The sequence below is a fragment of the Sorangium sp. So ce1504 genome, from assembly GCF_051521635.1.
Classification (GTDB): Bacteria; Myxococcota_A; Polyangia; order Polyangiales; family Polyangiaceae; genus Sorangium; species Sorangium cellulosum_B.
In genome coordinates this window covers 13,214,422-13,272,092 of the sequence record NZ_CP150365.1, presented here as the reverse complement: position 1 = coordinate 13,272,092, position 57,671 = coordinate 13,214,422, and the positions used below count along the sequence as shown (strand labels likewise).

General features: G+C 72.0%; 44 protein-coding genes (2 of these 44 only partly in view). 22 read left to right on the top strand and 22 right to left on the bottom strand.

Annotation, left to right across the window (positions count from 1 at the left end):
* From atpA to WMF39_RS50100, 3 genes are all read left to right on the top strand, one after another.
* A protein-coding gene (atpA, locus tag WMF39_RS50110) for a F0F1 ATP synthase subunit alpha (RefSeq protein WP_437743506.1) crosses the window boundary here: on the top strand, positions 1–350 show its end. It extends 1,543 nt beyond the left edge of the window; the window shows 350 of its 1,893 coding nt (coding positions 1,544–1,893); its start codon lies off the left edge, out of view; its stop codon occupies positions 348–350.
* Between the two features lie 6 nt (positions 351–356).
* Positions 357–1,328, top strand: a complete 972-nt coding sequence (gene atpG / locus WMF39_RS50105; RefSeq protein WP_437743505.1) for an ATP synthase F1 subunit gamma — start codon at positions 357–359, stop codon at positions 1,326–1,328.
* A gap of 191 nt (positions 1,329–1,519) precedes the next feature.
* The gene (locus WMF39_RS50100) at positions 1,520–2,125 is read left to right on the top strand and encodes an L-threonylcarbamoyladenylate synthase (RefSeq protein WP_437548379.1); all 606 of its coding nucleotides are present in this window, start codon (positions 1,520–1,522) and stop codon (positions 2,123–2,125) included.
* 70 nt (positions 2,126–2,195) lie between these two features.
* Here WMF39_RS50100 and WMF39_RS50095 read toward each other — a convergent pair whose 3' ends face one another.
* Together WMF39_RS50095 and WMF39_RS50090 are read right to left on the bottom strand one after the other, a co-directional pair.
* Entirely contained in the window at positions 2,196–3,134 is a 939-nt protein-coding gene (locus tag WMF39_RS50095; RefSeq protein WP_437743504.1) for a DNA-methyltransferase, read from the bottom strand.
* Positions 3,131–4,039 (bottom strand): penicillin-insensitive murein endopeptidase, encoded by a 909-nt coding sequence (locus WMF39_RS50090; protein ID WP_437743503.1) that lies wholly within the window; start codon positions 4,037–4,039, stop codon positions 3,131–3,133. Before WMF39_RS50090 ends, WMF39_RS50095 begins: the two co-directional genes overlap by 4 nt.
* A 239-nt stretch (positions 4,040–4,278) precedes the next feature.
* Between WMF39_RS50090 and WMF39_RS50085 the strand changes: the two genes are divergently transcribed.
* Together WMF39_RS50085 and WMF39_RS50080 are read left to right on the top strand one after the other, a co-directional pair.
* On the top strand, positions 4,279–4,545 hold the full coding sequence (locus tag WMF39_RS50085; RefSeq protein ID WP_437743502.1) for a hypothetical protein: 267 nt from the start codon (positions 4,279–4,281) through the stop codon (positions 4,543–4,545).
* A gap of 242 nt (positions 4,546–4,787) precedes the next feature.
* Positions 4,788–6,365: a hypothetical protein gene (locus tag WMF39_RS50080; RefSeq protein WP_437743501.1), complete on the top strand. Its 1,578-nt coding sequence runs from the start codon at positions 4,788–4,790 to the stop codon at positions 6,363–6,365.
* Between the two features lie 223 nt (positions 6,366–6,588).
* Here WMF39_RS50080 and WMF39_RS50075 read toward each other — a convergent pair whose 3' ends face one another.
* The gene (locus tag WMF39_RS50075) at positions 6,589–7,548 is read right to left on the bottom strand and encodes a hypothetical protein (protein WP_437743500.1); all 960 of its coding nucleotides are present in this window, start codon (positions 7,546–7,548) and stop codon (positions 6,589–6,591) included.
* Between WMF39_RS50075 and WMF39_RS50070 the strand changes: the two genes are divergently transcribed.
* From WMF39_RS50070 to WMF39_RS50040, 7 genes are all read left to right on the top strand, one after another.
* Positions 7,529–13,048, top strand: a complete 5,520-nt coding sequence (locus tag WMF39_RS50070; RefSeq protein ID WP_437743499.1) for a cellulose synthase — start codon at positions 7,529–7,531, stop codon at positions 13,046–13,048. The genes WMF39_RS50075 and WMF39_RS50070 overlap by 20 nt on opposite strands.
* Positions 13,049–13,590: 542 nt before the next feature.
* Complete coding sequence (locus tag WMF39_RS50065; protein WP_437743498.1) at positions 13,591–15,102, top strand: protein kinase domain-containing protein; 1,512 nt, start codon at positions 13,591–13,593, stop codon at positions 15,100–15,102.
* 172 nt (positions 15,103–15,274) lie between these two features.
* A complete protein-coding gene (locus WMF39_RS50060; RefSeq protein WP_437743497.1) occupies positions 15,275–17,683 on the top strand; it encodes a hypothetical protein in 2,409 nt (802 codons plus the stop codon).
* 215 nt (positions 17,684–17,898) lie between these two features.
* A complete protein-coding gene (locus WMF39_RS50055) occupies positions 17,899–19,983 on the top strand; it encodes a serine/threonine-protein kinase (protein ID WP_437743496.1) in 2,085 nt (694 codons plus the stop codon).
* A 96-nt stretch (positions 19,984–20,079) separates the two neighbouring features.
* Entirely contained in the window at positions 20,080–21,183 is a 1,104-nt protein-coding gene (locus WMF39_RS50050) for a serine/threonine-protein kinase (protein WP_437743495.1), read from the top strand.
* A 7-nt stretch (positions 21,184–21,190) separates the two neighbouring features.
* Positions 21,191–21,814, top strand: a complete 624-nt coding sequence (locus WMF39_RS50045; RefSeq protein ID WP_437743494.1) for a hypothetical protein — start codon at positions 21,191–21,193, stop codon at positions 21,812–21,814.
* An 8-nt stretch (positions 21,815–21,822) separates the two neighbouring features.
* On the top strand, positions 21,823–22,821 hold the full coding sequence (locus tag WMF39_RS50040) for an MBL fold metallo-hydrolase (protein ID WP_437743493.1): 999 nt from the start codon (positions 21,823–21,825) through the stop codon (positions 22,819–22,821).
* A gap of 5 nt (positions 22,822–22,826) precedes the next feature.
* Here WMF39_RS50040 and mobA read toward each other — a convergent pair whose 3' ends face one another.
* The 4 genes from mobA to WMF39_RS50020 all read right to left on the bottom strand — a co-directional run bounded on the left by mobA (position 22,827) and on the right by WMF39_RS50020 (position 26,986).
* Complete coding sequence (gene mobA / locus WMF39_RS50035) at positions 22,827–23,486, bottom strand: molybdenum cofactor guanylyltransferase (RefSeq protein WP_437748136.1); 660 nt, start codon at positions 23,484–23,486, stop codon at positions 22,827–22,829.
* A gap of 91 nt (positions 23,487–23,577) precedes the next feature.
* On the bottom strand, positions 23,578–24,297 hold the full coding sequence (locus WMF39_RS50030; RefSeq protein WP_437743492.1) for an acetolactate decarboxylase: 720 nt from the start codon (positions 24,295–24,297) through the stop codon (positions 23,578–23,580).
* Positions 24,298–24,328: 31 nt separating this feature from the next.
* A complete protein-coding gene (locus WMF39_RS50025) occupies positions 24,329–24,817 on the bottom strand; it encodes a MarR family winged helix-turn-helix transcriptional regulator (RefSeq protein WP_437743491.1) in 489 nt (162 codons plus the stop codon).
* A gap of 282 nt (positions 24,818–25,099) precedes the next feature.
* A complete protein-coding gene (locus WMF39_RS50020; protein WP_437743490.1) occupies positions 25,100–26,986 on the bottom strand; it encodes an FAD-binding oxidoreductase in 1,887 nt (628 codons plus the stop codon).
* Positions 26,987–27,218: 232 nt separating this feature from the next.
* On the opposite strand from WMF39_RS50020, the gene WMF39_RS50015 reads away from it, so the two are divergent.
* Complete coding sequence (locus WMF39_RS50015) at positions 27,219–28,490, top strand: CapA family protein (protein WP_437743489.1); 1,272 nt, start codon at positions 27,219–27,221, stop codon at positions 28,488–28,490.
* A gap of 220 nt (positions 28,491–28,710) precedes the next feature.
* Here the strand turns inward: WMF39_RS50015 and WMF39_RS50010 are convergent, their stop codons facing one another.
* Positions 28,711–29,835, bottom strand: coding sequence for a glycoside hydrolase family 11 protein (locus tag WMF39_RS50010; protein WP_437743488.1), 1,125 nt, complete (start codon positions 29,833–29,835; stop codon positions 28,711–28,713).
* Between the two features lie 25 nt (positions 29,836–29,860).
* Between WMF39_RS50010 and WMF39_RS50005 the strand changes: the two genes are divergently transcribed.
* On the top strand, positions 29,861–30,133 hold the full coding sequence (locus WMF39_RS50005; RefSeq protein WP_437743487.1) for a hypothetical protein: 273 nt from the start codon (positions 29,861–29,863) through the stop codon (positions 30,131–30,133).
* Between the two features lie 659 nt (positions 30,134–30,792).
* Here the strand turns inward: WMF39_RS50005 and WMF39_RS50000 are convergent.
* From WMF39_RS50000 to WMF39_RS49985, 4 genes are all read right to left on the bottom strand, one after another.
* Positions 30,793–31,635, bottom strand: a complete 843-nt coding sequence (locus WMF39_RS50000) for a hypothetical protein (RefSeq protein ID WP_437743486.1) — start codon at positions 31,633–31,635, stop codon at positions 30,793–30,795.
* 60 nt (positions 31,636–31,695) lie between these two features.
* Entirely contained in the window at positions 31,696–33,540 is a 1,845-nt protein-coding gene (locus WMF39_RS49995) for a vWA domain-containing protein (protein WP_437743485.1), read from the bottom strand.
* Between the two features lie 281 nt (positions 33,541–33,821).
* A complete protein-coding gene (gspC, locus tag WMF39_RS49990) occupies positions 33,822–34,793 on the bottom strand; it encodes a type II secretion system protein GspC (protein WP_437743484.1) in 972 nt (323 codons plus the stop codon).
* Between the two features lie 404 nt (positions 34,794–35,197).
* Positions 35,198–36,757, bottom strand: a complete 1,560-nt coding sequence (locus WMF39_RS49985) for a BNR repeat-containing protein (protein ID WP_437743483.1) — start codon at positions 36,755–36,757, stop codon at positions 35,198–35,200.
* A 423-nt stretch (positions 36,758–37,180) separates the two neighbouring features.
* Here WMF39_RS49985 and WMF39_RS49980 point away from each other — a divergent pair, with 423 nt between their 5' ends.
* Positions 37,181–39,628: a TonB-dependent receptor domain-containing protein gene (locus tag WMF39_RS49980; RefSeq protein WP_437743482.1), complete on the top strand. Its 2,448-nt coding sequence runs from the start codon at positions 37,181–37,183 to the stop codon at positions 39,626–39,628.
* A gap of 144 nt (positions 39,629–39,772) precedes the next feature.
* Here WMF39_RS49980 and WMF39_RS49975 read toward each other — a convergent pair whose 3' ends face one another.
* From WMF39_RS49975 to WMF39_RS49935, 9 genes are all read right to left on the bottom strand, one after another.
* Positions 39,773–40,801, bottom strand: a complete 1,029-nt coding sequence (locus WMF39_RS49975; RefSeq protein WP_437743481.1) for a sialate O-acetylesterase — start codon at positions 40,799–40,801, stop codon at positions 39,773–39,775.
* 381 nt (positions 40,802–41,182) lie between these two features.
* On the bottom strand, positions 41,183–41,560 hold the full coding sequence (locus tag WMF39_RS49970; protein ID WP_437743480.1) for a DUF1304 domain-containing protein: 378 nt from the start codon (positions 41,558–41,560) through the stop codon (positions 41,183–41,185).
* An 80-nt stretch (positions 41,561–41,640) separates the two neighbouring features.
* A complete protein-coding gene (locus tag WMF39_RS49965) occupies positions 41,641–42,885 on the bottom strand; it encodes a molybdopterin molybdotransferase MoeA (RefSeq protein WP_437743479.1) in 1,245 nt (414 codons plus the stop codon).
* A 25-nt stretch (positions 42,886–42,910) separates the two neighbouring features.
* The gene (locus WMF39_RS49960) at positions 42,911–43,495 is read right to left on the bottom strand and encodes a Uma2 family endonuclease (RefSeq protein WP_437743478.1); all 585 of its coding nucleotides are present in this window, start codon (positions 43,493–43,495) and stop codon (positions 42,911–42,913) included.
* Positions 43,496–43,572: 77 nt separating this feature from the next.
* Positions 43,573–45,438 carry a DUF2330 domain-containing protein gene (locus tag WMF39_RS49955; RefSeq protein WP_437743477.1) on the bottom strand — a complete coding sequence of 622 codons (1,866 nt, stop codon included), beginning with the start codon at positions 45,436–45,438 and terminating at the stop codon, positions 43,573–43,575.
* A gap of 137 nt (positions 45,439–45,575) precedes the next feature.
* Positions 45,576–46,661 carry an ABC transporter ATP-binding protein gene (locus tag WMF39_RS49950; RefSeq protein WP_437743476.1) on the bottom strand — a complete coding sequence of 362 codons (1,086 nt, stop codon included), beginning with the start codon at positions 46,659–46,661 and terminating at the stop codon, positions 45,576–45,578.
* 100 nt (positions 46,662–46,761) lie between these two features.
* Entirely contained in the window at positions 46,762–47,640 is an 879-nt protein-coding gene (locus WMF39_RS49945; protein ID WP_437743475.1) for an ABC transporter permease, read from the bottom strand.
* Positions 47,641–47,653: 13 nt separating this feature from the next.
* The gene (locus WMF39_RS49940; protein ID WP_437743474.1) at positions 47,654–48,748 is read right to left on the bottom strand and encodes a polyamine ABC transporter substrate-binding protein; all 1,095 of its coding nucleotides are present in this window, start codon (positions 48,746–48,748) and stop codon (positions 47,654–47,656) included.
* Between the two features lie 66 nt (positions 48,749–48,814).
* A complete protein-coding gene (locus WMF39_RS49935; protein ID WP_437743473.1) occupies positions 48,815–49,660 on the bottom strand; it encodes an ABC transporter permease in 846 nt (281 codons plus the stop codon).
* A 346-nt stretch (positions 49,661–50,006) separates the two neighbouring features.
* Here WMF39_RS49935 and WMF39_RS49930 point away from each other — a divergent pair, with 346 nt between their 5' ends.
* From WMF39_RS49930 to xylB, 7 genes are all read left to right on the top strand, one after another.
* A complete protein-coding gene (locus tag WMF39_RS49930) occupies positions 50,007–50,456 on the top strand; it encodes a DUF2203 domain-containing protein (protein WP_437743472.1) in 450 nt (149 codons plus the stop codon).
* Positions 50,457–50,467: 11 nt separating this feature from the next.
* Positions 50,468–51,043, top strand: coding sequence for a GTP cyclohydrolase I (gene folE, locus WMF39_RS49925; protein ID WP_437743471.1), 576 nt, complete (start codon positions 50,468–50,470; stop codon positions 51,041–51,043).
* On the top strand, positions 51,040–51,726 hold the full coding sequence (locus tag WMF39_RS49920) for an SDR family NAD(P)-dependent oxidoreductase (protein WP_012241908.1): 687 nt from the start codon (positions 51,040–51,042) through the stop codon (positions 51,724–51,726). Before folE ends, WMF39_RS49920 begins: the two co-directional genes overlap by 4 nt.
* Positions 51,727–51,853: 127 nt before the next feature.
* On the top strand, positions 51,854–52,519 hold the full coding sequence (locus WMF39_RS49915) for an LON peptidase substrate-binding domain-containing protein (RefSeq protein ID WP_437743470.1): 666 nt from the start codon (positions 51,854–51,856) through the stop codon (positions 52,517–52,519).
* A 113-nt stretch (positions 52,520–52,632) separates the two neighbouring features.
* On the top strand, positions 52,633–53,631 hold the full coding sequence (locus WMF39_RS49910; protein ID WP_437714823.1) for a hypothetical protein: 999 nt from the start codon (positions 52,633–52,635) through the stop codon (positions 53,629–53,631).
* A 153-nt stretch (positions 53,632–53,784) separates the two neighbouring features.
* Complete coding sequence (locus WMF39_RS49905) at positions 53,785–54,795, top strand: zinc-dependent alcohol dehydrogenase family protein (RefSeq protein WP_437743469.1); 1,011 nt, start codon at positions 53,785–53,787, stop codon at positions 54,793–54,795.
* A 102-nt stretch (positions 54,796–54,897) separates the two neighbouring features.
* Positions 54,898–56,454: a xylulokinase gene (xylB, locus tag WMF39_RS49900; RefSeq protein WP_437743468.1), complete on the top strand. Its 1,557-nt coding sequence runs from the start codon at positions 54,898–54,900 to the stop codon at positions 56,452–56,454.
* Positions 56,455–56,806: 352 nt separating this feature from the next.
* On the opposite strand, the gene WMF39_RS49895 is transcribed toward xylB, so the two are convergent.
* Positions 56,807–57,671: the 3' portion of a DNRLRE domain-containing protein gene (locus tag WMF39_RS49895; protein ID WP_437748135.1), read on the bottom strand. The gene runs 308 nt beyond the window's last position; 865 of the gene's 1,173 nt are visible here — the last part of the coding sequence; its start codon lies beyond the right edge, outside the window — the gene reads right to left on this strand; its stop codon occupies positions 56,807–56,809.

The following is a 57,671-nucleotide window of genomic DNA, read 5'->3' as shown; positions in this document are numbered from 1 at the left end:
CGCTGGCGGTCGAGAAGCAGATCCTCATCATCTACGCCGGCACGCAGGGCCTGCTCGACAGCCTGCCGGTGAGCTCGCTCTCGCGCTTCGAGGAAGAGCTCAACAAGTTCATCGAGGCGAAGCACCCCCAGATCTTCGTGGACATCCGCGAGAAGAAGGTCCTCGACGACGACCTCAAGTCCCGGATGACGAAGGCGATCGACACCTTCAAGAAGCGGTTCGCGGTGGAAGCGAGCGGCGCCTCGACCGCGGCCGACGAGGACGGTGCGGGCGACGACGAGGAGGAGGCGCCGGCGCCGAAGGCCAAGTCGAAGAACGGGAAGAGCGCCTCGAAGGCAAAGGAAAAGTAGGCAGCCGTGCCCAGCCTCAAGTCCATTCGCAAGCGGATCTCCAGCGTCAAGTCGACGCAGAAGATCACCCGCGCCATGAAGATGGTCGCGGGCGCCAAGCTCAACAAGGCGCAGCAGCGCATCACCGAGCTGCGCCCCTACGCCGTGAAGGTGCAGGAGGTGCTCTCGGCGATCACGCGCGACGCGGCTCCCGCGGCCGAGGCGCTCGCGGCGGAGGGGATCGGGGCGGAGGGCGAGGCGGGCGCGCCCGCCGGTGGCGAGAGGGCGCTGCACCCGCTGCTCGTGACCCGTCCGGAGCGGCGCGTGCTGCTCGTGGTGCTCACGAGCGACCGCGGACTTTGTGGCGCCTTCAACACCAACATCAACAAGCGCGCCGAGCGCGAGTGGAAGAGCCGGACGGAGGCGGGCCAGGAGGTCCAGCTCGCGATCATCGGCCGCAAGGGTCGGGACTACTTCAACCGCCGCGGCGCGCCGATCCTCGAGTACCTGGCCGGGGTCTGGGACAAGCTCAACCTCGAGACGGCCCAGGCCGTCGGCGCGAAGCTCCTGGCCCCGTTCAACAAGGGCGAGATCGACGCGATCTACCTCGTCTACAACGAGTTCAAGAGCGCCATCACGCAGACGGTCGTCGTCGAGCGGCTCCTGCCGCCCGCCGGCGGTCCGGCGAAGGAGCAGGAGCAGGGGGACGAGGGCGGCCACGGCGCGCCCTCCGCGGCGTCGGAGTTCCTCTACGAGCCGGACAAGGGCGCGCTCCTGGAGCGGCTCGTGCCGATGTACGTGGACATCTCGATCCTGCGCGCGCTCTACGAGTCGATGGCGAGCGAGCTCGGCGCGAAGCTCACGGCGATGGACGCCGCGAACAAGAACGCCAAGGAAGTGATCGACAACCTGACGCTCGAGTACAACAAGGCGCGTCAGGCGGCGATCACCAAGGAGCTCATGGAGATCATCGGCGGCAGCGAGGCGCTCAAGGAGTAGCCAGCAGCGCTGCACGCCGGGATCTTCGATCTCCGCCTCAAGCCGCTCGCGCGTGCGACCGGCTTGCGTCTCGGGGCTTCGCCCCGCCTCTCTTCACCCGCAGCGCCCGCACCCGGCTGCCCGGCGCTGGTCGTATATCCAGGCAGCCAGCACTGGCGGAACCGACCGGGCGGCCCCATGGTTGCGTTCCCGTGCTCCAGCCCATCAACCCCGATCACCCGGAACCCCGCAAGATCGCGCGAGCGATCGATCTCATTCAGAAGGGGGAGGTCATCGGCTACCCGACCGATACCGTGTACGGGTTCGGGTGCGACCTGATGAACAAGGCGGCTATCGAGCGGGTGTATCAGATCAAGGGGATGCGCCAGAACAAGAACCTGGCGTTCATCTGCCCGGATCTGAGCGACATCGCGCGGTATGCGATCGTCGAGAACCAGGCGTACCGCATCCTGAAGCGCTACCTGCCCGGGCCGTACACCTTCATCCTCCCCGCGACGCGCGAGGTGCCGAAGTACGTGCACCTCAAGCAGAAGACGGTCGGCATCCGCGTGCCGAACCACCCGGTCGCGCTCGCGCTGGTCCGCGCGCTCGGGCGGCCGCTCATCAGCACGACCGCGGCGCCTCCCGGGGAGGATCCGATCATCGATCCGGGGGAGATCGACGACCGGTTTCCGGGGCTCGCGCTCGTCCTCGACGCTGGGACCGGCGGGTCGGTACCGACGACCGTGATCGACCTGAGCCAGGGCGAGGTGCAGATCGTCCGCGAGGGCGCGGGGCCGATCGACGAGCTCGTCTGAGCCGGGGTGAGAGGAGGAGAGGGGCATCCGAGCTGCCCAGCCCGAGGAGAGGGAGCTCGCCAGGGTCCAGTCAGGGGCGCTCCGGCTCGCTCTCCGCGGCTGGAACGGACTCGTACGCCGTGTACACGATCCCCTCGCGGTCGAGCCGCTCCCGCGCCGTCGCGAACGCGAGCGGGCTCCGGTCGCCGCCGACGAAGCGGCGGCCGAGGCGCGCGGCCGCGACGAGCGTGGTGCCGCTGCCGCACATGAGGTCGGCGACGGTCGCGCCGGGCGCGGAGGACGCGCGGACGATGCGCTCCAGCAGCCGCTCCGGCTTCTGCGTGGGGTAGCCGGTGGCCTCGCGGCGCAGCGGGGTGTTGGCGACCATCCCGGGAATGTCGCTCCACACGCTCCCGAGCCGGCGGCCCTCGTCGGCGTAGTACCGGTACGCCTTGCCGCCGAGGATCCGCTCGCGGTACAGGCGGCCGTCCTCGTCGCGGTGCTTGAAATGCATCGCCAGGCTGGTCTCGGCGTACGGCTCGCGGAGCGTCGGATCCGCGGCGTTGTAGACCACCTGGCCGCGCTCGCTCGCGGCGCGCGCGTAAAGGAGGATCGTCTGGTGCGTGACGGAGAAGCCGCGCGCGCCCCGGCCGCCGTTACCGGGCGCCCAGATGATCTCGCCGAGGAAGGCGCCGCGGCCGAACAGCCGATCACACGCGACCTTCGCGTCGTGGACCGCGCGGTGATCGAGGTGCAGGTACAGCGTCGCGCCCTCGGTCATGCGATCGCGGATGGCCGCGAGGCGCGGCGCGAGCATCGCCACGAGCGCGTCGGCGCTCGCGCGATCGTCGTACGCGTCGGGCCCGCTCTCCGGCCTGCGCCGGCCGCGCGCCTGGCCGCGCGCCGCCCGCGCGGTCATCGTCGTCCCGACGCCGAAGGGAGGATCGAGGTAGACGAGATCGAACCGCACGTCCGCGGGGAGCGCCGCGCAGACGTCGGCCGCGTCGCCGTGCGCCAGGAGGTGGCTCACAGCGCGCTGTCGGGAGCCGCCACGCGAGAGCCCGCGGCGGCGCTTCCAGGCAGGAGGTCGTCGAGCAACGCAGCGGCGAGGTCGCCGTCCGACGGCGCGATGAGCTGCGGCACCGCCGGGAGCCACGGCCACTGCGGGCCGCCGCCGAGGCAGCCGGAGAGGGTTTCGTCCGGCGTACAAGCGACGCGGAGGTGGATGTGATCGGCGTGCGCCGTGCTGTCGCCCGGCTGGAGCAGCACGCTCTCGGCATACCAGATGAGCTCCGGGTCCTCGCCGAGCGCGCGCGCGTACTCGATGAGCAGCGCCTCGAGCCAGCGGGCCAGGAAGAGCCACTGGACGTGCGCGTCGGGCGAGCGGACGAGCGACTTCACGAGCAGCCACTCCCGCTCGACGTCGAAGCGGACGTACTGCGGCGGGCCGGCGCGCGGCGACGCGGGCTCCTCGGCGCCATCGCTGATCCGCCCGAGCCCGTCCGGCCCGAAGGCGACGAAGCCCGGCGAGCGCACAGGGCGGCCGTCCGGGGTCAGCGAGTAGAGCAAGAGGTCGGCGTCGCGCCCGGTGCGGTGGGACCGGTGCCCCCGCGTCGCGCCGCCGTAGCGCGCGGAGAGGTCGCCGACGACGAGCGGCTCGCCGCCCGGCCGCGCCAGCGCCACCTCCGCCGCGGCGCGCTGGACCGCGGCGACCAGGCGCGCCGTCCCCCACCGGATGCCGTTGCTGCGAAGCAGCCGGTAGCCCGGGCCCTGCCTCGGGAGCTCGACGGCGTCGGTGATGACGCCGTGGTGCGGGACGCCGATCGAGCCGCGGAGCGCAGGGGCGAGCGGCGTGGGCGAGGAGCCGACGCAGGCCGCGCAGCAGAGCGCGACGAGCCCGAGGAGGAAGGTGGCGAGGAGAGGACGGCTGGGCATCACGACGAAAGAGAGGAGGGCCGCGGCGCCAGGCACCGGACGGACGAAGCTGACAGCCGCTCGTTAGCCTCGCCGGCGGCGGAGGGGAAGTTCTCGGCTCACCCGGTGCCCGGAGCGCGGCGCGCGCCGCGAACGTGGGTCCAGCCGGCAATGCAGATGAGCTCGCCTGCGCGCGTGCGCTCCCCATGGTTGTTCAGGTCGTTGATGATCCATGGAGGGGCCGTGTCGGGAGGCCCGTCGTGGACAAGATCGGCCTGGTTCAAGCGCACACCGGGATCGGGAACAAGATGGCTGTTTCGGTGATCGCTCGTCCTCCTGGCGGAGGTGATATCGCAGGGGCCTGCGTCCCGAAATGGTCGCTCGATGGCTTATATCGAGCATCGATGGATATCCGCACGACTCAGCGCGTGCGGACCGGCGTCGCGCCACGCAGAGGCGGCCAAACTGCCACATCGATCTGGCGCCGCGACAAGGCCCCTGGAAAGGGCGCCACCGGACACGCGTGAGAGGGGACAGGCCGCGGGGATGCGTTCCGGCACGTCCAGCGCGCAGGGCACCGTTCGACGCGGGCACCTCCATCGTCCCACGGTGCCGCCACGCAACATGCCTGTGCGCGCGCGCCCCAGCGATTCCACCCGACGAGGTCGCGTCCCATCGCGAGCTCGCGCGCAGCGGCCGCGCTCGCGGCGCTGCGGGGCTTACGCTCCCCCTGCCCTCGCGGAGCGATCAGCGCTAACACCCACGCCCCATGGATCCCGAGCAGCGCGCCACCCAGCGGAGCACCAGCCAGGGGAGCACGGGCGCAGATCGACAGCCGCCGCCAGCGGACGAGCCCGAGGGCGTCGCCTGGAAGGGCGCGCTGGCCGTCGCCCTCGTCGTCGGCGGCCTCGTGGTGTGGCGCGCCTGCTCCACACCGGGAGGCGCCACGAGCGACGCGCCCGCGCCGCCCAGCGCGAACCCCGCGGCGTCCGCGCCGAGCGACGCCGACGATGCCGGCGCGGCGCCGCAGCCGACGCCCCCGCGCTGCACGCCGGCGAGCCCGCCGCCGTTCGTCATCGGCGACGCACCGCCGGCCGCGCGCGGGGCCGAGGAAGGCGCGGGGGGCGGCGGCGCGGACAGCGCGGACAGCGTTGAAGACATCGCGCCGTTCGCCGTCGAGGTCGGCCGCGGGACGACGTTCTCCGGCGGGTTCGCCGTGGGCGCCCAGCGAGAAGCCGAGGGCGGGACCGTCGCGATGGTGGCCACGCTCTCGGCCGACGGCGCCCAGGGGAAGCTCGTCCGCCTCGCGCGATCGCGCGGGGACATGGATCCTCCGGTCGTCGCGGGCGCCGGGGGCGCGATCCTCGCCGCGATGCTCGAGCCGAACGCAGGCGGGCGCGCGATCAAGGTCGCCAGGGTCGAGGGGGACCACGTGACGTGGGGGGCCGAGCTCGCCGAGGGGCGCGACGAGTCGCTCGCGCTCGACATCGCCGCGTCCGGCGAGCGCGCGGTCATCGTCTGGGACGACGTGACCCGCGACGGCAAGCGATCGCGGATCATGCTCGCCTCCGCCGACGTGGGCACGCTGCGCTCCGTGACGTCGGCCCGCCCGGTCTCCCAGCCGAGCACCGACGCCGAGATGCCGCGCGTGCTCGGCCGGCCGGGCGGCTACTGGCTCGCGTACATCGCGCGCGCCGAGGAGCCGGCGCGAAAGGCCGCGACGAAGAAGGACGACGGCGACGAGGACACCGCCGCGGCAGGCGAGACGATCACTCACCAGTGGATCGAGGTGGTCCCCCTCGACGAGGCGGGCGCGCTCACCGCGACGCCCCGCGCGGTCACCCCCAAGAACGGACACGTGCTGGCGTACGACCTGACGCTCGGCGACGACGACGGGCTCATCCTCGCCTTCCGGGACGACGACACCCCGAGCGGCTCGATCGGAGGGCGCATCAGCGCCGTGCTGGTGCGGCTCGGCGGCGCCGGCGAGCCGCACGTGCTCGTCGGCGGCGATCGCGAGCAGGACGCCCCGCCCGAGGCCACGCTGGGCCTGGGCGCCGGGGTGCCGGCGCTCCTCCCCGGCGCTCGAGGCCCGGGCGGGCAGGACCCGGCGAAGGCCGCGGGCGCAGCGGCATGGCTCGCGATCGCGAACGCGTCCGGCCCGACGCAGCTCGCGGCGCTCACCGCGAGAGGCGAGCTCGAAGGCGGGCTGCAAGCCGAGCCGGCCCTCGGGCGCGGCGAGCCGATCGCCGCCTCCGCGGAGGCGCTGCTCGTGGCGCACCCTGCCGGAAAAGCGATGAAGCTCGCCTTGCTGCGCTGCGCATCGACAGCACCGTTCAACAAGTAGGTCGCCCCTGTATCGGAAAGGGCGCGACGCTAGCGAGCAGGCGCATCGACTGTAGATCGAGGGCGCGTGGATGTGTAGCATCCGCGGCGGTGGCCCACGGGGACGATCCGCAACACGAAGCGTCGCGCCGGCCTGGTTTGCCGAGCCTGTCCGGATCGCCGGACGAAGGTGGCTGGGAAGCCAACGCCGACAACGCTCAAATGACGCGCGCGAGCGCGCAACCTCAGCCCGGCGCGAAGACGCTGCTCGTCGGCACGAGCACGTCGATGCCCGGCGCGCCGTCGAGCGCGAGCGCGCCGACAGGCGGCGAACCGCTGCCGGCGGCCGCGAGCGCGCCGACAGACGGCGAGCCGCTGCCGGCGACCGCGAGCGCGCCGACAGGCGACGAGCCGCTGCCGGCGACCGCGAGCGCGCCGACAGACGGCGAATCGCTGCCGGCGACCGCGAGCCCGCTGCCGCCGCCGAACCCGCCGCCGCTGCCGAGCGCGCCGCTGGCATCGAGCCCGCCGCCGCTGCCGAGCGCGCCGCCGCCAGGGCCGAACAAGACGCCGGCCCCGAGCGTACCGCCGCCCGTGCCGAGCAGGCCACCGCCGCTGATCCGCCGCAAAGACGCCAGCGTCGCGAGCGGGCCGCCGCCGGCGCCGCCGTCGCTGGCGCCGCCGTCGAGGCCACCGCCGCCGATGCCTCCAGGAGGCGCGTCCAACAAGACGACGGCGGCGCCCTCTGGATCCAGCCCGGCCCGCCCTCCGGCGCGCGGCCCAGGCCAGCGCCCGCCGAGCCCGAACCGCGCCGCAACGCAGCCCGCCCCAGGCTCCGCCGCGAGCGCGGGGAAGCCGGCGCCTGGCTCCCAGCCGGGCGGCGCGGCCCAGGCGATCGCCGCCTTCGACGCAAGCACGACGCCGATGCCCATCTCGGTCGAGCCGACCGCGACGCCGCTGCCCATCTCGGTCGAGCCGACCGCGACGCCGCTGCCCATCTCGGTCGAGCCGAGCTCGTCGCCGACGCCCATCTCGGTCGACTCGCTCGAACCGGCGCCCGCGCAGAGCGCCACGCCGGCGCCCGCGCAGAGCGCCACGCCGGCGCCCGCGCAGAGCTCCGCGCCAACCGCGACGCGCACGCCGATGCCAGGCGGCGCGCACGCACCGAGCGCCACGCGCACGCCGATGCCGGGCGGCGCGCCCACGCCGGGCGCCCCACGCGCGCCGCTGCCGGGCGGCGCGCCCACGCCGAGCGCCACGCGCACGCCGATACCGGGCGTCACGCCGAACGCCGCGCATGCGCCGGGCGCCACGCCTGCACCGAGCACGGCCGCGCCCGCGCAGAGCGCCGCGCATGCGGCGACCGTCCTGCACGCGCCGAACGCCGCGCATGCGGCGACCGTCCTGCATGCGCCGAACGCCGCGCCCGCGCCGAGCGCCGCGCACGCGCCCGCCCAGCCACCTCCGGCGCCCCGCTCGCAGCCGAACGCGCCCGAGGCGCCCGCGCAGAGCCCGCAGCTCGCCGCTCCGGACCTCGCCACCGAGCTCCAGCAGCGCGCCGAGCGGCTCAAGGGCAGCGATCCGGTCGGCGCGGCGCGCGCCCTCGTCGAGCTCGGCATCCATGAAGAGCGGGTGCTCAAGAACCCCGCCGCCGCGCGCCGCTCGTACGAGCGCGCTCGACAGCTGTCCCGCACGCTCGAGCCGGCGCTCTCGCGGGTCCACCGCGTGCTCGACGCGCGCACCGAGCTCGCCCTCGCGCTCGAGGTCGTCGAGGACAAGCTCCGCGTCGCCGAGACCGACGCGCTCCGGGCCGACCTCCTCGCCGAGCGGGCGCGCCTGCTCCAGGCGCTCGGGCGGACGCCCGAGAGCTGCGAGGCCTTCACCGAGGCGCTGCGGCTCGTCCCGCTCCACGCCGCGTCGCTGCGCGGGCTCGAGATCGCCCTCCGGCGCGAGAGCGCCCGCGGCGCCGAGCAGGCGGCCAAGGACCTCGCCGCGCACCTCGACCGGCTCTCCGCCGCCTACGCCCCAGGGCGCGGGCGGCCGGACGGCGACGGCCAGCTCACCGCCTGGGTCCACGTCGAGCGCGCCGCCGTGCTCGATCGGAAGCTCTACAAGCCGGAGCTCGCCCTCGCGTCCCTCGAGGGCGCGATCGCGTTCGATCCAGGGCCTGGGCCCGTGCGGGAGGCGCTCCGCCGCCACCTCGTGCACCACGACGGCATCGTCGGCCTCGTCAGCGCGCTCTCCCTGGAGGCCGATCACGAGAGCGACGACGACCGCGCGGCGCGGCTGCTCTACACGGCGGCGCGGCTGCTCATCGACAAGATCCGCTCCCCGGCGGACGCGGTGCCCCTCCTCCGGCGCGCGTCGACGCGGGCCCCGGCCGGCTCGCCGACCGCGCGGCGCGTGGTCGGCGAGCTGATCCGCCTGCTCGAGGCGAACGGCATGCTCGAGCTCGCCGCCAACGTGCGCCAGAAGGAGCTCGCGCTCCTCACCGACAGAGAGGCGATCATCCACGAGCACGTCCGCCTCGCGGAGATCTACGACACCCTCGGGGACGCAGAGCAGGCCGCGCTCCACGCGACGCGCGCGCTCGACCTCGATCCCGAGGACAGCTCGACGCGGGAGCGGCTCGACCGCGCCCTCCAGCGCCTCGGCCACCACGCCGAGCGCGTGGAGGTGTGGACCGCCGTCGCCAACGCCGACCGGCCCGCGCCCGTCCGGGTCGCGGCGCTCCTCCGCGCCGCGGACATCTCCGAGCGCCACCTGAAGCGGCGCGACGAGGCGCTCGCCATCCTGCGCGCCGCGTGGGCGATCGAGCCGGGCAACAGCTCGGTCTTCGACGCGCTCTCCGCCCTGCTCACGCCGGACGCCCTGGCCGTCGAGGAAGATCCGCGCGGCGTGCAGGCGCGGCTCGACCTGTACACGCAGGCCGCGAGCGCGACGGAGGACCCCACGCGCAAGATCGGGCTGCTCGAGAAGCTCGTCTCCATCTGGGAGGACGAGCTCGCCCAGCCCGCCCGCGCCGTGGAGGAGATCGAGAAGATCCTCGCGATCGACCCGGAGCGGCGCGCCGCGATCCTCGCGCTCCAGCGCAACGCCGCGCGCGCGGGCGACGCGCAGCGGCTCGCGCGCGCGCTCTGCGCCGAGGCCGAGCTCACGAGCAGCCCGCGCGAGCAGCGCAGGCTCCTCCTGCGCGCCGCCGACGTCACCGAGCTCCGGCTCGGCGATCGCGACCGGGCCTCGTCGCTGGTCGATCGCGCGCTCGCGATCGATCCGGCCGACCCCGACGCGCTGCGCGCGCGCATCCGCCTCGACGAGCGCGCCGGCCGGTACGAGGAGGCGCGGCGCGCGCTGCTCAAGCTCATCCAGCGCGACCCCGCGGGAGACGCGGCGTTCAGCCTCTGGATCGAGGTCGCGGGGCTCGACGAGCGGCGCCTCAAGCGGCCGCACAGCGCGGTGGAGTCGTACCGCGAGGCGGCGCGGAAGAAGCCCGCTCACCCGCTGCCCCGGATCGAGATCGCGCGGCTCCTCCGCGAGACCGGCAACTACGAGAAGCTCGTCGAGGTGCTCAGCTCGCTCGCCGACGAGGCGCAGCGGCCCGACGACCACGCGCGGCTGCTCTTCCAGGCGGCCGAGGTGCAGGAGCTCGCCCTCGGGCGCGATCAGGACGCCCTCCGCCTCCTCGCCCGCGCCGACGCGGCGCTCGCCTCGGGCCAGCACGATCCGGCGATCCTCGACGCGATGGAGCGCATCTACGTCCGCGCCGGCGGCGCAGGCGTCGGCGTCGGCCTCGGCGCGCCCGTCGCGCAGCGGCCCGCGACCGGCGCCCGCGCGTCCAGCCTGCCGGGGATGTCCGCCTCCATGATCGCGAGCGAGCTCGCGGGGCTGTACGCGCGCTGGCTCGAGCGCAAACCGCCGGCGCTCGTCGATCACGCGCTCCGGATCTCCCTTGCGCTGGTCCTCGCGGACAGCAGCCCGCGCCAGGCCGTCGAGATCCTGGAGGGGCTCGTCGGGGTGGTGCCGAACCACGTCCCGGCGCTCCGCATGCTGGAGCAGCTCTACCGGCACCTCGAGGCGCCGACGTCGCTCGCGACCGTCCTGCGCGCGGAGGCCGACGTGTTCACCTCCGCCACCGCGCGCGGCGGCGCCCTCTGGGAGATCGCGTCGCTCGAGGAGCAGCTCGGGCCGGGCGCCGCGCTCGAGGCGCTCGCGCGCATCGTGAAGGAGGCGCCCGACGACGCGGCCGCCCACATGGCGATCCTCCGCATCGCCGCCAAGGCGAGCCCCGCGGATCCGATCGCGCCGCGGGCGCAGGCCCTCTTCGCCAGCGCCATCCGCGACAGCCGGGAGCTGACGCCCGATCCCATCGCGCGCGCCCTCTACAGCGTCGAGGAGGCGCTCCTCGCGGAGGCGCAGGCCGACGCGGACCCCGCCGCCGCCCGCGCGGCGCTCGCCGGCTTCCGCAACGCCCTCGGGCTGTGGCCGGAGAGCGTCATCGCGGCGCGCGGGCTCGATCGGCTCGCGCAGCGCCTCGGCGACCGTGCGAGCGTGATCGCGGCCCAGCTGGCGCTCGCCGACCTCGTCCTCGGAGCGCCCGCGCGCGCCATGCACCTCGTGCGCGCGGCGGAGCTCACCGCCGAGGACGCGTCCCCCGAGGGCCGCGCGCGCGCGCTCGAGCTGTACGAGAGCGCGCTCCGCGCGGATCCGGGCTGCGTGGCCGCGGCGCGCGCGCTCGCCCGGGAGCTCGCGGGCGATCCCCAGCGGCTCACCGACCGGCTCGGCGAGGCGCTCGGCAAGGCCACGAGCCGCGAGGCGATCTCGCTGCTCGGCACGGAGATCGCCCGGTCGGTGCTGCAGCACCACGGGCGCCCGGGCGCGATAGACGCCGGCGTGGGCATCGCGGCCGTCCGGCGGGTCATCGAGACGCTCCCGAACGACGCGGCCGCGCTGCTCCTGCTCGCGCGGCTGCTCACCGCGCAGCGCGTCTGGCTCGAGGCGCGCGACGCCCTGAAGCGCGCCGTGGCCGCGGCGACGGACGCCGAGAGCAAGATCGCGGCGCAGTTCCTGATGGCCGACCTGTACGAGGGGCCGCTCGCGAACCCGGCGCTCGCCCAGGACGCGCTCCAGGCGGTCCTGTCGCTCGACGCGCAGAACCGTCCCGCGCTCGAGCGGCTGCACAAGCTCGGCGTCACGCGCGGCGACCACGCGCTCGCGCTGCGCGCGCTGGGGCGCCTGGTCGAGCTGTCGCCCGACCCGGGCTCCCGCGTCGAGGCCGCCCTGCGCCTCGCGGACGCCTACCGCGACGCCGGCGACACGGCCGGCATGGTCCGCACGCTGTGCGACGCGATCGTGAGCGCGCCCGGCGGCGACACGCGCGGGTGGGTGGCGCTCGCCCGCCTGTACCGCGTCGACACGAGCGAGGGCGCCGCGGCCTACGCCAAGGCGCTCGCGCAGCTGCTCGAGGTCGCCGAGTCGCGCCGCATCCCGGCCGATCCGCGCTGGCTGACCACGCTCGGCCTGCTCGAGTCGACCCTGCTCGTGCGGCCTCGCGACGGGCTCGCGCGCCTCCAGCAGGCCGTCGCGCTCCCGGGCGCGCCGCCCGAGTCGCGCACCGCGCTCGGCCGCGGGCTCGAGGCCGCGGGGCGCAACGCGGAGGCGGTCCAGGTGCTGCGGGACGTCCTGACGCCCGATCCGGAGGTCTTCACGCGGCTCCCGGACCTCGGCCCGGCGCTCGCCGCGCTCGAGGCCGCGCTCGCCAAGGACGGGCGCGCGGAGGAGCGGATCACCGTGGAGGAGGTCCGCGCCTGCCTCGGCGAGGTGTCGCTGGACCGCATGGCCCGGCTCAGGGGCCGGCGCGTCCCGTCGGAGGCGCCGTACGCCGGGGCCTTCGCGGGCCCCGAGATGGGCCGGCTGCTCCTCCCGGAGGCCCGGAGCCCGTGGATCGACGTGGCGCTGGCGATCGCGCCGATCGCCGCGAAGGCGATCCGCTTCGAGCTGAGCAACTTCGGCATCAGCTCGCGCGAGCGGATCAGCCCGCGCGACAACCACCCGACGCGGCAGCTCGCCGAGCGGGTGGGCCGCGCGCTCGGCATCGAGGCGTTCGAGCTCTACCTCGTCCCCTCGTGGCAAGGAGCCGCCCGCGTCTTCCCGGGTGATCCCCCTGCCCTCGTCGCGCCGACGTCGTTCATGGAGCTCCCGGAGCTCGAGCAGACGTTCGCGCTCGCCCGCCTCTTCGCCCGCGTCGCGGTCGGCTTCACGTTCCTCGACGAGATCCCGGCCGAGGCCACCGACGGCCTGCTGCTGGCGTCGATCCGCACGATCGATCCCGGCTTCGGGTCGGGCGCCATCTCGCCCCCGCGCGAGCACGCCACGCAGCAGATGCTCCCCGGCGTGCAGCGGGCGATCGGGCGCCGCCAGCGCAAGATGCTCGAGGAGCTCGCGTCGACCGTCGCGGTGTCGTACGACGCGCGCGCCTTCGTCCTCGGCCTGCGCCGGAGCGAGCACCGCACCGGCTACCTGCTCTGCGGCGACGCGCTCGCCGCAATCGACTACCTCCGCCGGTACGATCGCGACATGGCCCGCTCGACCGAGGAGCCCCGCCTGCTCCTTCAACATCCGGTGTCGAACGAGCTCCTGCGCTACGCGCTCTCGGCCGAGGCCTACGCCGAGCGCCGGCGCGCCGGCTCCATCTGGCCCGCCGTTTGAGCGGCACGCGCCCGCTGCGGATACGGGCCCATCTCGACGTTTTCGGTGCTCGGCGTACGTGAGTACGCCTGCGCGCCGAAAACGCCGATCTGGGCCCGTCTCCTGTGCGGGCGCGCGCCGCTCGGCGGGGCGCGGTCCGGGGCGGATGAGCTCGGTGGCGAGGGTGCTTCACCAAGGATGAGCTCGGTGGGGGGGGCGCCACGATGAATGAGCGGTGGTGACGCGGCTTGGCATGGTGTGTTTCATGACCGGTGAAGTTCGATGTCGAGAAGATATCGGTGCTTCTGCGGTAACAGGGACGTACAGGGGGCCGGCGATGTTATGTGGCTACCGGGGTCGCGGTGGGCAGCCGAACATCCGTGTTGAAAAGATCACTGCGCTTTTGCGGCGACAGGGACGTACACACGAGCACCTATGTCGTATGGCGCGCCGGGGTGCGCGGTGCTGCGTCGAACACGTAATTGTCCGACCGGAGCGGTGTTTGAGCGTCTGAGGCGCGCGGAGAAGGTCGGGAGGACGGCGCGTGGTATCCTGATCTCCGCGTGAGCAATCCGCTGATCCCGGGCGCCCTGGTGGCAAGTCGCTATCGGGTCGATCGCCAGCTGGCCGAGGGAGGCATGGGGGTCATCTGGGCCGCCACCCACCTCGCGAACGGCGAACGTGTGGCGCTGAAGCTGCTGCGCCCCGGCACGGCGGAGGACGCGTCGACTCGGCGGCGCCTTGTCCGGGAAGCGCGCGCGGCGGCAGCGGTCGATCACCCGAACGTGCCATCCATCCACGACGTGCTCGAGCTCGACAACGGGACGCCGTTCCTCGTCATGGATCTGCTCGAGGGGGAGTCGCTCCGCGACAAGCTGCTGCGCGAGGCGCAGATCCCGCTCCCCGAGCTGTCGCGCATCCTCCTGCCGGTCATCTCGGCCGTCGGCACCGCGCACGCGCTGGGGATCGTCCACCGCGACCTCAAGCCCGACAACATCTTCCTGCTCACGCCCGACGCGGCCGCGCCACGAGGTTCGCCCGGCGCAGCCGCTCACGCCGCCGCGGTGCCCCCGAGCGGCGCGCCGGCGCCCGGCTCCGCGGACTCCGCGGATGCGCCGGAGGCCGCGCAGCACGACGCTCGCGTCAGGGTGCTCGATTTTGGCATCGCCAAGGTCACCGCGGCGCCCGGCGAGACCAGCTGGTCCTGGGGACGCACCGGGAGCGGCGAGATGCTCGGGACCCCGTACTACATGTCGCCCGAGCAGATCCTCGGCGAGCACGACGTGGATCACCGCGCCGACATCTGGTCGCTCGGCGTCATCCTCTACGAGTGCCTCACCTCGGTGCGGCCCACCGAGGCCGAGAACATGGGCAAGGTGATGAAGCGCATCCTGACCGGCTCCATCCAGCCGATCGGGGAGAGCGCGCCGACGCTGCCCGCCGACGTCGCGGCCATGATCGATCGCATGCTCAGCCCGGACCGCGCGCAGCGCCCGGCCGATCTCCGCGAGGTCGGCGCGCTCCTCGAGCGCTACGCGGCCGTCGCCCTCCGCCCCTTCGGCCCCCCGGCGGCGCCCAGGGTTCCGGAGAGCGACTCGCTCGTGCCCAGCGCCCGCGCCAGCGACCCGCTCGTGCCCAGCGCCCGCGTGAGCGGCTCGCTCGCGCCCGACGCCCGCATCAGCGACGCGTTCCCGGCCAGCGCCGCCGATCTGGACGGCGAAGCGTCGACGGCGACGCTGCGCGCAGGCAGCCTCCTGCCAGCGCCCCCCTCGAGCAACCGGCCGCGCGCGCGCGGCGCCGGAGCGGCCTCCCTGGAGGCGCCGCCCGACGCCGCGGCGCTCTCCTCGCCGGAGACGGCCGACGCCACCGCCGCGCTCGCCGAAGAGGGAGCGGTCGCCTCGTCGGCAGGGGCGCGCCGCGCGAAGCGCGCAGGGATCAAGCTCGTCGCCGCCGGCGTGCTCATCGCCGCCGGAGCAGGCTTCTCCCTGCTTCGCTGCTCCGCCTCGTCAGCGCAAGAGTCGCCCCGCCACCCCGTCATCGCGCCAGCGACGCGCGCCCCATCGAACGAGGAGTGATCTGGTCGACTCCGGATCTGCCGGAGAGCCATTGAGGGAGCTGCCTGAACGAGCCAGTGTCGAGCTCGCCCTGATCGGGTTGTGACGCGATACGCCAGCGTTCTGCCGGGTCGGATTCCTGTTGCGCCGGGATCTTGAACGCGGCGACGCTCCCTCACCTCAGGAGAGCGTCATGCCCAGCGATGTCATCGTCCGGATCCGTTCGCCCCGAGGGTTCGTCGACCTGCCTGGCACCGTGGATGCCGTCGGGCCAGCCGCGTCGTCCGCCTTCGAAGAGCGAAAGTCCGCGCCAGGCATTCACCTGCTCGCGGTCGCGGTGAGCGACAGCGATTATGCCATCTCGCTCTCGGCGCCGGTCCCCGGGGACAGCCTTGCGGCGCTCCGGGAGGGCGAGGGCAAGACGGTGCTCATCGTGTTTCCCGGCCACTCGCCCGTGCGCCGACGGCTGCGCGCCGTCGCCGTCTCCAATGTCGAGGTCGTACCGGATCCGGGCGTGGCGTCGCAGGCGGCGCCGATCGACCTGAACGCGGGGCGCGAGGGCGCCGCGCCGCTCTGGCTCCTGCCCGCCGGGGTGTTCAGCGCGAGCCCGACGCTCGGCCCCGACGGGCCCGCCGCCCGCGATGCCCTCGTCACCGCGGCCCGGTGGATCTCGGCGCGCCGGACGAGCACCCTCACGCAGCTCTTCCCGCCGAGCGCGTTCCACCCGGAGGAGCCGGTGCGCAAGGAGCGGCTCTCGGCGCGCCGGGGCGCGGCGCTGCTGGATCAGGCGCGCGCGGCGCTCGAGATCGCGGCCGTGGGCGGCGAGGAGGCGAGGCGCGATCCGACCGCCGCCGCGACCCTCCGCTCGGCGGCGACGACCATCCTCTCGCACCTCATCGCGACGTCGCTGGACGACCGCGGCTTCGCGCCGGTCGCGGAGCGCGCCGCCGAGGAGATCCTCGCGCTCATCGAGAGGGAGGCGGGCGACGAGACGGCCCGGCCGGCGCTGCGCGCGCACGCGATCCACCTGCTCCAGCTGCGCGCCCCGGGGCTCACGGCGGCCCAGCAGGAGCGAGCGCGGGGGCTCGTCCGCGGGCTGCTCCGCGAGGCGCCGCCGTACGACGAGCTCACGGGACCGTGGGACCTCGCGATGTGCGGCGCCTCGGAGTTCCACGAGGGCGAGTGCAACATCCTCGTGTCGACCCACGGCTTCAAGGAGATCGCCCTCCCGCCCGAGGCGCCCCCGTCGCCGAACGGCTGGAGCCCTTACCGCGCCTTCGAGGCCCCCTTCAAGACGCCCGCCGGCGAGCCCATCCGCGTCTTCGCCCGCGCCGCGACCCCGCGCGACGAGAACCTCGAGATGGGGATGGCGTTCTTCATCGGGGTGCTCATCGACCGGCACGCCCAGCTCGGCGCCTTCGACCTCCGCGCGGCCGCGGTGCAGGTGAAACAGGAAGGGTACAAGCTGATGATGAACTCGCAGTGCGCGGGGCTCACCACGCGCTTTGCCGTCTCCCAGATGTTCCCGGACGCGGACATCTACTCTTCGTGGGACTCGACGTATTTCAGGACCGGATCGGACGGGGTGGTCACCGCGTCCGAGGGGGTCGACTGCTTCGTCGCCGCGCTGCGCGGGATGAGCAAGCGCGCGTCGCACGCCGAGCTCGACGCGCGCCTCCGGAAGGCGCAGTGGCCCCACCCGCAGGCGCAGATCGCCGGGTTCTCGCAGTTCGTCGGGCCCTCGCACCCGCTCGTCGTCGCCCGCTACTCCGACGTGAACCGGGACGGGCGCGCGGATTACTACGACGGCTTCCTCGACTTCCAGCTCGCGGACATCGCCGAGGACATCGAGGCCTCGATGACGCCGCGCGACCCGGGGGTGAGCGCGTCGCAGATCGGCGGCGACGGCGCGGCGGGCCTCAACTGGGCGGCGGGCAGCCTCAATCGCGTCGCGCAGTACTCGGACATCTGGGCGGGGCTCGCGGGCCAGAGCGAGCTCTACTATGCCTTCCAGTCGGGGGGCTTCTTCAGCCACCGCGAGCCGCCGCACGACGTGCCCACGGGCGGCGCCGTGCAGCAGGATCTCGGGCGGCTCCCGGCCGTCACCCGCTTTCAGCAGAGCAACGAGGCGCTCGGCGGCCTCTCGGTCGAGGTCATGTTCCACAGCCACCTGAGCCACGCGGCAAAGGAGCTGAAGCGCCTGCTCTGCGCGGCCGACGCCATGCGCCGCGCCCTCGATCTCGGCCACCTCTCCGGCGGCGATGCGCTGTCCACGCCGAGGGGGCAGCGCTGCGCCATGCTCCTCACGATGGCCGGCCTGCTGGAGTTCCCCGCGGACCAGAACCGCATCGACGGCCTGTGGTCGATGGCGCTCAAGGCGCTGCGGCTCCCGCAGATCTCCCGCAGCGCGGTGCGCGCCTGCATCACGGACGAGGATCACGAGATGTCGAACTACTACGGGTCGCGGCGCGGGCTGGCGCAGCTCCTGGCGGCGCTCGAGAGGAGCGATCCGGGCGCGTTTCAGCAGCTCGGGAGCGAGGATCCATTCGTGGGGAGGCTTTCGGAGATCGACCTTTCGGCCGAGGGGAAGCCGGAGGACTGAGCTCGAGAGGGCAGGTCGGGGGCTGAGGCGGTCGTCGCGCGCGTCGTGCTGGCGCAGCTCATGACCGCCGGACGGAGACAGGGCGAGGGCAGCGCACGCCGGAGCGACCGCCCCCTGTCAGTGAGCCCACATCTACACCTCGATTACATCGCGCCCCCCCGAGCGCTTGACCGCAGCTTGAGGCCGCCCTGCTCAACGTCGTACAATAGACCAGAATGAAGTTTTTCCAGGCCATCGCTCGGATGGGGCTGAAGTCGGGCGACGATCCGAAGGTGCGCCAGCACAAGAAGATCCTCACGCTCACCGCGGCGCTCAAGGCGTGCGCGTGCCCCGTCTGGGTGATCGCCTATGGGGCAGCCGGGGACCACCGCTCGGCGGCGATCCCGCTCGGCTACATCGTGTGTACCGGCCTGAGCCTCGCCCACTTCGCCAGGACGAAGAGGTTTGCCGGGTTCCGCTTCCGTCAGGCGCTGCTCATCTTCGCCCTGCCGTTTCTCATGCACGCGAGCCGGGGAGGGTTCGTCGGATCGAGCGGCGTCGTCCTGTGGGCGCTCCTCGCGCCGCTGACGTTGCTGCTGTTCCACGGATCGCGGGCGTCCATCCCCTGGTTCATCGCGTATACGCTGCTCGTGGTGGCCGCCGGCGTTGCCGACCCGCTCCTCTCCGGCGTCGCGCCGGAGGCGCCTCCGAGCCTCCTCGCCGGCTTCTTCGCGATGAACCTCCTCACGGTGTCGGCCATCGCGTACGCAGCGGTGCATTATTTCGCGCGCCAGCTCGCGGAGGAGCAGGAGAAGCTCGCGGAGCTCGTCGTCTCCTCGGCGCAGGCGCTCGACGACATCGCGAGGTGGTCGTCCGCCGCGGCGGCCCAGATCGCGGAGGCGATCGGCGCCCGCGAGGTCGCGGTGTGGAAGGCCGAGGAGCAGGCGATGGTCAGCCTCACCGCGACCACCACCGAGGCGCCGCACGTCGACGCTCTGCGCCAGGCCGCGCTGACCCAACACTCCTTTCCGAGATCCGCGGATGTCGTTGTCCCCGTCCTCGGCATGTCGGGCGACGTCCACGGCGCGCTGGTCATCGTCGGCAGCGGCGTCGTGTGGAGCGATACGACCGGACGGCTCGTCCGCTCGTTCGCGCACCACCTCGGCAGCGCGCTCGAGCTCTCGCGGCTGCGCAAGGATCTCGCGAGCGCGGCGGAGCGGCGGGCAGCGACGCTCGAAGACATGGTGCGCCGCGGTATCGATATCCTGCAGATATGCCCGAGCTGCCAGCGCTGTTACGATCAGCGTGTGGAGCGATGCCTCGATGACGGCGCCGCGCTGAAGAGGCCGCGGCCGTTCCCCTATCGCGTGGCGGGGCGGTATCGCCTGACCCGGGCCGTCGCGGAAGGCGGCATGGGCAGGGTGTTCAAGGCCCACGACGAGCGGCTCGGGCGCGAGGTCGCGATCAAGACCATCAGGACAGAGCACTTCAACAACGAGGATGTGCGCGAGCGGTTCGCGAGAGAGGCGCGCCTCGTCGCGCGAATCCATCATTCGTCCGTCGTCGAGGTGTACGACTCGGGCGAGCTCGAGGACGGGACGCTCTTCATCGTGATGGAGTGGCTGGACGGCTTCACCCTCGCTCACGCCATGAGGTCGCACGGGCCCGGGACGCCAGCCCAGGTGGCGGTGCTGCTGCGCGAGGGTGCCTCGGCGCTCGGCGCTGCGCACGCGGCGGGGCTCGTGCACCGCGACGTCAAGCCGGAGAACATCTTCCTGCTCCCGTCGACGGGGCCGGGCGACTTTCACGTCAAGATCCTCGACTTCGGTATCGCCAAGGAGCTCTCCGCCGACGTGAGCGCGACCTCGACGGGCATCTTCCTGGGGACTCCGCTCTACATGGCCCCGGAACAGGCGCGCGGCAGGTCGGTGGACACGCGCAGCGATCTCTACTCCTTCGCGGCCGTCGCTTACCAGGCGCTCACCGGACGGCGCATCGCCGCCGGAGAGGACCTCGCCACCATCCTGTCGAGCCTCTCGCGCGCCCCTCCGCCGCCCGTCTCGTCGCTGCTCCCGGGGACGCCGCCGGACGTCGACCGCGCCTTCGCGCGGGCGCTCGCGCTGTCGCCCGACGAGCGGCCTCAGGACATCGAGGAGTGGGTGAGCTCGTTCGCCGGCCTGCTCGACAGCCTGCCCAAGCGGAGCCCGGGCTGGCGCATGTCAGGCGACGCGCCCGACATGGAGGAGCTCTCCAGCGCCGAGACGGTCCTGATCCACGAGCCCAGAGCGCGGATGCCGTCGGACATGTCCCGCGCGTCGTGATCGCCCCGCGCGCGCCTTCGCGAGGCGCGATCACGACGCGCACGTCGGGTCTTGCAAAAGGGGCGGGGGAAGGGCTATCCCCGAGAACGGGACCTCATGCTGTGCCCTCGTTGCCACCGGCGGTACGCGGATGACCACCGCTTCTGCCCGCACGACGGAGAGAAGCTGGTCGCGAGCCACGACATCCGGCGGATCCGGTCCCAGCCCACCGAGCACGTGGGCGCGATCGTCGCCGAGCGGTACCGGGTGCGGGGCCTCATCGGCAGCGGCGCCATGGCGCAGGTGTTCCTGGCGGAGGACACGAAGAGCGGCGCGCCCGTCGCGCTGAAGCTCCTGGAGGCGAGGCTCCGCCGCGAGCCCAAGGTGAAGGCGCGGTTCCTCCTGGAGGCCAAGGCCGCGGCCACGGTCGTTCACCCGAACATCGTCGAGGTCCTCGACATCGGCCTCCATGAAGGGTCGCCTTACCTCGTGCTGGAGTTCCTCTTCGGCGAGTCGCTGAGCTCGCTGCTCCTGCGCGAGAAGCGGCTGTCCCCGGAGGCCGGCGTGCCCTTCCTCCTGCAGGCCGCGGCCGGGCTCGGCGCGGCCCACCGCGCGGGGATCGTCCACCGCGACGTGAAGCCCGCCAACGTGTTCCTCGTGGGGGAGAAGGGCGACGCCTGGGCGGCCAAGGTCGTCGATTTCGGGTTCGCGAAGCTGTACGAGCACTCGGGGCTCACGCAGGCCGGGGTGACCGTCGGCACCCTGGAGTACATGGCGCCGGAGCAGACCGTCAGCGACCCTCCCGACGGGCGCACGGACGTCTACGGCTTCGGCATGCTCATGTACCGGATGTTCACCGGCCGGCTCCCCTTCAGCGTCGCGCGGAGCTCCTCCCCCGCCCTGGCGCCCGCCATGGACGAGGCCGTGGTGCTGGCCAACCAGCTCGTCACGCCGCCCCCGCCGCCCAACCTGGGTGAGAGCCCGGCGTCGCGGGCGCTCGAGGCGGTGATCGCGAAGTGCCTGCGCAAGCGGCCGGAGAACCGGTATGCCTCGATGGAGGCGCTCGGCGAGGATCTCGCCCGGCTCGGGCGGCCAGGCGCGCTGGCGGCGCACGCGCCGATCGCCTCGCCCGACGTGTACGCGGCGCAGACGCCCTATGGAGAGCACGCGGCGCGGTTCCTCTACAAGCAGCTCGGCAGGGTGTACGGCGGCGCGCCGTAGCCGCGGCATGCCCGGAGCGCGCTCCCTCGCGCGACGCCGCGCTCCCGCGCTGGCCGCTTGCGCCGCCGCGCTCGGCTCGCCGCTCTGGCCGCTCGCCGCGGGCGCGTCGCCCGAGGAGCCGCGGCAGGCTGCGCCGGCGGCCGCCGCCACGGAGCCCGACATCCGCCCCACGCTGGCGTGGCTCCTCGTCCAGCTCGTGCCGAGCCCCGAGCTGTGGCTCGAACCGGGCGGGGCGCGCTTCGGGTTCCGCTGGCAGGTGACGCCGCTGCTCTACTCGTTCGGGATCAACCGCGAGCTCTCGCCGTGGCGCGCCTTCATCGCGGAGCCGCTCACGCGCCACGCCGGCTCGATCGAGCTCTTCGGCTCGCCCGGGTACGTCGCCCGTCCGGGCGCGTTCGCCGATCGCTGGCTGATCCGGGGCGGCGTCCGCGCTTATTTCCCGCTCCTCGATCGCGGCGACTACCTGTCCTGCTCGCTCGGCGGATCAGCCCTCTATGCTCGAGGGCAGGTGGCGGCCTCGTACGAGGCGGGGGTCTATACCCTGTTCGGCGCCCTGGGCGCGCAGGTGGCGGCCACGCCGACGGCCGCCTTGCGATCGACAACGATCACGCTCAGCATCCGCTACTTCTGACGCCGCGCATGGCCACGCGCTTCTCCTCGTCGCCAGCTCGCCTGTCCGCCGCGGCGCTCCTCGCGCTCGCGGGCCTGTCGTGCGGCGTCCCCGCGCGCATCCTGGAGAGCAACGTGGCGAGGCTGTTCGCGAGCCCGCTGCCCGTGCCGGACAAGGTGCGCGCGCCGTACCGCCCCGAGGCGAGGCTCGCCGCGCTCTGGGTCGGGCACGCGACCGTGCTCGTGCAGATCGACGACCGATGGATCCTGACCGACCCCGTCTTCACGTCGACGGTGGGCCTCATGGTGAAGCGGCTCGTCGAGCCGGGGCTCGCCCCGGAGGATCTGCCGCCCATCGACGCCGTGTTGATCTCGCACATGCACCTCGACCACCTCTCGCTCGGCTCGCTGTCGATGATCGAGCCGAAGGTCCGCGCGCTGCTCGTGCCTCGGGGCGGGCTCGTCTATGTGCCCAACCATAGCTTCGCGTCGTTCGAGGTCCCGACCTGGACGACATGGCGGCAGGGCGATCTGAAGATCACGGCCGTCCCGGTGAGGCACTCCGGCTATCGCTACGGGCTGGACCGGGACTGGATGACCGAGAGCTTCACGGGTTATGTCGTCGAGTACCATGGAATCACGGTCTACTTCGGCGGCGATACAGCCTACGACCGCGATGGCTTCGTGAAGACGCGCGCGCGATTCCCCTCGATCGATCTGGCCCTCTTGCCGATCGCGCCGGTGGGGCCGCGCGAGTTCATGGAGAGCAAGCACGTCGATCCGGCGGAGGCGGTGCAGGCCTTCCTCGACCTCGGGGCGCGGCGGATGATGGCTATCCATTTCGACACCTTCATCAACAGCACCGATACGTTCGGAGAGGCGCCCCGCGAGCTCCGGCGCGTCATGGCCGCGCGCGGGCTGGGGCCGGATCGCGTGATCCTGCCCAGGCACGGAGAGCAGCGGATCCTCATCACGAGGGGCGAGCCCGGGGGCGCGGCGGCGACGAGCGCGCCGGCGCGCGGCGACTAGCCGGGTCAGTCGAGCTCGCGGAGCGCCGCCGCGTAGTCCTCGGGCGTGTTCAGGTTGCGCAGCGATCGCAGCGCCGGATCCGCGGCGCGGAGCCGCGGATCCGCGAGCAGGAGCTCCGGCTCCGCGACAAGGGTGCGCGCCCGCTCGAACAGGGTGGAGAGCCGCAGCCTGCCCTCGGCGAGCAAGGCCGCCACCTCGCCGCGCACCGAGCACGCGTACACCGCGGCGAGCGGGTGATGGTGCCCCTCCGCCCGCGGCACCGCGATGGCGTGGCCGCCCGCCTGGAGATCCGCGAGGCGACGCGCGAAGGCGGGGTGCAGGAAGGGCGCGTCGGTCGAGGCGACGTAGGCCCGCTCGGCGAGCGGCGCGATCGCATCGAGCCCGGCCGCGATGCCCTGCAGCGGCCCGCGGCCCTCCACCGGATCGCGCACGAGCAGCACCCCCTCCGGCAGCGGCGGCAGCTCCTGCCCCGGCGCCGCGACCACCACGATCGGCCAGGCCGCCTCGCCGAGGCGCCGCACTACCCGCTGGAGCAGCGCCTCACCCCCGAACGGCAGCCATGCCTTGGGGCGCCCCATCCGGCGGCTCTGCCCGCCGCACAGCACGACGCCCGCGAGGCCGGCCACGCGGCCCGCCCCGTCGCCGTCCTCCGAGGGCGCCGTCATGAGCTGCACGCCGTCCTGCATACCACCCCCGCCAGGAACATGCGCCCGCGGCGCGCGCCGAGCGCCGCCGCCGGTGCGCTCGTGCCAAGCCTCAAGGCGCCGGCAGGAGGACCCGCGCGCCGCGGGCGAGCGTCACGCCGTCCACGTGGCCCATCAGCGGGCGCTCCGGCAGGACGACGTGAAAGTGCGTGTTCGACCCCATGTGCGTGAAGACGCCGTGGTGGCGCTTCGAGAAGAAGCCCACCAGCACTCCCTCGGCGGCGGGGAGCGCTCCGTTCACCGACGCCCGGACATGGTCCGCGTGACCGCCGCCGGGGGCGAGCTTTCTCCCGTCGATGACGTGCCAGCGGAGATCGCGGAAGCCGCCGCGCACCTGGACCGGGACAGCGCCCTCCGTGTCGAGCCCGCGCTCCCGCAGCAAGGCCTCGATGCGCGCGTCGATCTGCCCGTCAGGCACGTCGGCGTCGAGCGTCGCCTCCTGCCACCGCGCGACGTTCGCCACCACGAAGAGCGTCGCCGCCTCCTCCGCCCCGGCGGGGCGCACGTCGAGGGTCCCGTCGTCGCGCGCGTAGGAGGTCCAGATCGCGTCGTCGACGACCGTCACCTCCCCGCGCAGCTCGCTGAGCGCCCCGATCCCGAACGCGCGCGGGCCCGGCACCACATCGCCGATGCGCACGGCGGGCCCCGTCTGCCCCTCGTGCATGATCGCGCGCAGCGCGCCGAACGAGCGGACCTGCACCGCCGCCGGCGCGCCCGGCGCGGGTCCCGCAGCGGTCTCGCTGGAAGGCGTGCAGGAGGCGATCGGAGGCATCAGGAGAGCTCCGACGAGCCCGAGAAGAACGCTAGGGAGAGTCGCTCGCATCGCTCGCATGGGGTTGCTCCTCTGTCGCGCGCGTCACGCGCGAGAGCGCGCGATTCAGGACGTGCAGCGCGCGCACCACCGCGGCGCGCTCCTCGCAGGGGATGGCGTCCACGATCGACTGGAACCGCAGCAGGCTTTGCCCCTCGAGTCGCCCCGCCATGCGGCGCCCGGTCGAGGTGAGCCGCAGGCGGCGGACCCGCCCGTCTTCCCCGCTGACGTCCTGCTCCACCCGGCCATCCTCGCGAAGGCGCTGTATCAGCCGGGTGACATTGCTCTTGTCGATGCCGAGCGCCCGCCGCAGGTCGCTCTGGGAGAGCTGCTCTCCCGCCCGCTCGGCGTCCGCCAGGACCGTCAGGGCGTGGGCCTCGCGCGGCGCCACCCGGACGCCGCACGGCGTGCGCTCCTCGTCCAGGAGACCGAAACCGCGCACGAAGGCGCGGACCTCCGAGCGGAGCTCTCTCGTGGTCACCCTTCGAGGAGACCACGGATGGTTGCGCTGCGCAACCAATTTGGGGCAGGGGCGTTCCGCGCCGCGGCTACCTCCGGCAACACGGCCGGCGACTGCCGAGTTGTTCTGTTTCTGCGGCATGAGGCCGCGCCGCTCGGCGGCTCCAGATAGCCGACGAGGCGGTCAATCACGAGGATCGACGCCATGGTGCTGCCCTCGACGGGGAGCGCGACGTAGGGATCTCAGCGGCTGGCGCGGCGCTTCCAGCAGCGCCGCGCCCCGCCGGCGGCCGCGCCGCCCAGGTCAAGGCGAGGGCGCTCGCCCCTGCTCCTCCGCGCTCGTGAGCGCGACCTCGCCGAGCACGCCGTGGTTCGCCGCGCCGAACAGGTTGTCCGGATCGACGGCCTGCTTCACCTGCTGCATGAAGGCGCGCGCGCCGTCCGAGTAGATGTCCTTCACGAAATCCTGCCGGATCTTGCCGATTCCATGATGGTGGGACAGCGACCCTCCGGCGGCGAGGATCTCCTCTCGCGCGGCGTGCTCCATCTCGGCGTAATGGCGCACGGGATCGTCGACGCCCTTGGCGTAGAAGCCGAGATAGAAATAGATGCAGACCCCCGTGGGGTAGACCTGGGTGATGCGGCCGGTGAAGAACGGCTTGCCAGGCAGGCGCCGCTGCTCGTGCTCGCGCAGGATGCGCTGGCGCACCCGGTCGTAGAGCTGGAGCGCCCGGCTCCACGGGACGCTCGTCTCGAAGCTCTCCGCGATCGCCCAGTGCTCGAACGTGAGATCGCGGATGTACGCGATGCCGAAGGTGAGCTGATAGCCGCGCTCGCCGTTCGCCGCGCCCGCCTTCATCCCGCCGTGCTGCGCCGCGATGCGGTAGAGCGTCTTCTCCTGGAAGTCGACCTCCTCCTTCGTCCCCTCGAACACGAGGGTGGCGACGGCGAGCTGGTGCGGATCGAAGCCCTTGATCCGGGTCACCACGAGCTTCTCCGCCTGGCTCTTCACCCGGGCGAGCAGCCCGGACTTCTTCGGCTTGAGCGCCTGACCGAAATGGAACTGCGTGTTGTCCATGACGCGCACGCTCGCGGGCAGCGCGCCGGCGCCCTGCAGGTCGTAGAGGAACGCGAGCCCGCGCGCGAGGTCGGGGAAGATGACGCTGCCGTAGCGCTGGACCTCGGGCAGGGGGAACAGCTTGACGACAGCGCTGGTGACGATTCCATAGTTGCCCTCGCTGCCGAACATGCAGTTCTTCGGGTTGGCGCCGACGCTCTCGCGCGGGGCCACGTGCGGCCGCTCGACCACGCCGCGCGCGGTCACGACCTGCATGTCGAGGACGAGATCCTCGATGTTGCCATAACGGTTCTTCTTCATCCCGCTCGCGTTCGTCGCGATCCACCCCCCGAGCGTCGAGAACTCGAGGCTGTCGGGCTCGTGCCCCATGGTGAGCCCGTGCTTCTCGAGCTCCGCGACGATGTGCCGCCCTGTCGCGCCCGCCTCGATGCAAGCCATGCGGTTCACGGGATCGAGCCAGAGGATCCTGTTCATGCGCCGCATGTCGACCGCGATCACCGTCCGCTCCTCGTGGATCGACAGGCGCAGGGCGTCCGTGACGTTGGTGCCGCCGCCGAACGGGACGAGGCACGCGCCGTGTTGCTTGGCGACCTCGGTGAGGCGCACGACGTCGTCGTGCGACGCGGGGAACACGACGAGATCCGGGACGCGCTCGAGGCGCTCGTAGCGGATCGCCCAGATCTCGGCGCCGGTGTGGCCGTGGCCGCGCCGGAGGCGCACGAGCGGGTCCTGCGAGATCTGATCGTCCGCCAGGAAGCCGCGGAGCGCGGCGAGCAGCTCGCTCGCGACCTTGGCGTCGGGGATCCGGGGCGGGTAGTGCGGCTCGTTGCGGTTCTCGTACGAGAGCGGCGCGGCGAGCGTGGCCGACATCCACGGGAGCAGCGACGGCAGCTCGACGTTGCTGATGCTGTACCGCGTGCCGGTCAGCACGACGCTGCCGCTCGGCTTGACCACGAACCGGGTGTCGGCAAAGCCCCAGCCGTCCTTGCGCTCCTCGTCGCGCGCCTCGTCGCGCGCCGCGGGGCCCGGCACGATGCGCGTGCTCGACGGCGTCGCGCCGCGCGAAGAGAGCAGCGTCGAGCCCGAGGGAGTCTCACGTCTTCGATTCACCATGGAGATAAGGCCTTCCAAGCAACCCGCGCACGAGCGCGCGTCCAATCCCGAGTAGGTCGCGCTGGAGCGGGCCGGACGTCCATCGAGAGCGCGCGGCCGCCGATCGACGCCGCGGCTTTTCTGGGCCTGCTCAACGCGCGGCGATGGTGGCACGAACGTCGGCGGGCGTACCACCGGATACTTGGGCGCGGCCGCGGGCCCGTGGATAATGCGCGCCGAGACGCCGCTCGCGATGCGCCCTGCCCCTTTCTTTCTCGCGATGTGCGCAGCGGCCGCGCAGATCGGCTGCGAGCGGTCCGCCAACGTGGGCGCCGGGCTCGCGCCGCCGCCCGTCGTCGCGCCGGCCGCGCCCCGCGACGCCTCTGCGACAGCCCGCGGCGCTCCCGCCGCGCCGGCCGCCACCCCCGCCGCGCCCAACGCTGCCCCCGCCGCGCCCAACGCTGCCCCCACCGCGCCGGCCGACGCGATCACGCTCCTCGCCGGCGGCGACGTCTGCCTCGGCAAGGCGCTCGGCCAGGAGCTGCTCCGCGATCCGGCGTACGATCCGTTCGCCTCCGTCGCGGCGCTGTTCGCGTCCGCCGACGTGCGCTTCGTCAACCTCGAGAACCAGCTCAGCGACCAGGGCGGAGAGACCCAGCACGCGCGCCAGCCGCTCGTGTTCACGGGCCCCCCGGCCGGCGCGGACGCGCTCGCGCGCGCCGGCATCGGCGTGGTGTCGCTCGCGAACAACCACATGTGGGACTACGGCAAGGGCGCGTTCCTCGAGACGCTCGGCCACCTGGAGCGCGCGGGCGTCGCCTACGTGGGCGCCGGCCGGACGCGGCTCGAGGCGTACGCCCCGGCCGTCATCGAGCACCGCGGCTTCCGCGTGGCGCTGCTCGCCGTGACCGGCATCTGGAACCAGGGCTCGCTCTGGCAGCACCCGGCGCGGGAGTTCGTCGCGGCCGCGGAGCGGGACGGGCTCGCCGCCGCGGTGCGCGCCGCGCGCAAGCGGCCCGGCGTCGACGCCGTCGTGGTGAGCTACCACGGCGGCACCGAGTACCTGGACACCCCGCTTCCTCAGGCGCGCGCGCTCGCCAGCGCCGCCATCGACGCGGGCGCCGACGCCTTCCTCGGCCACCACCCGCACGTGCTCCAGGGCATCGAGCTCCGCCGCGGCCGGCCCATCTTCTACAGCCTCGGCAACTTCATCATGAAGGTGAAGAGGACCGGCCCCGCGGCCGAGCTCGCGATGCTCGCGCGCCTGCGCCTGCGGCGGGGCGCGCCGCCCCTCGCCGAGATCTGCCCGGTGCGCAGCGAGGGCCTCGGGACCGTCCCGCTCGCGGCCGACCCGCGGCGGGCCGAGACCGAGGCGGCGTTCGCCGAGCGGATGCGCCGCGTCTCGGCGTTCGTCAAGGGCGAGCCGGCGATCGGCCCCTTCGCCGCCGACGGCTGCGCGCCGCTCGATCCCGCCGCGGAGGCGGCCCCCGCCTCGCCGCCGAGGGTCGCCGGCCCGATCCGCTGAGCGACGCTTCGCGGCCCTGCGGCGGGCACGCGCGCGAATCGCTCGGCACCGTCGGTCGGCGCCGGCTGTTGGGCGGAGGCCGCCCGAAAGGGCGCCCGCGAAGCGGATCGGAGCGAAGCGGGGAGCCTCGATGGCGTCGAGCACGGCGCCATCGAGGCATTCGACGGGCGTTCGCGCCGTACACCCACGAAGCGCTCAGGAGCGCCACATTTTCTTTGGATCAGGGCGTCGCGTTCCAGACGCGACCAGCTGCAGTTCCATTGCTACCGGGGTTGAACACCTCGACGGCCAGGACCTGATAGGTGGGATCGTCGCTCGCATCCAGGTTGTTCATGTTCGGGACAATCCAGCCGGTGTCGGCCCATGCTTTCAGGTGATCGGCGAATATGATCTTGTGGTCCTGTCCGAGGGCCTGCGCCCGAGCAGGCTTGCTCCAGTATTGGTAGAAAGTGGAGCGACCATTGATAGAGGGCTGCTGCTGCCGCGTCGAGCGGTAAGTGGAATATTCGACCCCATCGCTCGTGAAGGTCTTGCCAGCGGTAGCACCCTGGCTGGGATCATAGCTCCATCGCTGCAGGATGTAATACTCCACCAGGTGTGCCGCGTTTGAAGTGGGCATGCTCTTGTCGTACCCCCAGCCGTACAGAGCGATGTAGCTCGCGCCGCTGTCGTTATTGAGGCGGTAGCCGATCACCCTCTTCTCATCTCCGTAATGCCATCCGGGACCACCGACATAGTTATAGCCACCGCCCTGCCAGGTCACGCTGAACTCACCATTCGGGTCCACAGTCAAAGATGTCGAACCGCCATCTTTCCAGTGAGTGAAGAAGAAATCACCAACGTGACCCGTCGCGTGATTCGAATTGATCACAGTCTTCTCAGTGTATCTCTGAGTGTAGGCTGAGTACTTGGAGAAATCGGGGAGGGGCGTGACCGTTGTATCCAGCTCTCCATCGTTGGAGAAAATAGCAAATCCTGCGATGGTGGGGTTATCTACACCCTTGATCAGCTCAATGGTGACGCTGCCGTCATTCACCGCAATATCCGCGAAGGTCTCCGTGTGGCCCACGTCATGACCAACTTCGGTATAAATATCCAGATCACTGATAACGGTGTTACCTTCGATCGCAACGCCAAAACTGCGCGAGCCAGCGCTGGTCTTATCGATTTCCGCAAAATGCAACTTCACGGTGTATTTGCCGTTGGCGGTGACCGGAATTTCATAACTGAATGAGCCATACCGCTCTGTTTGGTAAAGCTGCCCACCGACGACAGCGTCTTGCGTGCTGTTGGGCGTACCACCGCTAGCGTATTTGTCCGCCTGGTACTCCACGCCGTCGACCATTGCGCTCGAAGTACCACCGGAGTTGATGGCGACCACCAATGCGAGATCGCCACCAGACGAGCTGGAGCTGCTCGAAGACGAGCTGGCGCTGCTCGAAGATGAGCTGGAGTTGCTCGAAGACGAGCTGGAGCTGCTCGAAGATGAGCTGGAGCTGGAGCTGGAGCTGGAGCTGGAGCTGGAGGAGGAAGAGCTGCTAGAAGACGATGAGCTGCTCGAGGGCCCTGTGGGATTGGTATCATCGCCGCAGCCAGCTAGCGCGACTGACGCGAACGCCAGTATGAACCAACGAGAGAACTGATTCTGCTTTAAATTTTTCATAGATGTTTCCAATGTTTCCCGAAGATGCACACGAAGCGACTCGCCTGTCAGGGACTCTCTGTCGCGCATTGAGACCAGGGGAGACAACGACATTCGCATATGATCACACAGGATCATGTAGTGCCATTCGCAGAGTCCGAAACCTTATCCGGACACCCATGCTCTCTCTGGAAGATCATGTGGTCCTTCGACTGGATTTATACGCCATGGAGCGACCGCGACACAACGCCATTTTGCGCGGTTTCATTGCTCGTGTTTCTCACCCAACGTTGGCACAGAGGGGGCGGAAAATGCCAACAGGATTGAGACAGGCCGGACGAGAATCCTATGAGTGGATCGCGCAGAGAGGCGCGTTCCGGCTCCAGCCAACGGTCATGCGACTGAGCAGGTCGAGGACGACGTACAGGCAGTAGAAGACCCCAGGCAGCGGCCCGCGCAGCTCGGTGATGTCCCACGTCCAGATCGGGTTGGGGCCGTGGCGGTGAGCGTCGGCTTGGCGTGCTTCATCAGCGCACGCTGGGCGCGCCGCTCGCCGCGCTCGCCGGAGGCGCGAGCAGCCGGTACATCGCGCGGATGGAGGCGAGATGGACGCCGCGCGACAGCAGCGTCGCGCAGACCTCCGGCGGGGGCTGGTCGACCTCAGGCCCCCCCGCGCCGCGCGCCGTCCACCTCGTCGACCGCCTCGAGCGCGCTCTCGATCTCGCGGACGAGCTCGTCCGCCGCCTGCTGCTCCCTGTCGGCGCGCGCCTCCACGGCCGACGCGTCGACGCGCAGCTCCACCCGCCGCAGCACCTCCGCGACCCGCTTGCCCTCCGTCGAGGCGGCGTCCACACGCCGCCGCTTCAGCGCGCCCAGCGCGGCCTCCACAGCCGGCACGAGCGGCGCGGCCACGACGGGGTCGGCGGCCCTCAGCTTGGCCCGGGTGCGCTTCGCAAGATCGAGCAGGCGGCCGCGCGGCGATCGGGCGCGCCGGCGCTGCACGACCCACCCGATCGACACGAGCACGGAGGCGCCGAGCAGCACGGCCGCGCCCTGCACGTAAGGAACGGCCGCGGGCGCGACGGGCGGGAGCACGGCGTCCGGCACCTCGACCGTGATGCCCCCGTGCAGGCAGCTGCCCAGCTCCTGCGCCGTCTGGAGCCGCGAGCGCGCGAGCGGCAGGAGCCGGAGCGGGAGGCACGGGGCTTCCACGCCCGCGAGCGCGCACGCGGGGGCCGGATCCCCTGTCGCGATGGCGCGGACCTCGTGGGTCGCGGGGTCGCGGCTCGTCATGTGAAAGCCGCCCTGCTCGAGGTCGACGAGCCCGCCGCTGTCGACCGACGCGCCGCCCGGCGCGCCCGCGGGCCAGGTCGTCGTCGCCGCGTCGATGACCGAGGCGTCGGTCGAGCAGACCAGCTTGCCGCGGAGGACGATCTCGCCGCCCGGCGCGACGTCGACGTGCTGCGCCGCCACATCGCGCCGGAGTGTGAATGTCTGGGTCATGTCCGCCCCTCGGCTCCGCCGGTGCATCGCCCCCGCGCCATCGTGCCCCGAGCCCCGCCCTCAGTGAAGGTGCGTCCGCGAGGCCGTCTCGAGCAGCATCGCCAGCACGAGCGGATCCCCCAGGCCGCCCGCGGCCCCCGCGTGGCCGCGGAGGCGCGCGAGGCGGGCCGCGTCCTTCAGGAAGAGCGGCTCCCCGAGCGCCTCGGCCGCGGCATGCAGGATCCCCTCCCGCTCGGAGAGCAGCGCGGCGGCGCGGGCGCGATCGCCGAGCGCGATCTGGCGGGCGGCCTCGGCCAGCGTCTCGCCGGCGGCGAAGCCCTGGATCGTGCGGGCGACCGACGGGTCGGCGCTCGCCGCGCTGTCCGCGTCGCCGGTCGCGTACGCGACCCGGAGCGGCGCCTCGTCCACGACGTTCTTCTTGGCGACGCGGTCCTTGTACTTGAGCTCGATCGCCGCGATCGCCCGCGTGTCCGCGCCCGCCGGGAGGCCCAGCTTGAAGAGCATCGCGTGGCTGTCGTCGCGCGAGAACGCCGGGATGAAGAACCGCATCCCGCCCTCGGCGTCGTCCTGCCGGTCCCGCTCGATGCCGTCGCGCCGCGCGGACTGCGCGTCCGCCGCGGCCTCGATCGTCCGCACGCGCGCCGCCTCCACGTCGTTCAGCCGGCGCGACCCGTAGACCTGGAGCAGCTTCACGTCCGGCTTCAGCCGCACCCGCAGCTCGACCGCGGTCGCGACCGGATCGAGCCGCCTGTCGAGCTCCGTCGCGAGGGCCGGGGCGATCTGATCCGGATCGCGCAGGTAGTAGTACCCGCCCGCGCCGTCGCTCGCGATGGCGCTCATCAGCGCGCCGTCGTAGTCGGCGCCGAGCCCGAACGTGCTCGTCTGGACGCCGCCCTGGAAGGCGTCGAGCGCGAGGCGCGAGAGCCGCTCCGAGCTCGTGATCCCGGAGTTCGCGCGCCCGTCGGAGAGCAGCAGCACGACCTTCACCGCGCCCTCCGGGATGCCCGGCCGCGCGGCCTGCGCGTAGCCGAGCGCGAGGCCCTGGCCGATGTTGGTGCCGCCGCCCTCGCGGATGCCGTCGATCGTCGCCTTGATCGCCGCCCGCCGCGGCCCGACGGGCCCATCGTCGATCCTGACGTCGGCGCCGCTCGAGAAGGTGACAAGGGAGAAGTCGTCGTTCGCGTCGAGCTTGTCGACGAGCGCCCGCGCCGCGTCGCGCGCCCGCGCCATGGGCTCGCCCTGCATCGACCCGCTCACGTCGAGCACGAGGTGCACCGACAGGTGCGGCCGCGCCGCGGGCGCCTGCGCCGTCGAGCGGAGCGCGACGCGCACGTGCACCGGGCCGCCGCCGGGCGGGACCCGCGTGCGCTCGAGGTCCGTGCGCAGGGCGAGCGCCGAGCCCTTCGGGACGTCGATCGACGGGGCGTAGCGGGCGCCGACGTCGCTGACGAGCTCGCGCCCGTCGGGCGGGACGATGCCGCGCGCGACCGCGGACTCGAACGCGGCGAGGTGGCCGCCGCCGGGGCGGTACGTGGTGGCGAAGCGGCCGTTCGGGTCGAGGCCCGCGGCCTCGGGCGCCGCGGCGCGGGCCGCGCCCTCGCCCGGCGCCGCGGTGGCCGCCGGGGCGGGGACCACCAGACCGTCGGCGCCTGCGCGCCCCTTCCCACCCGCCATGTCGAGCCTGGGGGCGGCGGGCTCACGCGCCACCAGGAGGGGTTCGGCGGCCGACGCCACGGCCTCGCGCTTCGCCTCGGCGGCGTTCCCGAGCGGCATCGACGCCGGGGACGCCTCCGACGTCGCTGGGGCTTCCTTCGTGCTGCACGCGATCCCCGCCCCCGAGAGCCCCAGCGCGAGCGATCCGCCGAGGAGCGCTCGCTTCACCCACACGATTCCGAGTTCGTTCATGGTCTTCCCCTCCCGCGGACAGAGCGGGTGCTCGGTCTGACGGGTGAGCGCCGCATCTGTTCTGTCGCTCCGCTCCGGAGCGACGGCGCCGGCCGCCGCCGGGCGCTCCAGCCGGAGAGACAGCGGCGATCGCGCATTGTTCGGCAGGAGTCGCCCGTGCGCCGGCGGAAGGCCTCCGCGTCGGCCGCCGCCCGGCCGCCGCCGCCCGCGGGTGCGACAAGGCCGGGGGCGCCCGGCGTCCTGCGCGGAGCGCGGCTGCCGGCCGGGCCCGCCTCCTCGCCTCAGCGGATGTTGACCCTGAGCCTCGTCGGGCGGCCGTCGCGCTCGACGACGACGGAAAGGCTCTTGTCGGAGCGCATGCGCGAGTAGGCCAGCATGGCCTTCTGTGGGTCCGTCAGGTCGATGCCGTTGATCGACTTCACGATATCGCCGCTCTGCACCCCGAACGACTCGAGCACCGAGCCTGGCTTGACCATCATCTTCAGCCCGACCACCTTGTTGTCCCGCATCTCCGGTATCGCCGCCGAGGTCTGCGTCACGAGCTCGGGCTGCGCGAAGATCTTCTCGGCCGCCGAGCGGTCGATGTCGATCTCCGTGTCGCTCACCCGCTGCATCCGCGAGGCGATCTCGGGCGGGACATCGCTCTTGCTGCTCGGGCGGTACGTGGCGCGGGGCGGAGCCGGCGCTGCCGCCTGCGGCTCGGGCTCCTTCTTGCCGCCCTCTCCGCCCTTCTTGCCGAGCTGCATCTGGCAGCGCGCGCCCCCCGAGGTCGAGGTCATCCACACCCGATCCCAGGCGATGTCCTCGACCTTGCGGCCGGCGATCTCTCCGCCTCGCCGCCCGAGCGCCGTGTGTCCGCCGTCGCTCTCGACGGCGGCGAACGACCATTCGGGGTCCTCGGACATCGCGATCAGCACGACGCGGCCCGTATCGCAGGGTGGAGCGAGGTAGGGGTCGAGCTGCGAGAGGTCCGCCGGGCCGGCGGGCGCGGCGCTCGGCGGGGGTACGAGCGGCCCTGTCGTCGAGTCGAACGGATTGCGCTCCAGGATCGGCGCCGCGCTGGGCGGGGGATCATCCTCGGAGAGCGGCACGTCGACCGGATCCATGACGAGGGGGGCGGAGGCCTCGCCGTCCCGCGTGATCTGGTGAGCGATGAGCTGAGATACCCCGGAGGCCTGAAAATACGCGGAGACCGCGACCAATCCTCCCAGGATGAATGCGAATCGGCGCTTGACGAACGCGTCCGGGTTCATGAGTAACGCTCCTCCTGGCCGGAGCGCGCCGGGGCTCGCTGCGCGAGTGTCCCTTGCCGCCGCGGCGTTCGCGGCAGTGCACGCCCTCGCCACCGGCAAGACCGCGCCTCAGGGCGAGCACCGAGCGTGCCTGCGCGAGAGCGAGCGCGACGCGCGTCCCCATGGGGCAGGGACTGCCGCTCTGACTGGACCGCTCAGCGCCGGTCGCGGCTCGTCCGATACGGACACGGAGCGCGCCCCGCGCGCATCACGCGCGTCGCCCGGTGGAACAACCGGAAGATCCGTCGATCAGGGGAGAGCTGACGGGCAACGGGGACGGCGCCACGAACGAGCTCGCGCGCTCGCCCTGGGGAACGGGGCCGTGAAGGGCGCGCTCGGGGATTGAGGAGCGCCCTTCGCGCGGCTCAGCGGAGCGTGTACTCCAGGCCCCAGATGTCCACGGAGCTCCGCGCTGGGTAGTACACGGTGAGCTCGTCCGAGGTCTCGAGTCGGGCGGCGTCGATCAGAGGATCGGAGAAGAACCGGCCCGAGTCGGCGGCGTCGAGGAGCGTCCAGGTCGCGTAACCGTCGCTCGGAGAGGCGCCGGCGATGCGGAGATCGGGGAGGATCGCATAGACGTTCTCGGTGGAGGAGATCGCGAGCTTGCCCCGGAAGTTCTGGACCCCCCTCAGGCCGATGCCGTGGCGCGCCCAGGTCCCGTCGGTGTCGCGGAGATAATGGAAGAACTCGCTGCGCGTCCGGGCGCTGGTGAAGTTCGAATTGTCGGTCTCGGCGTCGGGGAGGTGCGAGAGCAGCACATGGACGCGGCCGCTCGTGTCGACCGTCATGTGTTCCTGGTTGATGAGCCCTCGGTTCTGGCCGATGGGCCACACGGAGAGGCCCGTCGTGCGCAGTGAGACGAAGGAGGCTCCGGTCGTCGCGACCGTGGCGCCTGCGTTGTTCTTCCATGTGCGCCCGTGATCGTCGCTGTAGACGTACAGGAGATCGTGGTTTGTCGTCGCGTCGGGCGTGTCCCGCCAGCACCACGCCGCGTGCAGGCGCGAGCCGCCGCGCGTGTACGACAGGCCGTGCAGGTAGGCGTTCATGCTGGCGTCGGTGCCCTCGATGTACTCGCCGAGCGCGCTCCAGGCGTGCGTCGTGGCGTCGTACTCCCACAGGTGCTCGTCGCCGCTACCGCTCTCGCCGATCCGGGCGCTCAGGAGCATCTTGTCCCCGCCGGGCTCGGTGACGAACCGCGGGTACGTCACGAGGGACACGCGGGTCGATCCGACGAGCGCGCTCGAGACGGCGCCGAAGCTCGAGGCGGCCCAGGCCGCGCCTTCCGGGTCCGTCAGGAGACCCGTGACCGAGCGGCGGTAGTGCAGGTTGCTGCCGTGGTGATCGAACGCGAGGTGCAGCGTGCCGTCGCCTGGCGCGATCCCGAGAGAGATCGTGTTGTGGGCGTCGTCGGCGCTCAGCCGGTAATCCTTGAAGTCGAACTTCTCCCAGGCGCCTGCCGCTCCGCCGGGGCTCGCCGGCAGCCGGCGGCGCGCGAGGACGACGTTGCGGTTGGTGTTCCAGAAGGCGGTGTACTGGAAGCCGCCGAACGACACGATCGCGTCCTGCTGGAACGACTCGCCGTTCAGGTAGCCGCCGTAGGACACCACGGTGAGCCCCGACTCCGCGAGCTTTCCCTCGCCGAGCTTGACGATCCCCGGCGCGACGGGCTCCGCCCCTCCGCCGCCGGTCGTCGTGCTGCTGACGGTCGTGCTGTCGATCGTCGCGCCGCTGGTCGTCGTCGTGCCGCCCCCCGCGCCGGTGGCCTCGGAGGTCGTCGCCACCGCGCCGCCGCCCGGGTTCGCGCCGCCTGAGCCTGAGGACGTCGACGATTCGGGCGTCGAGGGGCGCTCGCCGTCGCTGCAGCTCGTCAGCCAGGCAACCGGCGCAAGGACGGGCAGGAGGGAGAAGATAAGTCGGAGGGTCATGCGTTTGCCCGAGGATACTGCCGTACCGCGGCGGTACCAAGCGAGGCAAGCGGTGGTCGTTGAAGGATTCGCGGCAAACAGCGCTCCAGCAATCGCATTGCGCTGTCATCGCCCACCGACCCGAGCGGTCCGAAGTGGACGCTCCACAGGAAGACCTGGCAGCGCAACGTGCTGTTCGAGCCGGTGAGGGGAAAGTGAGCGGTCGTTCGGCGTAGATCATGGCAGAAGCTGGCGGTCGTCCTCCGGAACACCCCGATCCGACGAGAGCGATCCGATCGACCGGTTCCCCGGGAAACCCATCAAGACGCTGGCGCGAGCGCCGCTTACACAAAAACTCACATGATTTCGATCACTTGGCAGCCACGCTCTGCGGCGCATCGCCCCGCGCTGGTCCTCGCTGAGCGGCCCCTCCGCGGCGCGGCGATGCGCTTTCTCCGGCGATCCACGGCAGCCGCAGCGCTGCTCGCGAGCGCGCTCGCGCCGTGCCTCGCCGCCGCCGCGCCTGACACGCCGCTGCCCCATGCAAAGCCGCCTGCGGAGCCGTCCGGCGATGCGCCGCCTGCAAAGCCGTCCGGCGACGCGCCGCCTGCAAAGCCGTCCGGCGATGCGCCGCCCCCCGATGCGCCGCCGGCAGCGCTCGTACCACCATCGCCGCTCACGCCGCTCGGCGCCGACTACCCTGCTGGGGCGCATGGTGACGCGACGGTCCACCTCGTCCTCACGGTCAACGCGGAGGGCACCGTCCGCTCCGCGGTCGCCGAGGATGGCGTGGAGCCGTTCGCATCGGCCGCCGTGGCCGCCGCAACGTCGTTCCGCTTTGCGCCGGCCACCAGGAACGGCGCGCCGGTCGCCGCCAGGATCCGCGTCGAGGTCCGCTTCACCGAAGCCGCGTCGCCCGCGCCGCCCGGCGCCTCCGCAGCCGCGCCGCCCGGCACCTCCGCGCCCGCGCCGGAGCGCCCGGCGACGGCAGCCGGGCCGGCGCCGAGCGCGCCGCGCGCGATCGAGGTCACCGTGCGCGGCGAGCAACCGGTGCCCGGCGTCTCCAGCTTGAGCCGCGGCGAGGTCAGGATCGTCCCTGGCGCGTTCGGCGACCCCTTCCGCGCCCTCGAGGTGCTCCCCGGGGTGACCCCCATCGTCTCGGGGCTGCCGTTCTTCTACGTTCGCGGCTCACCGCCGGGCAACGTCGGCTATTTCCTCGATGGCATCCGCGTCCCCTACCTCTATCACCTCGGGCTCGGGCCCTCCGTGGTCCATCCCGGCATCGTCGATCGCGTCGACCTCTACCCTGGCGGCTACCCCGCGCGTCACGGTCGGTACGCCGGCGGCATCGTCGCGGGCGAGACGACGCCGCCGCTCCCGTACTGGCACGGTGAGGGCATGCTGCGGCTCGTCGACGTGGGCGGGCTCGTCGAGGGTCCCTTCGCCGGAAACCGAGGGGCCGCGCTCGTGGGCGGCCGCTACTCGTACACGGCGTTGCTCCTCTCGCTCGCCGCCCCCGAGGTCGCGCTCGATTACTGGGATTACCAGGCCCGGCTGTCCTACGAGGTCGTCCCGGAAGGCCGGGTGAGCCTCTTCGCGTTCGGCGCCCACGACTTCCTCGGGAGCGAGGAAGACGGCGAGGAGACGACCCTCTTCGACACGACATTTCACCGGCTCGATCTCCGGTACGACCAGGCCTATGGCCAGGGCAGCGCGCTGCGCGGCGCGCTGACGCTCGGCCACGACGAGACGGGGATCGGGGACGGCCAGAAAGCGCTGACTCGGAGCCTCGGCGCGCGCCTCTCGCTCGCTCACCGGCTGCGCGACGAGACGATGATCCGCGCCGGCATCGACGCCGTGGTCGACGACAACGAGCTCGATCTCGCGACCGGCGCCGACGACCCGGGCGACGTCGCGCCGGACGATGACGACGACGTCCCCGTCGACGATCTCCTCTTGAGCCGCGTCGACCTCACGGTGGGCGGCTACATCGAGTCGGACATCGCGATCACCCCGCGCCTGCGCATCACCCCCGGGCTCCGGCTCGATCTCTACCACTCCGACGGCACGGTCGCGCTCGCCGTCGATCCGCGGCTCTCGGCGCGGCTCTCGCTCGGGCGCGGGGTGACGTTCGTGCAGGCGCACGGCATCGCCTCCCAGCTGCCGAGCTTCGTCGTCCCGATCCCCGGCTTCCGCCCGCGCCTCGAGGACGGCCTCCAGCGGAGCTTCCAGTCGAGCGCCGGCGTCGAGCTCGCGCTGCCGGCGGACATCACGGCCACGGTCTCGGTGTTCCATAACGCGTTCTTCAACATGACCGACGCGCTCGGCTCGCTGGGCCTCGAATCGGTCGAGGACGCCTTCACGCTCCGCGCGCTCGGCGCCGCGACCGGCGTGGAGCTGTCGGCCCACCGGCGGCTCACGCGGCGCGTCGGCGGGTTCGCGTCGTACACGCTGTCGCGCTCCACGCGGAGCATCGGCCGAAGCCGGCAAGTGAGCGCGTTCGACCGGACCCACGTGGCGAACGTCGCGCTGACCTACGACCTCGGTCGCGGGTACAGAGCTGGCGGGCGCTTCGTGTTCTACTCCGGGCTCCCCCAGAGGATCGGCGGCGCGACGCTCCCGCCGATCAGCGGCGTCCCCGGAGGCTCCGGATCCCTCGCCGGCGGAGCGCCGCGGTGGGAGCGGCTGCCGCCGTTCTTCCGCCTCGATGTCCGCCTGGAGAAGCGCTGGTCGATCGGGAAGGCGGGCTGGCTGGCGGTCGTCCTCGACGTGCTCAACACCACGTTATCGAAGGAGACCATGCCGGGGATGTGCGATGCGTTCTCGTCGTGCGAGCCGACGACGTTCGGGCCTGTCACCGTCCCGAACCTCGGCTTGGAGGGCGGGTTCTGACGCCCCGGAGGCGCGGCGCCCCAGGCTGGCGACGGCCCGCGCCCGCTCCGGCGGGAGGAGAGGATGCTTCAGGGTCGACCGACCACGGCAGGCGCAGTCACCGCAGCTCTCCTCGGCGAGGGGAAAATGCGGGGATGCCTCAGGTTACCACTTCAAGGCTTCGATCATCTTCTCACCATAACGCGTGCCCATGAGAACGACGGACGCATGATCGAAGTGGTACTGATCCATGACCTTGGTCCCATCCTGAGAGACCCAGTATCCATCAGGCAACATATCGGCCGCTTGGTGCACGAGGCTGTTGTGACCGCTGCAACACCCGCCCGCGGGGAGCTCTCCAAGGATGAAGGGAACGTCGTAGTCGACACCCCAGGCTTCTTTCACCTCGTTATAGAGCTGAACGACCTTGCCGGGCCATGAGCTCTGGCCGCTGTCGGACTCACCCTGGTGGAAGATGATGCCCGCGAAGCGCGCATTCTCGGCCGTCTTCGCCTTGGCGATCTTGTTCAAGATCATCTGGTGATGCGAGCCGCCAGAGATGAACGTGTTGATCGACTCACCGCTCTCAGCAGTACCGACCAACCCGATCGTATCCCCCTCAGGCAGCTTTCCGAGCAGGGTCTTGCCGAACCAGATGCCTGGGTCGACCGCCGTCGACAGGTTCCACCCCTTTTCACCGGGGCAATCGTTGAGCGGCGGATTGGCCACGTTCCACTGTCCGGCCGGCTGGTTGCATCCGCCGAGGACCTTGAGCCGCTGGTCAGAGTTCTGGTCACTGGCCTGTTTGTCCGCGACGCCAGCCATGTTCGACTGACCCATGAGCATGAAGACGTGGAACGTCGGACGTGAGTTCGGCGCGCCGCCGGTGCCTGCCCCGCTGCTATCCGATCCGGTCCCTACCGTGGCGCCGCCTCCGGTCCCCGCGGTCGTGCTGCCCGTGGCGCCGCCTCCGGTCCCCGCGGTCGTGCTGCCCGTGGCGCCGCCTCCGCTCCCCGCGGTCGTGCTGCCTGTGGCGCCGCCTCCGGTTCCCGGATCGGCCCCCCCGGTGTTGTCGACCTCACCGGTCGCGCCAGGCGAAGAGGACTCGCCACAACCCGACGCGGCGATGATGGCGAGAAATGGGAGGAGTAGGAATCTGGCAGTGCCTCGGAGTGTGCGGTTCATCTGGGTCATGGTCGTTACCTCGTCGCGCCGAGGCGCGATCAGAACGGAAGGGCCGAATTGGTGGGCCAGCGGTGCGATGTCGGCAGGACGAACCTCGCCCGCAAAGAGCTCAGCGCCGAGGCCCAATCTATCGCAACTTGGGAGCCTGGCATCCAGGATTCGGCTTGGGACGACGCGAGGAGAAGGCCACCATCGATAGATTCTTCCATCATCGGCGGAGTTCGTCCTTCGGTGCGCCTCGAGCGCCGACCGGTCCTGTCGAAGCGAAGCGGTTTCACGGTCCGGGACCGCGGAAATTTGAAACGGACGCGCCGCGTCCCAGGTTGGGTCCCGCGGCGCGCCGCCGCGCGGACGCCGCCGCCCGGACGCCGCCAGCCGAGCCGCTTCGCTTCAGCCACCCGCCTGATTTGCGAGCAGGACCAAGGCGAGGCCGATGGCCGACGGGACGGTCTGCACGAACAGGATGGAGCGCTTTGCCGTCGCGGCGCCGTAGACACCGGCGACGGCCACGCAGAGGAGGAAGAAGGTCTGGATTTGCCACGCAAAGGCCCTGTTCGGATGGATGACGCCCCAGAGCAGGCCCGCGGCGAGGAATCCGTTGTAGAGCCCCTGGTTGGCCGCCAGCGGCGCGGTGATCGCGGCGACCTCGGGGGTCGTACCGAACGCTTTGTACGCTCGTTCCGAGCGCCACAAGAACATCTCCAGGATGAGGATGTAGATGTGAAGGACTCCGATCAACGTGACGACGATCCGAGAAGCGATCAGCATGCGGCGCACCTTACCACGCGTGCCGTGGCGCCACCGGATGCGCCAGAAGCGTGCTCCAAGCGCGGCGCCCCTCCTCCGCCTCACGCGTCGTAGAGCAGCACCTCGACCTCGGCGCCCTCGCCGATCACCGCCTCCTCGGCCTGCACGATGACCACGCCGTCCGCGCGCGTCGTCGACGACAGGATGGACGCGCCGCTCGTCGCGATCGGAAACACCCGATCTCCCTCGACACGCACCCTCACGTAATCGACGCGCCCGGGCTGGGAGGCGATCTCGCTCGCCACCACGCACCGCCGCCGCCGGTGCGGCCACGCGCGCGGCAGCCCGCCGAGGGCGCGGATCGACGGGCCGGCGAAGAACTCGTAGGCGCAGAGGCACGACACCGGGTTGCCCGGCAGCAGGAACACCGCCCGCCCCCCGCGCAAGAAGCCGAACCCAGCGGGCTTCGCGGGGCGCATCGCGACGCCGTGGACCACCACCTCACCCAGCTCCGCGAGCACGAGCGGCGCATGGTCCTCCGAGCCGACCGACGACCCGCCGGAGACCAGCACCACGTCCCCGCCCGCTGCCTCGATGGCAGCCCGCACCGCCTCGCGCCGGTCGGGGACGTACGCGACGGCCACGTCCTCCGCGCCGTCACGGCGCGCGAGCGCCGAGAGCACCAGGCTGTTCGTGTCGACGATGCACGCCCCGCTCGGCGCGCTCCCCGGTGGCAGGAGCTCGTCGCCCGTGATCAGGATCCGCACCGACGGCCTGCGCACCACGCGCACCTCGGCGACCCCGGTCGAGGCGAGCACGCCGACGTCCTGCGGGCGCAGCCGGCGCCCCGCCGGCACGACCTCCGCGCCCTCCAGCACGTCCTCGCCGATCGCCGCGACGTGCTTGCCGGACGGCACCGGCTCGCGCGCCCGCACGACCGCCGCCCCGTCGCGGCCCGCGCCCTCTTCCGCGCGCTCCGCCACCAGCACCGCGTCCGCCCCCTCCGGCACCGGCGCCCCGGTCGTGATCCGCACCGCCTCGCCCCGGCGGATCGCGCCCGCGTGCGGGCGCCCGGGGAACGACGCGCCCACGAGCGCGAGCTCCACCGGCGCGAGAGCAGCCGCGCCGGCGGTCGCCTCGCCGAGCAGCGCATAACCGTCCATCGCCGCGCGGACGAAGTGGGGCACGCTGATCCGCGCGCGCACGGGCTCCGCCGCCACCCGCCCGACCGCCTCGCCGATCGGGACCAGCTCGTCACCGAGCCGCTGGATCCGCCGCTCCAGGACCTCGAGCGCGCGCTCGACCGCCGTGTGCTCGCGAAAACCCCGCATCCGGACGTCGCGCATCGGCTCTCCGTGGAACGACGGCCGCTCAGACCGCCGCGGAGGCCTCGAGCGCGCCCCGGTACACCTCGTCCACATCGAGCAGGGCGTCGATCGACGCGAGCCGCGCGCGCTCGCCGGGCCCGGCCTCGTAGAGCGTCCACGTGCCGTCCTCGTTGCGCCGGAAGACCTCGATCCTCCGGTGCGCCTGGGAGACCAGGACGTACTCCCTCAGCGAGGGGATCCGGCGGTAATGCGCGAATTTCTCTCCCCGATCGTACGCCTCCGAGGAGTCCGACAGCACCTCGACAAGCACCAGCGGGTTGACCACCGCGTCCTTGTCCTCGGGATCGCGCGCGATCTGGCCGCAGACGACGCTCACGTCGGGGTAGGTGGCGAGGCCCGTGGCGCGCACGCGCACGCGGAGGTCGGACGAGAACACCTCGCAGGGGCGCCGGCCGAGCTGCGCGCCGAGCGCCACGGTCACCCGCGCCGCGAGCCGCGCGTGCTCCGGCGTGCCGCCGGCCATGTCGAAGATCTCGCCGCCGAGGAACTCGTGTTTGGTCGGGCTCGCCCGCTCCTGCTCGAGGTACTCGGCGTAGGTGAAGGAGAGCCGGCGGGCGGGCGCGTTCACGTCATGACCTCGTCCGGGAGTATGCCACGGGAACCGCCCCGCCGGTGCGCCCCCCTCCCGGAGCGCCGCCGCGCGGCCTACCGCCCGCCGCGCGAGCCGCCCTTCCGCGGCCGGCTCGCGCGCCGGAGGGGCGCGATCAGCGCAAACATCCCGAGCGCCATCACCGACAGCTTCGGCCCTCGCTTCTTCCTGGCGCTCGACTGCCGCTCGCCCGCGATCGAGCAGTCCTCCGACTCGGCGGAGTCGTCGGTGTCCCCGCTGCAGCCATCGTCCTCCGCGTAGTACTCGTCCTCGGACTCACTCGTGTCCCCGCTGCAGCCATCGTCTTCCGCGTAGTACTCGTCCTCGGACTCGCTCGTGTCCCCGCTGCAGCCGTCGTCCTCCGCGTAGTACTCGTCCTCGGGCGCCGGCTCGCTCGTATCGCCGCTGCAGCCGTCGTCCTCCGCGTAGTACTCGTCGTCTTCGACGTCCTGCGGATCGACGTCGTCCACGACCACCGTATCGGCGGTGCCGGAGCAGCCGCAGCCCACGTCGGCGGCCGGCTCGTCGTAGTAATCGTCCGGCGGCGGGTTCCCGGCGCCCGACGAGCCGCTGGTCGGGCTCGATCCGCCGCTGCCCGGCCCGCCGCCCAGGCCGTCGGGCCCGCCCACGCCCGACGAGCCGCCCGCGCCGCCAGCGCCGGCCTCGCCGGAGCACTCGTCCACGAGGACGCGCCCGGCCCTCACGACGGGCGAGATCGCGGAGCCCTCCCCGAAGGTCAGCGGCCAGTCCGCGCCGGGCTGCCCGGCCGCGAGCCGGAGCGAGACGCGGGTCAGCCACACGGACGAGGGCGCGAGCCCGGAGAGCCCCACCGCGAGATCGTCGGCGGCCGGACCGCAGCGCAGGAGGTCGGGATCGGTCTCGTCCCTCCGGGGCGCCTCCGCGCAGTCCAGCGCGCCGTCGACAACGCCGTGCGCGGCGCGCGGGCAGCTCGCGGCGACCTTGAGGCTCGACTCCAGCGCGGCCGCGGCGACCGCGGCGCACGTGCCCGGCGCATCGCCGATGTCGCCGTACGCGCTCGCGCGCGCGAAATAGGCCTCGATCACGCTGTCCACGCTGTCGCTGCCGAGGGAGATGCGGCGGCTCAGCGCCTCGTGGCCCGCGCCCTCGACGAGCGCCCCGTGGAGCCCCGCCTGGCCGAGGGCCCCGGCGCGGAGCTCCGCATAATCGCTGCGCTGCGCGCTCGCGTCCCAGCGCAGCGAGGCCGGCGGGAGCGTCACCGGCGCCGCGCCCGAGAGCGCGCCCCGGCCGTCGCCGAGCAGCCACGCCGTCACCTGCACGTCGCCTGCGCCCGCCCCGGCCAGCGACAGCGGCAGGATCGGCTCGCCGCCGCCCATGGCGATGCGCAGCGTCCTCGTGACCGCCGCGCCACCGGGAGCGTCGAAGCGGGCCGCCGCGAACCGCATCCCTTGCAGACCCCCGAGCTGCGCGGCCGCCTCGGAGGACAGCGCGAGCCCGGCCGACGCCGCCCAGCGCGCGACCGCGTCGGCGTCCTCGAGCACCGTCACCTCGACCGGCTCGAGCGTGGCCTCGTGGGCGAGCCGCCCTACCGTCTCGAAGGGGTTCGGCGCGCCCGCCTCCCCCGGGCAGTACGGGTCGACGCCCTGGGGCGGGAGCACCCGGGGCGCCGTCGCCGCCTCGAGCGCCTCGAACCACGCGTCCGAGCTCGTGTCGAGCGCGGCGAGCGGCGGCACCGGAACGACGAGGGCCACGGGCCCGCTCGCGCCCTGGAACCGCAGGCTCGTCCAGAGCGTCGTGCGCTCCGGCCCGGCCGCGACGGCGACGCGCTGCTCGACCGACGCCTGTCCGGCGCCGGGCAGCCACGCCCCCGCGGCGAGGGCGTCGCCGGAGAGCGAGAGAAGGACCGATGAAGAAAGAGCGACCGCAAGCGACCGTCGGGGCATGCGAGGCCGATTGGCAAGCAGCATGCCCCGCAGAGTACGCCTTGTTCGAGGCCAACTTCCACGCGGCCGCGTCCGGCTGAGAACGCCGGTTCACGACGCCCCGGCGCCACACGGGCGCGACGGCCGACCGGCGAGGATCACCCCTCGTGGACGATCACGATGTCGTCGGGGTGGAGGTGGCAGAACACCCGGTCTCCGACGTGCAGCGCCGCCTGGCCGGAGCTCTCGTTGGCGACCACCGCCGTGAGCACGAGGCCGGCGTCGGTCCGGAGGCGCAGCTGGTCGGTGGCGCCCTTGAACAGCTCGTCCTCGACGCGCGCCTCGAAGCGGTTCTCCGGCGCGCCCTGCGGCTCCCTGCGGAGCGCGATCTTCTCCGGCCGGATGGAGACAAGGGTGCTCCCGGCCCCGCCCGCCAGGTGCTCGGCGTTGACGAGGAGCTCGAGCCCCCCGTCGAGCTGGACCCGCGCCCGCTCGCCGCTCCGCGAGAGGACGGTCGCGCGGAGGATGTTGGCCTGGCCGATGAAGCTCGCGACGAACGTCGTCTTGGGGCGGTGGTAGATCTGCGACGCGTCGCCGAGCTGCTCGATCCGGCCCTTGTTGATCACGGCGATGCGGTCGCTCATGGTGAGCGCCTCTTCCTGGTCGTGGGTCACGAACACGAAGGTGATCCCCAGCTTCTTTTGCAGCTCCTTGAGCTCCACCTGCATGGCGTGCCGGAGCTTCGCGTCCAGCGCCGAGAGGGGCTCGTCGAGCAGCAGGACCTTGGGGCGGCACACGATGGCCCGCGCGAGCGCGACCCGCTGCCGCTGCCCGCCGGACAGCTGCGACGGCTTGCGCTGCTCCATGCCCCCGAGCGACACCATCGCGACCGCGGCCCGGACCCGCTCGTCGATCTCCGCCCGGGGCACCTTCTTCATCCGCAGCCCGAAGCCGATGTTCTCCTGCACGGTCATGTGAGGGAACAGCGCGTAGCTCTGGAACACCTGGTTCACGTCCCGGCGGTACGGCGGCTCGTGGGTGACGTCCTTGCCCTCCAGCAAGACGGCGCCGCTCGACGGCGTCTCGAAGCCCGAGATCATCCGGAGCAGCGTCGTCTTGCCGCACCCCGAGGGGCCGAGGAGGGTGATGAACTCGCCCGCCCTGATCTGGAGGTCGACCTCGCTCACGGCGTGGAAGGCGCCGAATCGCTTGGTGACCGCGCGGAGCTCGACCATCACATCCATCGATTCACCTCGGAGGGCCGGCAAAGCGCGCGGGGGAGGCGGAAGAGGCGGAAGAGGCGGAGACGAGCGGCGCTGCGCCACCCCGCGCGACGGCGCCGCATCAGGCCTCCGGCTCCTTGCGCAGGCCGAGCAGGAAGAAGAGCGAGAACAGGAGCAGGAGCGCCATGCCGAGCGCGGCGCCGAAGGGCCAGTCGCGCGCCTGACCGAACTGGTTCTGGATGACGTTGCCGATCATCGGCACGCGCGATCCCCCCATGAGATCCGTGATCGCGAACATCCCGAGCGCCGGGATGAACACGAGCAGGACGCCCGCGAGGATGCCCGGGCGGGTGAGCGGGACGATGACGTGCGAGAACGCGGACACAGGCCCCGCGCCGAGATCGAACGCCGCCTCGATCAGGGCGTTGTCGAGCTTCTCGACGCTCCCGTAAATGGGCAGGATCATGAACGGCAAATACGAGTAGACGAGGCCGATGACCACCGCCGTCGGCGTGTACATGATGTCGAGGGGGCTCGAGATGATCCGCAGGTAGAGGAGGAGCCCGTTGAGGAGCCCCTCCGACTTGAGGATCGACATCCACGCATAGGTCCGGATGAGGAAGCTCGTCCAGAACGGCACCATCACCAGCATGAGCAGCCGGTTCCGGACGCCCTCCCTCGCCCGCCCGATGAAGTACGCCACCGGATAGCCCGCGACGAGGCAGATCGCCGTGGTGATGGCGGCGTACTTGATCGAGCTCAGCAGGATCTTGAGGTAGGTCGGGTCGAAGACCCGGGCGTAGCTCGACAGCGAGAGCTCGAAGACCACCTGCCCGAGCTCGTCCCGCTCGCAGAAGCTGTAGACGAGCATGATCGCGGTGGGCGCCACGACGAAGGCGAAGAGCCAGAGCAGGAGCGGGGCGAGCAGCAGCCACCCGCGGACGCCCGGCCTCCGCCGGGCGCCCTGGAGCTCGACGACCTGCCCGGTGGCCGTGTTCATGACGCCCCGCCGCTCACTGCGACGCCTTGAGGTCGGTCACCAGCTTGTCCACGTCCGCGGCCACCTTGCCGATGTCGTGGAACGTCTCCATCCCCGCGAGCGGCGGGTAGCTCGCCGGGTTCGCGAGCTGCTCCGGCGTGAGCAGCTTGCGCGCCTCCGCGTTGGGGTTCGTGTAAGGGAACTTGTCCGAGATGATCTTGCTGACCTCCGGACGGAGGATGTAGTTCATGAACATCTCCGCGCCGATCTTGTTCTGTGCGCTGTCGGGGATCACCAGGCTGTCGATCGCCTTGTGTGTCCCCTCCAGCGGCAGGACGAACTGGAACTTGTCCTTGTCCTCCTGGTAGAGCAGGGCCGCCTCCCCGCTCCAGACGACGCCGATGTCGACGTCGCCGTTGAGCAGCGCCGTCTTCGGGCTGTCGGAGTCGAACACCTTCACGAGCTTGATCCACTCCGCCAGGGTCGGCTTGACCTTCGCGAGGCTCTCGGGCGTGACGTCGTTGGGGTTCATCCCCATCGTCACCATGACCCAGGAGACCATCTCGCGGTTGTCGTTCAGGGCCACGATGCGCCCCTTGTACTTCGGCTGGAACACGTCCTTGAAGCCCTTCACGGGCTCCTTCACCTTCTGGGTGTTGACGACGATGCCCACGACCGTGCCCATCCACGGGACCGAGTACTTGAGCTCCGGGTCGTGCGGCTGGTTCCTGAACGCGGGCGCGATGTTCTTCAGGTTCGGGATGCGCGATGGTTCGAGCAGCTGCAGCTTCTTCTGCCGGATGAGCGCCTCGACCGCGTACTCCGACGGCTGGATGAGGTCGTACCGGGTGCTCCCCGCGAGGAGCTTCGACAGCATCTCCTCGTTCGAGGCGAAGGTCTCGTAGTTGACCTTGATCCCCGTCTCCTTCGTGAAGCCGTCCAGGACCTCCTGCGGGACGTACTCGGACCACCCGAAGAGGTTGAGCTCGTCGCCGGGCTTCGGCTCGGGCGCTGGGGCGCTGCCCGAGGCGGCCGCCTGCTGCGGCGCCGGGCTCTCCTTCTTCCCGCAGCCGAGGAGGCAGAGGAGCGGGACGAACATCAGTATCAAGAGCGCTGAGATGCGTTTCATTGGCCTTTTCCTTGTCTCGCCTGCGCCGGCGCAGGCCCCCGCGTTCGCGCCGCGCGCCGCTCCCCTTCAGCTCTCGTCGGGGAGCCGCCTCGCGGTGCCCTTCAGCGACTCGGCGATCACGACGAGCATCGCGGTCGCTGCGATGAACACCGTCGAGATCGTGTTCAGCATCGGGTTCAGACCGACCTTCGCCATGCCGAACACCTTGATCGGCAAGGTCTCGGACTTGGGCCCACGGGTGAAGTAGGTGACGATGAGCTCGTCCATCGACAGCGTGAACGACATCAGCGCACCGGAGATGATCGCGGGCAGAAGGTAAGGCACCATGATCAGGAAGAACGCCTTGAGCGGCGTCGCCCCGAGGTCCAGGGCGGCCTCCTCGAGCGACGGATCGAGCCCCGCGAGCCGCGCCTGGACGGCGATCAGCACGAACGGGAAACAGAAGGTGACGTGCGAGATGATGACCGTCGTGAAGCCGAGATCGAGCTCCACCGTCTTGAAGAAGATGAGCAGGCTGATCCCCATGATGATCTCCGGGATGATCATGGGAATGAAGATCAGCGTCGTGATCGACCGGAGCGCGGGGAACCTGTACCTGTAGAGCAGGAAGGCGCCCGCCGTGCCGAGGGCGACCGAGAACGCCGTCGTGATCGCGGCGATGATCACGCTGTTGCTCAGCGACTCGATGAGCGGCGACCGCCGCTCGTCGCCCAGGTGGGCGACGAGCTCATCGAAGAGCTGCCGATACCATTTGAAGGTGAACCCCTCCCACACCACGCTCATCCGCGAGTCGTTGAACGAGTAGGCGACGAGGAGCAGGATCGGCAGATACAGGTAGAGGAGGACGAGCCCGCTCCAGCCGCCAAGGAGCCAATTCGACAGCTTGATGCCCGACATCGTCCGGAGTCGCATGCGGCGGCCTCGCGATCCGACAGGATCGCCGCGCGAGCTTATCGCTTGCAGAACGCCGCGCGCAACACATTGCCGAGTGGAGAGGAAGGGCGCGACGCAGGTGATCGCGGCCACGCTGGCTGTCGTTCGCGAGGACGCGCCGGCGCCGGCCGCACGCCCGCACGCAGACCCCACGCCCCACCGAGCGCGCCCTCGCCGCGCGCGCTGCTCGCGCGCTGCATGCGGAGCGCGCGCTGCATGCGGCGGGCGCGGCGGCTCCTTCCGTAGAAGCCCTTGACACCGCACTCTCCTCCGCTTACCGGCCCTGCATGACCGGGTCGTCGCGCCGCCCTTCAGGTGAGGTCCCGTGAGCACTTCCCGCATCTGGACGATCGAAGAAGCGAACGCGCTCGTCCCGCGGCTCTCGTCGATGATCGGCCGGCAGCTCGCCCTGGCGAGCGACGTCGAGCGCTGCTGGCAGGAGCTCGTGCAGGCCGTGCAGAACCCGGCCGCGACGCCGGATCAGCTCATCGAGATGGCGCGCAACGGCAGCGAGCAGGCGCGGGCCCGCGAGCGCGAGCTCTCGGAGAAGATCGCCGCGTACGAGTCCGGGTGGCAGGAGATCGAGGAGCTCGGGGTCGTCGTGAAGGACCAGCGGATCGGCCTCTGCGACTTCTACGGGCGCCTCGACGGCGCCCTCGTCTGGCTCTGCTGGCGCTACGGCGAGCCGGCCGTGGAGCACTACCACGGGCTCGAGGCCGGCTACGCCGGGCGCAAGCCGATCACCGCCGAGAGGCGCCGGCAGCTGCTCAACTGACGAGGCCCCTGGTGATCGATCGGAAGAGAGCGGCGTGGGCGATCGAGGAGTTCCTCCGCGCCCTCGGGCGCGACGTCGAGGGGGACCTCGCGGGCACGGGCGAGCGGGTCGCCGACGCGTGGGCCGACGACCTCATCGAAGGCGAGGCCATCGACGCGGCCGCGGTGCTCCGCGAGGGCGCCATGGAGACAGGCCCCTTCGAGCGCGGCCTCGTCGTCGCTCGCGATCTCGCCGTGACCACGATGTGCCCGCACCACCTGCTGCCGGGGCACGGCACCGGCACCATCGTCTACCTGCCGGGCGCGCGGGTCGCCGGCATCGGCACGCTCGCGCACGTCCTCGACGCGCTCGCGCGGCGGCTGACCCTGCAGGAGCGCATCGGCGGGCAGCTCGTCGAGCTCCTGGTCCGCGAGCTCGGCGCGCGCGGCGCGCTGTGCAAGCTCACGCTGACGCACACGTGCCTCATCGCCCGCGGCGAGCGCAAGGCGGGCGCCCTCATCGAGACCCTCGCCGTCGCCGGTGAGCTCGCCGAGCCAGGCCCCGAGCGCGATCTCGCCCTCGCCGCGCTCTCCGGGGGGAGGGCGTGACCGACGTCGCGGTCGTCACCGGGCCGAGCCGCGGCATCGGCCGGGCGACGGCGCTCGCGCTCGCGCGCCGCGGCCTCTCCATCGCGCTGCTCGGCCCGCCGAGCCCGCGCCTCGACGAGGTCACCGACGAGGTCCGCCGCCTCGACGTCGCCGCGCTCCCGGTCCCCTGCGACGTCGCCTCCGAGGAGCAGGTGGCGCGCGCCTCCGCCGAGGTGGTGGCGTGGCTCGGCGCGCCCCGCGTCGTCGTGAACAACGCCGGCATCGTGAGCCGCGGCGCGAAGGTCCACGAGACCGCGCCCGCCGCCTGGGACGAGGTGATCGCGGTCAACCTCCGCGGCCCCTTCCTCATCTCGCGCGCGTTCCTCCCGGCCATGCTGAAGCAGGGGCGCGGCCGCCTCGTCCACGTCGGCAGCATCTCCTCGACCCTCGCGTGCCCCGGCAACGCCTCGTACGCCGCGTCCAAGTGGGGCCTCATCGGCCTCTCGAAGAGCCTGGCCGAGGAGCTGCGCGGGACAGGGCTCCAGTCCGTCGCCGTGCTCCCCGGCTCGGTCGACACCGACATGCTCGTCGGGAGCGGGTTCCCCCCGCAGATGAGCGCCGACGAGGTGGCGCGGCTCCTCGTGTACGCCGCGCTCGACGCCCCCGACGCCGTCACCGGCTCGGCCATCGAGATGTTCGGCTGACGGCGCGCCGCGCTCGCCTCCGCGGAACGCGCGCCAGAACGCGGGCCGGCGACGGCGGACCGCCGAGCCCGATGTGCATGTACGTGGCGCCGCCACACCCCACCCCCCGCGTGCTACCCTGCGGCCCGTGGATACGACGCCTCCGCGCCCGGGCGACCTCAGTGGGGCATTGCCCGAGCTGCCGCTGTTCCCGCTGCCGCAGACGGTGCTCTTCCCCGGCGCCCTGCTGCCGCTCCACATCTTCGAGCCGCGCTACCGGGCGCTCGTGCGCGACGCCCTCGGGACGCACCGCATCCTCTCCGTCGTCCTCATCACGGACCCCCGCGCGATCGACGCGCACGGCCACCCGGCCATCGCGCAGGTGGCCGGCGCCGGCGAGATCATCGATCACGCCGAGCTGCCCGGGGGCCGCTACAACATCATGCTGCGGGGCCGCGCCCGGGTCCGCCTGGCGGAGCGCCCGTTCGTGCCGCCGTACCGCACGGCCGCGGCGACGGTCCTCGAGGACGAGCCCGGGGAGGTCTCGGCCCAGGATCACGCCGCGCTCATCTCCACCGCGGCCTCGTTCGCGGCGCTCGTCCGGGATCGGGACAGCAATTTCGAGTTCCGGCTGCCGCGCGACGCGGCCACGTCGCTCGTCGCGGATCTATGCGCCCACCACCTCATCCTCGACGCGCGGGAGCGGCAGACGGTGCTGGAGACCCTCGACGTCGTCGCGCGGGTGCGCCGCGTGACCGAGGCGCTCGCGCTCCAGCAGCTCGCGCTCGCCTCGGCGACGCGCGACGTCAACTGAGACCCGAAGCGCCGGCCTGCCCGCATGGGCCGGCGCGGCGCACCTGAACACGGGTCCAGAAGGGGCTCCGGGGCGGGTGCGGTCGTCCCAAGATCGAGTAGGCTGCGCCGCCTATGGCGACCTCTCGTTCAACGGAACCCTCAGCCCCGATCATCGTCAAGCACCCGGGGTGTCCCCAATGGGGACTCGGATACCTCGTCGAGGAGCGCGACGAAAAGCGCTTCTACGATTTCGAGGATGGCCTCAATCACTCCATCGCCAAGGCTTTCTGGTCGAAGCTCGAGCCGGTGCAGCTCGGCGACGACGAGGCGAGCGCGCTCGAGGCCAGGATCCGCGGTCTCCGTGACCGGCCGTCGGCCGCCGCCAAGAAGCAGCGCGCCCGCGTCGTCGCGCCGCCGGTCACGAGCTTCGACGAGCAGGTCGCGAGCTTCGAGTCGCAGTTCGAGGGTGGGTTCGGGGGTCCGCAGTTCATCGCCGAGGAACGAGGCGCCGCCGGGGGCGAGGGGGCCGAGGGTCCGGCGAGCGGGGCGAAGAAGAAGAGCAAGGCCTTCAAGCAGGGCGCCATCGAGACCGCGCGCGCGCTCCTCGCCAAGGGCGAGCTCGAGGCGCTGCTCGCGGCGGGCAACCTGAACGATTTCATGGAGCGGATCACCAAGGTCCACAAGGCCGCGACCGGCCTCCTGCACCCCCTCGGCGATCTCATCCCCTTCAACAAGATGCCGGCCGAGCACCACCGCGCCTACGCCGAGGCGGTCGTGGATCTCCTCTATGGCGCGGGCGACTACGCCGCGCGCTTCGACCGGCTGGCCGGCGTGCTCGCCGCGGCCAAGGTCGTCACGTGGCCGCTCGTGACGATCCTCGGCGCGCTCGTCTACCCGGGCGAGCACGTCTTCGTGAAGCCCTCCTTCTACGAGAAGCAGGCCGCCGTGCTCGGCTTCAATCTCGCCTACGATCGCGCGCCGAGCGCCGAGGGGTATGCCCGGATGCAATCGCTGGCGCGCGAGCTCGAGCGGCGCCTGCGCGAGCGCGGCCTCGCCCCGCGCGATCTGATGGACGTCTACGCGTTCCTCTGGCGCACGATCTCCCCGTCCAAGCCGGCCACGAAGTCCTGACATCCCGCGTCAGGCCGCCCTGCGCGACGTCGTGCGACGCCGCGTTGGGCGGTCCCCGGCGCTGCGCGAGGCGGTGCGGGCGCAGCCGGCGGCCCTCGACCCTCGACGCGCGGCGCTGGCCCGCCTATGCGACCTTCCCAAGGAGGGTCTCGCATGAAGGCTGCCGTGCTCGAAGCCGTGAAGAAGATCGCCGTTCGCCATGACGTCGCCCCGCCGCAGATCGGCCCGCGCGACGTCCTCGTCCGCGCGAAGGCGTGCGGCATCTGCGGCACCGACGTGCACATCTGGGAGGGCGATTTCTTCCCGACCTTCCCGCTGATCCCCGGGCACGAGCTCGCCGGCGAGGTGGCGGCGGTGGGCGACGAGGTCGAGGGCCTGCGGCCCGGCGATCGGGTGATGGTCGACCCGACGGTGACCTGCGAAGAGTGCCACTTCTGCATGATCAACCGGCAGAACCACTGCCTGAAGTGGAACGCGGTGGGCGTGACGCGCGACGGCGGCTTCGCCGAGCTCGTCCGGGTCCCCGCGAAGAACTGTTATCGCTTCGAGCGCGTCTCGTTCAGCGAGGCCGCCTTCTGCGAGCCGCTCGCGTGCGTCGTCTTCGGGCAGGATCGCGCGCGCATCGAGATCGGCTCGGAGGTCCTTGTCCTCGGCGCCGGCCCGATCGGCCAGCTCCACCTCCAGGCGAGCCTCGCGAACGGCGCCGCCGCGGTCACCGTGGTCGACGTCGTCGAGTCGAAGCTCGACCTCGCCCGCCAGCACGGCGCCACCGAGGTGGTGCTCGCCGACAACGCGCTCCAGGCGAAGCTCAAGAAGATCGCGCCCTACGGCTTCGACGTCGTGATCGACGCGACGGGCATCGCCCGGGTGCTCGGCGACTCGGTCCAGTACGTCAAGAACGGCGGCCGGTACCTCGTGTTCGGCGTGTGTGGGCCGCAGGACAAGGTCGAGATCTCGCCGTTCGAGATCTACCGGCGCGATCTCGAGATCATCGGCAGCTTCGCGATCAGGCGGACGTACGACCGGGCATTCAAGCTGATGGAGCGCGGCGCGATCGACGTGAGGAAGCTCCTCTCCGAGGCGATGCCGGTCGAGGAGCTCCCGCGCGGCCTCGAGATGATGAAGAAGGGCACCGCGCCCATGAAGCTCCAGGTCGTGTTCTAGCCGCGCGGCCTTCGCGCTCACAAAGCTTACGATTTTCTCGATTAGTTAAGAGTCGTTACGAAGATCACCGAAGTAGACGAAACTGCAAAAAGGACGCTTTCCATGGCCATCGTGATCGGAATCGACGTCGGGACCAGCGGCCTCAAGGCCATCGCAGTCGAAACGGAGCGCGGCGCGGCGGTCGCGTCGGCGCACCGCGAATACCCGCTCTCCACGCCGCACGCCGGGTGGGCCGAGCAGGATCCCGAGGACTTCGCCGCGGCGGCGCTGAGCGCCCTCGGCGAGCTCGCCCGCTCCCTCGGCCCGCGCCGCGACGACGTGCGCGCGATCGGGCTGACGGGGCAGATGCACTCGGCGGTCTTGCTGGACGAGGCGCAGGCGGTCATCCGGCCTGCGATCCTGTGGTGCGACACGCGCACCACGGCCGAGTGTGAGGCCATCCGCGCGAACCCGAAGGTCGGCGACGCGGGGCTGGCGCGCCTGGTCGGCAACCGCGCGCTCGAGGGGTTCACGCTGCCGAAGCTGCTCTGGCTGCGGGCGAACGAGCCCGAGGCGTTCGCCCGCGTCCGCGCGGTGCTCATGCCGAAGGATTTCGTGGGCTTGAAGCTGACGGGCGAGCTCGGGACGGACGACAGCGACGCGAGCGGCACGCTGGCGTTCTCGCCCGGGGATCGCTCCTTCAGCGCCGAGCTCCTCTCGGCGGTCGGCGTCCCGCGCGCGGTGTTCCCGCGGTCGGCGCCCTCGAACGCGCCGCTCGGCCAGCTGACGGCCGAGGTCGCCGCCGCGACGGGGCTGCCGGCGGGCATCCCCGTCGTGCGGGGCGCCGCGGACAACGCGGCGGGCGCGGTGGGGCTCGGCATCGTGCGCCCCGGCCGGGCGATGGCGTCGGTCGGCACGAGCGGCGTGATCCTGGCGCACACCGACTCGTGGATCGTGGAGCCCGAGATGCGGCTCCACAGCTTCTGTCACGCGGTCCCGGGCCGCTTCTACCTGATGGGGGTGATGCTCGCCGCCGGCGGTGCGCTGCGCTGGTACCGCGACGTCCTCGGCGACGGGGAGCGCATGGCGGCCGAGCTCCGCAAGGTCGATCCGTACGAGATCATCTCGGACACGGCGTCGACGGCGCGCCCGGGCGCGGGCGGCGTCGTCTTCCTGCCGTACCTGATGGGCGAGCGCACGCCGCACAACGACGCGGCGGCGCGCGGCGCGTTCGTGGGGCTGAGCGCCCGCACGACGAAGGCCGATCTCTCGCGCGCGGTGCTGGAGGGCATCACGTTCGGGCTCGCGGACTCGCTGGATCTGATGCGCGGCGTGGGCCAGACGAACGGCGCGTCGGCGGTCTCGATCGACGAGATCCGCCTGACCGGCGGCGGGGCGCGGAGCCCGTTCTGGCGCCAGCTGATGGCCGATGTCTTCGAGGCGCCGGTGGCGATCACGACGTCGACCGAGGGCCCGGCCTACGGCGCGGCGCTGCTCGGCGCGGCGGGCGCGGGGCTGTTCTCGTCGGTCGAGGAGGCCGCGGACGCGTTCGTCCATGTCGTGTCCCGGGTCACGCCGGACGCGGCGCGCTCGGCGCGGTACCGGGAGATCCACGCGGTGTACCGGGGGCTCTACAACGACCTGCGCGGGCGGTTCCGGGAGCTCGGAAGGCTGGCGTGATGGGGTGACAGGATCCGGGCTGCTACGGTAAGGCGAGCGTTGTGCCGGTGGGCGTGAGGTCTTGCCGGGTCGCCCGGCGCCCGGAGAGGGGGGTCTCCGCGCGGGGTGGGGGCCCCGCCGAACTCGCCTGAGCCATCTCTCCTCCGGCTTCGCCGGAGGAGAGATGGCTCAGGCTCAAACATCGGCCCATCCCCCACCCCGCGCGGAGACCCCCCTCTCCGGGCGCCTACCGCTCACTTGACTGATCCACCAGTCAGACATCGGCCCATCCGCCACCCCGCGCGCGGAGAACTCCCTCTCCGGGCGCCTGCCGTGGGCGGTGGGGCCTTGGACGAGCGCGGACGACGCGGCGTTAAGGCGGCTCAGGCAGGTAGCAGAGGTCCATCCACGGCCGTCTCCGACCCGATGGGAGATCGCTGGCGAAGAGCTGGATCTGCTCGCGGTCGTCCGAGCGGAGCAGGATGCCGTAATTCTCCGTCTTGCCGCGAAGCCAATCCAGGACGAGCCCAGTCACGTCGAACGAGAGGACGTTACCATCCTTTACAATGGTCTTCGCGTTGCCGGTGACCGCGATCGGGGTGGGATCAAACCCACCCTTTGCGAAGGAAGTCCAGGACTCGCCCTCGTCCCAGTCCCTCACCACGCGGTGCACGGAGATCGCTCCCGGCCCGCTCGTGCTCGCGACCCGAAGCCCGACGCGAGCCGTGAGGAGCATCGCCCGCCGGGGAAAGACCGAGGAGATCTCGAAGCGGAGCAGGGCGCGGCGAGTCGCGTCGGTACCACGCGGCGTGCCCACGAGGAGATCGACCCGCTCGCCGAAGCGCTGATCGGGCTGGTCGCTCGCGATGTACGTATCGCGGACCTGGCCGGGGGTAACGCCGCCGCGCATGATCAGGCGGCTCTCGAGCGTGGATTTCTCGCCAGCGAGCACCTTCTCCAGGAACTCGTTGAGGACGCCAGCAAAGGCCACGCGCGCGAGCGCACCCGAGGCGTCGCAAAAATCGGATCTGGCGACGAATGAGCTCACGCCCGCGACGACCTCGACGCCATTCTGCAGGATCAGCGCTGGACCGCCGCTGTCGCCGTAGCACACGCCGCCTTGTGCGTTCGCTTGATCGACCACGATCGTGAGCGGCTCGACCTCGCTGACGCGCGCTTCGACCCTCCGGCGAATGGAGTTCTGCGCCGGGGTGCCGCCGTACCCCACGACGGTCACG

Excerpts from the sequence above, each read along its gene's own strand:
- WMF39_RS50090 (WP_437743503.1), bottom strand. The coding sequence starts at position 4,039 with ATGCCCAGCCGTCCTCTCCTCGCCACCTTCCTCCTCGGGCTCGTCGCG.
- WMF39_RS50080 (WP_437743501.1), top strand. The coding sequence starts at position 4,788 with ATGGATCCCGAGCAGCGCGCCACCCAGCGGAGCACCAGCCAGGGGAGC.
- WMF39_RS50070 (WP_437743499.1), top strand. The coding sequence starts at position 7,529 with ATGCCGGGCGGCGCGCCCACGCCGGGCGCCCCACGCGCGCCGCTGCCG.
- WMF39_RS50060 (WP_437743497.1), top strand. The coding sequence starts at position 15,275 with ATGCCCAGCGATGTCATCGTCCGGATCCGTTCGCCCCGAGGGTTCGTC.
- WMF39_RS50055 (WP_437743496.1), top strand. The coding sequence starts at position 17,899 with ATGAAGTTTTTCCAGGCCATCGCTCGGATGGGGCTGAAGTCGGGCGAC.
- WMF39_RS50050 (WP_437743495.1), top strand. The coding sequence starts at position 20,080 with ATGCTGTGCCCTCGTTGCCACCGGCGGTACGCGGATGACCACCGCTTC.
- WMF39_RS50045 (WP_437743494.1), top strand. The coding sequence starts at position 21,191 with ATGCCCGGAGCGCGCTCCCTCGCGCGACGCCGCGCTCCCGCGCTGGCC.
- WMF39_RS50040 (WP_437743493.1), top strand. The coding sequence starts at position 21,823 with ATGGCCACGCGCTTCTCCTCGTCGCCAGCTCGCCTGTCCGCCGCGGCG.
- mobA (WP_437748136.1), bottom strand. The coding sequence starts at position 23,486 with ATGACGGCGCCCTCGGAGGACGGCGACGGGGCGGGCCGCGTGGCCGGC.
- WMF39_RS50030 (WP_437743492.1), bottom strand. The coding sequence starts at position 24,297 with ATGCCTCCGATCGCCTCCTGCACGCCTTCCAGCGAGACCGCTGCGGGA.
- WMF39_RS50020 (WP_437743490.1), bottom strand. The coding sequence starts at position 26,986 with ATGGTGAATCGAAGACGTGAGACTCCCTCGGGCTCGACGCTGCTCTCT.
- WMF39_RS50015 (WP_437743489.1), top strand. The coding sequence starts at position 27,219 with ATGCGCCCTGCCCCTTTCTTTCTCGCGATGTGCGCAGCGGCCGCGCAG.
- WMF39_RS50010 (WP_437743488.1), bottom strand. The coding sequence starts at position 29,835 with ATGGTCGACGGCGTGGAGTACCAGGCGGACAAATACGCTAGCGGTGGT.
- WMF39_RS50005 (WP_437743487.1), top strand. The coding sequence starts at position 29,861 with ATGGCGACCACCAATGCGAGATCGCCACCAGACGAGCTGGAGCTGCTC.
- WMF39_RS50000 (WP_437743486.1), bottom strand. The coding sequence starts at position 31,635 with ATGACCCAGACATTCACACTCCGGCGCGATGTGGCGGCGCAGCACGTC.
- WMF39_RS49995 (WP_437743485.1), bottom strand. The coding sequence starts at position 33,540 with ATGAACGAACTCGGAATCGTGTGGGTGAAGCGAGCGCTCCTCGGCGGA.
- gspC (WP_437743484.1), bottom strand. The coding sequence starts at position 34,793 with ATGAACCCGGACGCGTTCGTCAAGCGCCGATTCGCATTCATCCTGGGA.
- WMF39_RS49985 (WP_437743483.1), bottom strand. The coding sequence starts at position 36,757 with ATGACCCTCCGACTTATCTTCTCCCTCCTGCCCGTCCTTGCGCCGGTT.
- WMF39_RS49980 (WP_437743482.1), top strand. The coding sequence starts at position 37,181 with ATGCGCTTTCTCCGGCGATCCACGGCAGCCGCAGCGCTGCTCGCGAGC.
- WMF39_RS49975 (WP_437743481.1), bottom strand. The coding sequence starts at position 40,801 with ATGACCCAGATGAACCGCACACTCCGAGGCACTGCCAGATTCCTACTC.
- WMF39_RS49970 (WP_437743480.1), bottom strand. The coding sequence starts at position 41,560 with ATGCTGATCGCTTCTCGGATCGTCGTCACGTTGATCGGAGTCCTTCAC.
- WMF39_RS49965 (WP_437743479.1), bottom strand. The coding sequence starts at position 42,885 with ATGCGCGACGTCCGGATGCGGGGTTTTCGCGAGCACACGGCGGTCGAG.
- WMF39_RS49955 (WP_437743477.1), bottom strand. The coding sequence starts at position 45,438 with ATGCCCCGACGGTCGCTTGCGGTCGCTCTTTCTTCATCGGTCCTTCTC.
- WMF39_RS49950 (WP_437743476.1), bottom strand. The coding sequence starts at position 46,661 with ATGGATGTGATGGTCGAGCTCCGCGCGGTCACCAAGCGATTCGGCGCC.
- WMF39_RS49945 (WP_437743475.1), bottom strand. The coding sequence starts at position 47,640 with ATGAACACGGCCACCGGGCAGGTCGTCGAGCTCCAGGGCGCCCGGCGG.
- WMF39_RS49940 (WP_437743474.1), bottom strand. The coding sequence starts at position 48,748 with ATGAAACGCATCTCAGCGCTCTTGATACTGATGTTCGTCCCGCTCCTC.
- WMF39_RS49935 (WP_437743473.1), bottom strand. The coding sequence starts at position 49,660 with ATGCGACTCCGGACGATGTCGGGCATCAAGCTGTCGAATTGGCTCCTT.
- WMF39_RS49910 (WP_437714823.1), top strand. The coding sequence starts at position 52,633 with ATGGCGACCTCTCGTTCAACGGAACCCTCAGCCCCGATCATCGTCAAG.
- WMF39_RS49905 (WP_437743469.1), top strand. The coding sequence starts at position 53,785 with ATGAAGGCTGCCGTGCTCGAAGCCGTGAAGAAGATCGCCGTTCGCCAT.
- xylB (WP_437743468.1), top strand. The coding sequence starts at position 54,898 with ATGGCCATCGTGATCGGAATCGACGTCGGGACCAGCGGCCTCAAGGCC.